This is a genomic window from Haemophilus sp. oral taxon 036 (assembly GCF_002998595.1).
Lineage (GTDB): Bacteria > Pseudomonadota > Gammaproteobacteria > Enterobacterales > Pasteurellaceae > Haemophilus > Haemophilus haemolyticus_K.
Genome location: NZ_CP027235.1, coordinates 346,029 through 403,699 on the forward strand (window position 1 = coordinate 346,029; position 57,671 = coordinate 403,699).

Genomic DNA, 57,671 nt, shown 5'->3' on the forward strand with positions numbered 1-57,671 from the left:
CGTAAGTGTTGTTCAATTTGATGAGCCTGTTTTGACAGAAGTTATTTTTAGCCATCATCAAACACGTTCATTTATGTGTGCCGCATTAAGCGAAAAACAAGATTTTGCATCGGAACTACAATTTGCGAAAAGTTTAATTACTCAAATCTTTGAGTATGCAAGAAATAAAAATATCAAAACCGCATTACATGTATGCCGAGGCAACTGGAGCAAAGATGAAAGCGTATTACTGCGCGGGCCTTATACATCACTAGTGGATTTATTTGAATCGGCATTACCTGATATTTTAATACTCGAATTTTCTACGCCAAGAGCGGGAGAGTTGAGTTCGTTATTAGAAAGTGAAATCTTAAGACAAAAATGTATTTTAGGCTTAGGCGTCATCAATCCTCGTTCTGATGAAGTAGAAACCGTAGCACAGATTGTTCAACGAGCGGAAAAAGCCTTAAATTACCTTCCACCAGAGCAAATTTGGCTAAACCCAGATTGTGGATTTGCCACTTTTTCTAACCGTCCTTTAAATGGTTTTGACATTATTGAAGCCAAACTTAATGTATTAAATGAAGCAAAATCAATATTGAGGGAACGTTATGTATCACGTACCTGAAAGTGAATGTTTTACAGCGAAATATCGAGCCGTATTACGCGGAGAAGAAATTAAATTATTCACACCGAATGACAGTATTTCGCTCTATTCACAAGTCAATTTTGATAACCAATCGTTACAAAAAAGTGCGGTGGATTATTTCGCTGTTTCTATTTTAGGTGGAATTTTGAGCAGTGTAAAAGCCCATTTTGCTCAACAACGTGCCGATATTGTAGAAATGGAAGGAAAAATTTGGCTCAACCTCGCCAATCCTTTAACCTTACTGGGCGTTCGCGGTTATAATGAACAACCCCAAATAACAGATTGTAAAATCAAGATTTTTATTTCATCTGATTTAGATGATCAAACATTTGATCACCTCACTCAAACTGCATTAAGGAATTGTTTTATCTATAACACATTAAATAAAACGTTTTCTTTTACCGTCTTGTTTGAGCAAGTGTTGTAATTCATTATATTAGTCAAAAATACAACTTAAACACCATCGATATTTTTTTAATTTGAAATAATTATTACTTTTTGATATAATAAATGAAATTTTGGAAACAATCCTTCATATTCTACTGAGCGTTTCCTTCAAAATCGCACTTCTCCGTGCTGTCATTTGCGATGGTTCCATCGCACCATTTAGGGCTTAAGGCCTTGTTTTATTTAATCTGATTTTATTTTTATTCACTTAATTTTAAGGGGGAAGCGTTGTCTTTATCTAAATTTATGGAAAAGCAAACGTCGTTCAATCCTTTAGTGATTGGTGCAACGTTATTTTTTGTGGTGTTACTCGTTGCGATGATTTTAATCGCTCCGGAACAAACGCAAACTTTATTAAATGCCGCCAAATCGGGCATTTTTGCCAACTTTAGCTGGTTTTACGTATTAGCATTCTCAGTATTTTTGGGCTTTTTAGTCATTTTATCGGTCAGTAGCCTAGGTAATATCAAATTAGGCAATGATGAAGAAGAGCCTGAATTCGGTTTTCTCTCTTGGTTGGCAATGTTATTTGCTGCCGGCATGGGTGTAGGGTTGATGTTCTTTGGTGTAGCCGAACCCTTAACGCATTATTTATCTGATATTACCGCGGGTACAGCAGAACAAAAACAACAAGAGGCCTTGTTACACACCTTATTCCACTGGGGAATTCATGCGTGGGCGGTGTATGGCACGATTGCGTTGGCATTGGCTTACTTTGGATTCCGTTACAAATTACCTTTGGCATTACGTTCTTGTTTCTATCCGTTATTGAAAGAGCGTATTAATGGCAAGTTAGGCGATCTTATCGATATTATGGCGTTACTTGCCACCTTATTTGGTGTTATCACGACATTAGGTTTTGGAGCATCACAATTGGGTGCAGGCTTACATCAATTAGGCTGGATTAGTGAAAATAACTTCAGCTTGCAAATTATTGTGATTGCTGTGGTGATGACTTTGGCGACATTTTCCGCGATTTCTGGCGTAGGAAAAGGGGTAAAAATCTTAAGTGAGCTGAATTTAACACTAGCTTTCTGTTTGTTGATTTTCGTGTTAGTGGCGGGACCGACACTTTATTTATTATCTGCTTTTAGCGACAACATCGGAACTTATCTCAGCAATTTAGTACAATTAAGCTTCAAAACCTATGTGTATGAACAAGAACATACTGACTGGTTTAGCGGTTGGACAATTCTATATTGGGCATGGTGGTGTTCTTGGGCGCCATTTGTAGGTTTATTTATTGCGCGTATCTCGAAAGGACGTACCATTCGCGAATTTATTTTTGGCGTGCTGGTAATTCCTAGCATGTTCGGTATCTTGTGGTTTACCGTATTTGGTAATACGGCCATTTGGTTGAATGATGGTGAAGCTGCAGGTACGTTAGGACAAATGATTTCCTCACCTGAAACGTTGCTTTTTAAATTCTTAGATTATTTACCGCTTTCTAGTGTGACCGGTTTAGTGAGTTTGGTGGTGATTTCTTTATTCTTTATCACCTCGGCAGACTCCGGTATTTATGTATTAAATAACATTGCATCACGCGATAAAAGCCTTGCAGCACCTCGTTGGCAGGCCGTGATGTGGGGTGTATTAATGTCAGTCGTCGCAATTGTTTTAATGCAATCAGGTGGCTTAGCTAATCTACAGGCAATGACCTTGTTAGTGGCGTTACCTTTCGCAACGTTGATGTTATTGATGTGTTTTAGTTTATGGAAAGGCTTGAATGCGGACAAAAAATATTTTGATACCAAAGTTAATCCAACCAGTATTTTCTGGACGGGAGATAAGTGGAAAGAACGCTTGGAACAAATGATGAACCAAACACAAGAAAAAGATATTTTACATTTCCTTAAACATACGGTATTACCGGCTATGCGAGAATTACGTCAAGAGTTGATTGGCAAATATGACTTGAGCGTGCAAATTAACACGTTATTTGATCAAGATGAACCTGCAGTCGAGTTAGTCATTCAGAAAGAGTTGATGCGAGACTTTATGTACGGGGTAAAATCTATTGGTCGCGAGGTATCAGAGCAATTAATCAATGATGATAACTTGCCACATATCCAACATAGCATGACCTATGAGCCATACACCTATTTCTTTGATGGTCGAGTGGGTTATGATGTGCAATATATGGATCAAGACGAATTGATTGCTGATATGTTGAAACATTATGAACGCTACTTAAGTTTGTTAGATGATGTGGGGCAAGAATTGATGGCGCACGAGCAAACAGAACTGGCTGAATAATAAGACTAAAGTGCGGTTGAAAATAACCTTCTTTTTGACCGCACTTTTAAAATTACCTCTTGAGGCCAATGCATAAAAAGAGTATATTCAAGCCCAAATTTTCAATTTAATTCTAACGGAGTTTTTCTATGTTTGGTTTATCCCCAGCACAAATGATTATTTTATTAGTCGTGATTTTATTAGTATTTGGTACTAAAAAGTTACGCAATGCGGGCTCTGATCTTGGTGCAGCAGTAAAAGGTTTTAAAAAAGCAATGTCTGATGACGAGCCTAAAAAAGATGCTGAGTTTACCCAAATTAAAGACGCTACGACAACCTCTGAAAAAACTGAAACTGTAAAAAATAAAGAACAGGCATAACCGTGTTTGATATTGGTTTTTCCGAACTTGTTTTATTGATGCTGGTGGGCTTAGTGGTGCTAGGCCCTAAGCGTTTGCCCGTGGCTATTCGTACAGTTATGGGTTGGGTAAAAACCATTCGCGGCTTAGCTGCCAATGTGCAAAACGAATTAAAACAAGAACTAAAATTACAAGAATTACAAGATAGCATTAAAAAAGCTGAATCTTTAAATTTACAAACACTTTCTCCAGAATTAAGTAAAACGGTAGAAGAATTAAAAGCACAAGCAGATAAAATGAAATCCGAGCTGGAAGCCAAAGCTGCTGAAGCAGGCACGACAGTAGAAGAACAAATCAAAGAAATTAAAAATGCGGCAGAAAATGGGGACAAATCCAAAGATGCTGTAGTAGCACTGGATTCATCAGAAATTTTGCCGAAAGAAGAAAATCAACTTACTGATTTAACCACGCTTGATGCTCACGAGCAGGCAGAACTCACAGAACGCCTATCTGATTACTATCCTCCAGATGATATTGAAGTCATACCTGTATCGAAATCTCAATCGAAAAAATCTGAATTATAGGGAATTTGTATGAGTAATGTGGATGAATCTCAACCCCTAATTACACACCTTGTTGAATTAAGAAACCGTCTTTTACGCAGTGTGATTTGCGTTGCATTGGTATTTGTTGCGCTCGTTTATTTTTCAAATGATATTTATCATTTTGTTGCAGCTCCCTTAACTAACGTTATGCCAAAAGGCGCAACAATGATCGCAACAAATATTCAAACGCCCTTCTTTACGCCTATTAAATTAACGGCAATAGTCGCAGTATTTATTTCCGTTCCTTATTTGCTCTACCAGGTTTGGGCATTTGTTGCACCAGCTCTATACCAACATGAAAAAAGAATGATTTACCCATTGTTATTTTCAAGCACTATTCTTTTTTATTGTGGGGTGGCTTTTGCTTATTATGTAGTGTTTCCTTTTGTATTTAGCTTTTTTACCCAAACTGCGCCTGAAGGTGTCGCAATTGCCACAGATATTAGTAGTTATTTAGATTTTGCATTGGCATTATTTTTAGCTTTTGGCGTCTGTTTTGAAGTCCCAATTGCTATTATTTTACTTTGTTGGACAGGTGTAACAACGGTAAAGGCCCTTTCTGAAAAACGCCCTTATATCATTGTAGGTGCATTTTTTATTGGAATGATTCTAACCCCACCAGATGTATTTTCACAAACGCTACTTGCTGTACCAATGATTCTTCTATTTGAATTAGGTTTATTAGTTGCTCGTTTTTATCAGCCAAAAGAAGATGAAAGTGCGGTTGAAAATACTGAAGAATCAAATAAAATGGAATAATAATTGGGGGGCATCGCCCCCTTTCTCATTATATAAGAAAAAGGACTATAATATGACTCAACAAATTTTTACAGGATTTCCTACCCGCCGCCTACGTCGTTTACGTAAACATGATTTTAGTCGTCGTTTAATGGCTGAAAATAAACTCACCGTAGACGATCTTATTTATCCGGTATTTATTCTTGAAGGTAAAAACTATCGTGAGGCTGTTCCCTCTATGCCAGGTGTTGAACGTCTAACTATCGATCAACTTCTTATTGAAGCAGGTTTGCTAGTTAAATATGGTGTTCCTGTCATTTCATTATTTCCTGTAATTGAACAAGATAAAAAATCTCTAATGGCAGAAGAAGCCTATAATTCAAACGGTCTAGTACAACGCGCAGTTCGAGCATTAAAAAATGCTTATCCAGAATTAGGGGTATTAACAGATGTTGCACTTGACCCTTATACAAGCCATGGACAAGATGGAATTATTGATGAAGACGGCTATGTTCTTAACGACATCACCTCTGATATTCTCATCAAACAAGCTATTTCTCATGCTGAAGCAGGCGCTGATATTGTTGCGCCAAGTGATATGATGGATGGTCGTATTGGCCGTATTCGACAAGCATTAGAAGAAAAAGGATTTATTAACACACAAATTATGGCATATTCTGCCAAATATGCTTCTAATTATTATGGACCATTTCGTGATGCTGTCGGCTCATCAGGTAATTTAAAAGGCGGTGATAAAAAAACTTATCAACTTGATCCTGCAAATGGAGATGAGGGTTTACAAGAAGTCGCATTAGATCTACAAGAAGGCGCTGACATGGTCATGGTAAAACCAGGTATGCCATACTTAGATATGGTGTATCGCGTAAAAACACATTTTGGCGTACCTACTTTCGCTTATCAAGTTTCAGGTGAATACGCAATGCATATGGCAGCCATTCAAAATGGCTGGCTAAAAGAAAAAGAATGTATTATGGAATCACTACTTTGCTTCAAACGAGCTGGTGTCGACGGAATTTTGACTTATTTTGCAAAACAAGTCGCAGAATGGCTTTATTTAGAAGGGAAAAATAAGTAAAACCATAATATTATGATTAATAATTTAGATTTCATCTAAAAAAAGCAAGAAAATTTAATTTTCTTGCTTTTTTTATTCTCTTTTTATATTTTTATCACAATAAATATTGCAATATTAAGTCTCTCGTTACATATTGTCACTAAGCCCCATCTAGAGGGTGATTCAAATACATACAGAAAAATACAACATCAATAGAGGAAACACATTATGACAATAATTACATCATTAGACGAATTTCTTGGGAAAATCGCTCAAAGAGATGCTCACCAACCTGAATTTTTACAGGCTGTTCGTGAAGTCTTCACTTCAATCTGGCCTTTCTTGGAAGCAAACCCTAAATACCGTTCAGAAGCTTTATTAGAGCGTTTAGTTGAGCCAGAGCGAGCATTCCAATTCCGTGTGGCATGGACTGATGATAAAGGCCAAGTTCAAGTAAACCGAGCTTTCCGCGTGCAATTCAACAGTGCAATTGGTCCTTTTAAAGGGGGAATGCGTTTTCATCCATCCGTTAACTTATCGATTTTAAAATTCTTAGGTTTTGAACAGATCTTTAAAAATGCCTTAACCACATTGCCAATGGGTGGTGCGAAAGGGGGATCAGATTTTGATCCTAAAGGAAAATCAGATGCTGAAGTGATGCGTTTCTGTCAAGCTTTAATGGCTGAATTGTATCGTCATGTTGGCCCAGATACCGATGTGCCCGCCGGTGATATTGGTGTAGGTGGTCGTGAAGTAGGCTATCTTGCAGGCTATATGAAAAAATTATCAAACCAAGCAGCTTGTGTGTTTACTGGTCGTGGTCTTTCATTTGGAGGGAGCTTAATTCGCCCAGAAGCAACAGGTTATGGATTGGTTTATTTTGCCCAAGCAATGCTTGCTGAGAAAGGGGATAACTTCCAAGGTAAAACGGTTTTAGTTTCCGGTTCAGGTAACGTGGCACAATATGCGATTGAAAAAGCGATGGAGCTTGGTGCGAAAGTCGTAACCTGTTCAGACTCAGCAGGTTATGTGTATTTGCCTGAAGGATTTGATCGTGAAAAATTAGAGGCTTTATTAGAGCTCAAAAATGTAAAACGTGGTCGAGTAGAAGAATTTGCAAAACAATTTGGTCTTCAATATTTTGCAGGCAAACGCCCTTGGGAAGTGAAAGCCGATATTGCTCTTCCTTGCGCAACCCAAAACGAATTAGAGATTTTAGATGCGAAAGCCTTGATTAAAAATGGTGTGAAATTAGTCGCTGAAGGTGCAAACATGCCAACTACTATCGAAGCAACAGACGCATTCTTAGAGGCTGGTGTATTATTTGGTCCAGGTAAAGCAGCCAATGCTGGTGGCGTAGCGACCTCTGGCTTAGAAATGGCACAAAGTTCCCAACGCTTATATTGGACAGCAGAAGAAGTTGATGCCAAATTGCATCGTATTATGTTAGATATTCATGCTAACTGCAAAAAATATGGTTCTATCGCAGGTCAACAAAATATTAACTATGTGGTAGGAGCGAATATTGCAGGTTTTGTTAAAGTTGCTGATGCCATGTTGGCTCAGGGTGTATATTAATTTAACACATACAACATAAACGTTTCTTATCAACCGCACTTTAATTAGTTAAAGTGCGGTTATTTCTTATCACTTAATTTGATACTACATTTCTATATCTGGAAACAACATTTTAATGACGTTTTTAGTCAATCTTCTTGATTTACCTTGATAAGGGAAAATATGCATCATCATCATTGGATTAAAATTAGCTTCAATTACTCCCCAAGAGTTTAAGGATGATTCAGCTTGTTTTGTTAAATCAGGAATAATTAAATCGACCCCGCAAACTTTAGCCCCCATTGCATGAGCAACCCCTACAGCAATCTGTTTATAACTCTCATGCATGTTATCAGTCATATCAATAGAATCACCACCTGTACTGATATTAGAATTAGCACGTAACTGAACAATTTGACCAGCCTGAGGTACACTATCAGGTGTTAATCCTTGTTCTTTTAACTGTAATAATTCTATGTCACCTAAAGCGATCTTTTTGAGAGGTGAACGAGAACCATCTCCCCGTAAAGGATCCGCATTTTTTATCTCGACCAATTCACGTACCGTGTTCTTTCCATCACCTATAACATTTGCAGGTACACGCAACAACACTGCAAGCGTTTCATCCCCCAAAACAAAGAAGCGATATTCTGTACCAACTAAATAATCTTCAACCATCACTTCTTTATCTTCGCGAAAAGCAATCTCAATCGCTTTAACAAAATCATCTCGGTGTGTCACACCCTGTTTGAAAATTGTGATACCTAAACCATAATTTGTGGATTTTGGTTTAATAACAACAGCGCGTCCTTCAAATAAAGCATAATGTGCAACAGCCTGTTCAATCGATGTAAATTCCAAGCTTTTTGGTACATTAAAACCAGCCTTTGATAATACTTTCTTTGTCACTACCTTATTTTCCATAATCAATGGAGAGATATATTGATCATGACTAGTCATATTACCATTTTTAACATATTCAAGGTGTTCACCAAATTTAAGCGCAAGAAATTGATCATTCTCATCTAAAATTTCAGTCGTAACACCTTTTTGAATTAAATCAAATAATAAAGCTTGAGTGGAGAGTTCCATATTATCAAATGAAGATAAAGCATAAAAACGTTTAAAAGCTTGAGCTTTATATTGCTTCGCAAGTTTTACCCCCAAGGCTTTATAACTTCCCTCCTGCTCAATCGCTTTGAGCAATTTTCCATTTACTGTTAGACTTGGTTCTGCCAATTGCACCAATTTTTCTTCCGAAATTTTAACCGCTCTTTCATCTGCATTGATAATTTTCAACATATCAATAATTTGGCTTAATATTGCTTCACCTTCTTCTCTAAATGCTGTTTGCTCACGAGGATCTTCAAGAGATACTTGATATAATCTTTGTTTACCAAGCTCTACTTCTTTTTGACCACTTGTCTCATCAAGCCATAACATTCCTAATAAGAAAATATGAATAAATTTTGCATCATCTAGACTGATACCATATGGCTCAAGTGGATTCAAATCAAACAAACGAAATTCTGCATATTGAACGCCTTTTTCTAGCAATTCACGAGCTTTTTTCGAACCTCGTAAACGAACATTAGAATAAAATTCTTTTTCTGCAATCAAATGACCAGATTTAACTTGAAACTCTAATGTTTCTACATAATTTTCAAGGTTATCATGATTCACCACAACATTAGATGAATTAACGTAACCATAGGGACTAGAACGTAAACTACGTACTAACTGCCCCTCTTTCAAAGGAAAATTAAGTACGCCATTTCGAGAAAAATAATTTGCTTCCACTGTCGGACTTGCAGCAAGTAAATAAACTAAAATCCACTGATAGCGTAGAAAATTATTAGCTAATTTCATATATAAGGCATTTTGAAAATCTTTAAGATGAGCATATTCATCTTGCAACAAGAATATAGCTTTCACAAATTCAGATGACAGTTGGAAATTGTAGTGAATTCCACTTACCATTTGCTTGTATTTGCCATATTGTTTAGACAGATGCTCGCGATATTCAACATCTTCCTGTTTATCAAGCTGCGCCTCTTGAATCTCATTTTCTGGTGGTAATCCCGCTGGCATACTAAATGGGAAAATGTATTCATTTTCAGGTAAAGAACGCAACACCACCTCATGAATTGCAGAAAGCCAACGTAGGCTATCTTCCAGTTTAGCATTTGGTGGCGTAATCAACTCAAGCTGGCTTTCGGCAAAATCTGTTTGAATATAGGGATGATAAGAACGATTACCAAATACACGTGGATGAGGCGTCGTTACAATATTTCCCTTATCGTCAATACGTTGACTTTCCTTTTCTAAACCAAATTGACCTTGCTGAAAAAGTAAACCTAGTTGATATTGTTTAACCCATTGTTGTAATTTCATTATGTACCCTTTCAAATAAAACTTTTGTTGAAATAATATCACACTAAAAGAGTCTGCTTTATGTTGAAATAGAACTGAATAGATGATTTAGTTATATAAAAATTAACTAAATAAACTAAAAGGGCCAAGTTCCTCAAATAACAGAACTCAGCCCTTAAATTATTTTTAATCTTCTATTTTATCCGTTTTCTCATTCGAATATTTATCATTTCGACCACAACAGAGAATCCCATTGCAAAATAGATATAACCTTTCGGGATGTGGATATCTAAACTTTCTGCAATTAAACTAATTCCGACTAAAACCAAGAAGGCTAAAGCTAGAATTTTCAAGGTTGGATGCGTATCTACGAAATCGCCGATTGGTTTTGCCGCAAACATCATCACGCCAACGGCAATAATAATCGCCAAAATCATAACCGGAAGGTGGCTTGCCATACCTACCGCAGTAATCACAGAATCTAAAGAAAATACAATATCTAGCACTGCAATTTGAATTAATACGCCAAGATAACTCACTTTATTTTTTCTTTCCGATTCATGATGGTCTTGATGATTGATTGCCTCTTTAATTTCGCCAGCACTTTTTATAATCAGGAATAAACCACCGATTAATAAAATCAAATCACGCCCAGAAATTTCTTGATTAAACACAGTAAATAACGGTGCAGTAAGTTTCATCATCCACGCTAGAGACATTAAAAGTAAAATTCTTGTCAGCATTGCCAAACCAAGTCCAACAATACGACCAGACTGGCGTTGGCGTTCAGGTAAACGTCCAACTAGGATACTAATAAAAATAATATTATCGACCCCTAAAACGATCTCCAAAGCAGCAAGTGTCGCAAGTGATATCCACGCTTCAGGATCAGTAATCCATTCAAACATAATTTTTCCTATAATAGAGTTAAATAAATCCGAAAGTGCGGATCATAATGGCTTTATGATGAAAAGCAATCGTTATTTACATTTAAGATATAATTGATTAATCATTTTTGAGCGTTTCAAAAATCGTTTCGGCAAGTTTAAGCGAAATTCCAGGTACAGAGGCTATTTCATCTAAGGTCGCCTTTTTCACACCTTGTAAACCACCAAGATATTTCAGTAAAGCCTGACGACGTTTAGCACCCACACCTTCAATGGTTTCTAAACCACTTTGTGTAAAGGCTTTTTGACGTTTTTTACGGTGCCCGCTTATTGCGTGATTATGGCTTTCATCACGGATGTGTTGAATCAAATGCAATGCCAAACTATCATCAGGCAAATGAATTTCGCGGTCTTGTTTGCTGATAATCAGTACTTCCTGCCCTGCTCGACGATCCACACCTTTTGCCACGCCAATTAAGTGCGGTCTATTTTTATCCCATTTTACTTGAAGATGTTGGAACACATTCAATGCACGATTTAATTGCCCTTTTCCACCATCAATAAAAATAATATCGGGAATTTTATCTTCTTCTAAATCACGCTCATAACGTTTCTGCAGGGCTTGTTCCATCGCAGCATAATCATCCCCGCCAGTAATCCCTTCAATATTAAAACGACGATAATCAGATTTTAGTGGACCTTCTTGATTAAAAACAACACAAGATGCTACTGTTTGATTTCCCATCGTGTGGCTTATATCGAAACATTCCATACGCTTAATTTCAGGAAGATTTAACAGCTCGCACAACGCTTGATAACGCTCTGACATTCGTGAAGATTGTTTAAGTTGTACATTTAAAGCCGCTTTAGCATTAACCTGTGCGAGCTGTAAATATTTACTCTTATCGCCTTTTACACTTTCTTGAATCGTTACTTTTCTGCCCGCTTGATCAGTAAGAAGTTGCTCAAGCTCTGATTTTTCAGCTAATTGACGATCGACAATAATACTATTCGGGATACTTCGTCCTTGATGACCTTGTAAATAAAATTGCCCTACAAAAGTTTCTGTAAGTTCCGATAAATCCGTATTTGCGGGTACTTTTGGGAAATAACTGCGATTGCCGAGCACTTTTCCTTGACGAATAAACATCACTTGTACACAGGCTAAACCGTGTTGGTAAGCAATAGACATAATATCCATGTCATCTAAACGCTCATTGGATACAAATTGTTTTTCAATAACCGAACGTACCGCCTGAATTTGATCACGATAACGAGCCGCCTGTTCAAAATCTAAATTTCTGCTTGCCTGCTCCATTTTACCGATTAAATAATCTAACACCTGTTGATCTTTGCCTTGCAAAAATAAGCGCGCTAATTCAACTTGCTGATTATATTCTTCATCAGAAACATATCCCTGAACACAAGGCGCAGAACAACGCCCAATTTGATATTGCAAACAAGGACGAGAGCGGTTGGAATAAACTGAATTTTCACATTGTCGAACAGGGAAAAGTTTTTGCAAAAGTGATAACGTTTCACGCACGGCTCCCGCATGCGGATAAGGCCCGAAATATTCACCCGCAAATTTTTTAGAGCCACGATAGGAAGTGATTCTTGGATGACGTTCTTTGGTTAATAAAATAAATGGATAGGATTTATCATCACGCAATAATACGTTATAACGAGGCTGATAAAGCTTGATGAAATTATGCTCTAGCAGTAAAGCTTCCGTTTCAGATGAAGTTAAGGTGGTGTCAATATGATGAATTGATGCCACCAACGCCTCTGTTTTTTTACTGCTCAGATTTTTACGAAAATAGCTTGAAAGACGTTTTTTTAAATCCTTTGCTTTCCCAACATAAATAACCTGATCTTTATCATCATACATACGATAAACACCAGGTTCGTGAGAGACATCCGCTAAGAACTTTTTAGCATCAAACATTTTAATTCGCCGCTAAAATTGCCCGCACTTTTTCCAAATCTTCAGCAGTATCCACCCCCACTGCAGGCACTTCTTTCGCAAGCTCCACATGAATGCGTTCGCCGTTATATAACACACGAAGCTGTTCAAGTTTTTCTAGATTTTCAAGTTGAGTTGGTACCCATTGCACGTATTGCTTTATGAACCCCGCACGATATGCGTAAATGCCAATATGACGTAAGTAAGCATCCGCAAGCTGTACTTTCTGAACATCCTGTAAATTCATAAACTGATCACGATCGTAAGGAATAACCGAACGGGAAAAATACAGTACATAGCCATCTTTATCTGTTAACACTTTCACTGCATTTGGATTGAATAATTCCTCAGCATCATGAATTTTTACCGCAAGGCTTGCCATGTTTACGTTAAATTTTGCTAAATTATCTGCTACTTGTCGCACAATAATGGGTGGAATCAAAGGCTCATCGCCTTGAATATTGACAATAATTTCATTGTCAGGAATCGCTAATTTTTCTACAACTTCCGCTAAACGTTCTGTACCAGAATTATGATTAACCGAAGTCATGCATACTTCCGCGCCAAAACTTTTGGCTACATCAGCCACATTTTCATTATCGGTGGCAATAATCACTCGGCTCGCCCCTGACTGCAATGCTTTCTCAAATACATGTTGAATCATTGGCTTACCCGCAATATCAGCAAGAGGTTTTCCTGGCAAACGACTTGATGCAAAACGAGCGGGGATAATCACGGTAAATGACATAATTTATTCCTTATTCTTTAATATTTCAGCTTTATCGGCAAGCAACACTGGCACACCATTTTTAATAGGATAAGCAATCTGTTCATAACAACAAATTAATCGTTGATTTTCTTGATCATATTGCAATCGAGCTAAACAACGCGGGCAAGCTATCACTTCAAGCAACTGAGGATTAATCTTTTCAGACATTTCTATATTGCTCAACAAGTTTGTCTATTTTGGCCCAAAAGAGCGGTAAATTTTCACTTTGTTTTTCAGCCTCAAGAATCTCTGCATCCACAGGGATATACCACCAATTATCTTTAGCAAAAGATTGGCATTTTACGGCATCTTTTTCCGTCATAAAGAGCGGTTGATTTTCAGCAAGTTTTTCTAATTGAGATGCTTCAAAATGTTGATGATCTTGAAATCCTTGAGTTTGCTGTAATTGAATCCCTAACTTTTTTAACATAGTAAAAAAACGCTGTGGATTGCCAATCCCTGCAATGGCAACACCTGATTGAAATTCCTTTAATTGGCGTTTTTCATTGGTTTTTAAATTAATCGCGAAATGAGGCACGAGACGCATAACCGCATCTGAATACTGATTTTTTCCACCATTAGTGATCACAAAATCTACGGATTTTAATCGACTTGGTAATTCACGCAATGGGCCTGCTGGCAATACAAAACCATTTCCCAATGCGCGCTCAGCATCCATTACGACAATTTCCAAATCACGCTGTAATTGATAATGCTGTAAACCATCGTCGGAAATAATAATATCGCACTCTTCTTGGCTTAAGAGTAATTCAATCGCTTGCTGGCGATTCGGGGAAATCACGACTGGCGCATGGGTGCGTTTCGCGATCAATACAGGCTCATCACCACCTTCAATCGGATTCGTATTTTCAGTAACGAGTAACGGATAAGTTTTAGATTTGCTTCCATAACCACGAGAAATCACACCTACGCGCAGACCTCGTTTTTTTAATTCTTCCACAATCCAAACAACCACGGGCGTTTTGCCATTTCCACCAACAGACAAATTCCCCACAATTATCACCGGTTTTGGTGCGCGATAAGAAGGCTTGAGCCCCAAAGAGAATAAGGCGCGACGAATTTGGCTAATCAACCAAAACAATAAAGAAAAAGGCGATAAGAGCCAAATAAGTTTGGAGTTGGAATACCAGAAGGGCATAGAAAATCCTTTCTAATAAGTGCGGATAAAATAACGCGAGTTTTTCAACTCGCGTTTTCGATAATCAATAAATTAGCCACTAAACTGCATACTGTGTAATTGTTTATAGGCGCCATTTTGTTCAAGCAATGTTTTATGGCTGCCACGCTCACAAATTTCACCATGATCAATCACAAGAATTTCATCCGCATTTTCAATAGTTGATAAACGATGAGCAATTACGATAACAGTACGATCTTTCTTCAATTCATCTAATGCAGATTGAATTGCTCGTTCTGACTCTGTATCTAGTGCAGATGTAGCTTCATCTAAAATTAATACTGGCGAATTACGCAATAAAGCACGAGCAATCGCTAAACGTTGACGCTGCCCACCAGATAAGCTCGCACCGTTTTCACCAATGACCGTATCAAAACCTTGTGGTAATTTTTCGATAAACTCTAAAGCATAAGCCGCTTTTGCTGCAGCAATAATTTCTTCACGAGAATACTTATCCTGCGCTGCATAAGCAATGTTATTCGCAATGGTATCGTTAAATAAATGGACTTGTTGAGAAACCACAGCGCAGTTTTCACGTAAATTGGATAAACGATAATCTTGAATATTTACACCATCCAGTAAAATTTCACCTTGCTCAATATCGTAAAAACGGGTCACCAAATTAGCAATGGTTGATTTACCCGATCCAGAACGTCCCACCAAAGCAACGGTTTTTCCTGCTGGCACGCTAAAAGAAATATTATTTAATGCAAGTTCATCTTTTCCTTGATATGCAAAACTCACATTCTTAAATTCTAATTCGCCTTTCGCGGGTTCAGCTTGGTAAGTGCCATTATCTTTTTCTGGTTCTAAATCTAAAATGGCAAATAGTGTTTGACATGCTGCCATTCCACGTTGGAATTGAGAATTTACGTTCGTTAAAGATTTTAATGGACGCATCATCGCCAACATAGATGAGAAAACCACCGTAAAAGAACCCGCACTTAGGTTATCTTCCGCAATCAACGGAGTCGTCGCTAAAAACAATACTGCCGCCAAAGCAAGAGATGCAATAATCTGCACAACAGGGTCGGAAATGGAATCAGCAGTAACCATTTTCATACCTTTACGACGCATATTGTTACTAACTTCATTAAAACGCTCTTCCTCGACAAGCTGACCACCAAACGAAAGCACGACTTTATGTCCTTTCAACATTTGCTCGGTCGTTGCTGTTAATTCTCCCATTGAATCTTGTAAATTCTTACTCAATTTACGGAAAATTTTTGACACGATAGTGATCAACACCGCAATAATTGGCCCGATAACAAATAAAACAAGGGTTAATTCCCAGCTTGTATAAAACATTACGGCCAATAGCGAAATAATATATGCCCCTTCTCGCACAATAGTAATTAAGGATCCTGAAGAAGAACTTGCAATCATCTCAGAATCATAAGTAATACGAGAAAGTAATTTGCCTGTTGAATTTCTGTCAAAGAAACTCACTGGCATAAACATCAAATGTTTAAACAAGCGGCGACGCATTGTCATGACAACTTTGCCTGATACCCACGCCAAACAATAATTAGAAATAAAGTTGGTAATGCCGCGTAAAATAATCATTCCAACGACGACAAAAGCCATAATTTTCAAAAATGAATTATTTGCCTTGCCAAAACCATCGTCCAACAAAGGTTTTAACAAATAAATCAAGCCTGAATCAGCCAATGCATTCAAAACTAATGCAATACCCGAAACAACAAGCCCCGCTTTAAAAGGTTTAATTGTTGGCCATAAACGCTTAAAAGTTTGTAAGGTTGAAAAATCATTTTCTTGTAATTTTTGCTCTTGCATAATCGCTATCTAATGGTAAAAATTGCGCGCATTGTACCTTTTATTCGCTCGAGAATCCAATTACACGCGCATACCAAGGGGAAAATTCTGTGCGTGCTTGTTGGATTTCTAATCGATCTTTAAAAAAATTTACCCGAACTTGCCCTGAAATAGCGGTATTTTCTACCGCACTTTTATAACGATGTAGCCTTTCCATAACCGAATAATGAGGGAATTTCCACGGATTCCAACGCCCACTAGAAATAATCGCTATATCTGGTCTAACCTGAGAAAGCAAGTATTCACTTGTCGATGTTTTACTACCGTGATGTCCTACTTGTAACACATCAATTTTTCCTAAAGTGCGGGCAAAAATTTGCTCATTTTTTGTTTCAGCATCGCCAGTTAGCAAAACTCGATGCTTTCCATCATCGACTAAAGTTACACAAGAATGGGGATTATCTGCTCGCTCCACAATAGAATATGGTGAAAGTATTTGAAAATGTAGCCCTTGCCAATCCCAATGACGTCCAGCAGTACAAAAAGTGCGGTGATTTTCCCCATATTTTTTTTGTGAAGGGGTAATAAATTCCACATTCGGATACGCCTTTAAAATTGTCGAAGCACCACCTGCATGATCGTTATCGTCGTGGCTCAAAATCAACTTTTCCAAAGTAATCCCTTCTCTATGTAAATAAGGCAAAATTTCTAATTCAGCCATATTTCCTCCTTGCCATGCAGGGCCTGTATCATAAAGAATCCCTTTGCCATTTTTCACAATCAACGTAGCTAAGCCCTGTCCCACATCTAAAGTATCTACCTGCCAAATTGGCTTGCTTAGTTGCTTGAACAACAAAATCATAAAACATAGCGACATAATGCCGAAAGAACATCTCAAAACCTTGATTCGATCATTTTTTAGCAAAGGTTTACTGAGATTTAATGTAAAAAATCTTGCCCGTTTTATTTGCCTGATTGATGATAAAACCTTGGGTTCTCGGTAAATACTCCAAATAATTAACATAAACATGCCACAACAAAGTGCGGTTAGAACCAGCGCTAAATTAAATGAAACACTGAACCAATTTCCTTGAAAAAGAGAAATTAACCAAGTAATTCCTTCGGCTAACTTATTCGCAAGTTGCCAAGAAAAAACCGCACCGTTGGTAAAAACAGCAAATAAAATCAAAGGAACAAGCAAAAAACTATAAAGTGGTACGGCAATAAGATTGGCTAAAAACCCGCTCAACGATAAGCCATTAAATAAAAAAAGTTGCAAAGGCGTAAAAAAGAGCAATAACCCAAATTGCAAATGAAATAAACTCAAAATCCACCGCACCTTTGATGAAAAGGGACGATTTTTCCATTGAAAAACTGAAAAAGGCACATAACGATACCAGACAATCAAACAACCAACTGCACCACAAGAAAGCCAAAAACTGACAGAAAGAGGCATTAATGGATCGCAGAAAAGCAAGAATCCGACAACCAATGTAAAAAGCTGGAGAGGCGAATAATGTCGCCTCATTATTTGAATAAAGAAAACGAAAATAAGTGCTGAAATGGCACGAAAAGTTGGCACGCTAAAACCAGCCAAATACGCATAAATTAAAGCAAATAAAACACCAAAAACTAAAGGAAAATAAGGATGAATAAAACGGGTGGAAAAAAATACTTGTACAACACGCGCCAAGTAAAATCCAATTCCCATAGCCAACCCAATATGTAAGCCAGAAATAGCAATAAGATGCGCAGTATTCGTTTGTTGGTAAATTGACCAAGTATTTTTATCTAGCCAAGCCCGTTCGCCAAAGGCTAACGCAATCAATAAACCTTGTAGAGATAATCCTTCTGTTTGTTTTTTCACTTTTTGCAATTTTTCTGCGCGCAATGATGAAATATCAGCAATTTTCACCGCATTTTTTACGGTTCCAACAGCCGTAATTCCCTTTGAGAAATACCATTGTTGCCGATCAAATCCACCAAAATTTAATCGCGCTGAAAGAGGACGTAAGGAAATTTCAGCTTGCCAAACTTCCGATAGTTGAGGTACCTCTTTCGCTTTCCAATTTAAAAAAATTCGTTGCCCTAGTAAGTTATCCGCCAATGTTGTTGTAGCAATGAGAGTTTGATAATCCTGTTGGTACAAAATTTCTTGGATCTTAAAAGTCACCACTTGTTTTTGAGCGGTAATACTTTGTGCTTGTTGTAACAAGCTAAGCGCTGAATGATGTGTATAACCGAGAGAAACAACAAAAAAAGCAAGAAAAACTAAGAAATTTCTACGCAAAAAAATAAAAAGAAAAATCAAAACAAGCGCAATAACGAGAGCAACTAGCCAAGGCAGTAGCAATGACTGCGGTAGAAATAACAACGTTAAATCTGCAACAATCAGCAAGATAACTAAGGTTATTAAGTTTAATTTCATTTTTATCGCAATTTTAGGCTTATCGTTCTAAGCCTAAAATAGATTCATTTCAATGTGCAAAAGGTTACTGACGTTTCTGCGATCTATATCGCAAAAATAAATGTTTCAGGAAAATTTACTTGCTAAAACAAACAACTTCTGATATTTATACCGCCCTCAAAAATTGGGTTCCTAAAAGTGCTGTCAGGAACAAACTAAAATAACAAGACAGGAAGTCGTGAAGTTCACGCTTAAATTCTGTATGTATTAGGAGTGAGAGATGTCAAAAGCATCGTTAAGCTTGCTAGATTTAGCAGGCGTAAAGCCTTATCAAATGAAAAAAGATGAAGAATATATGAGTGAAGATCAAATTCTTCATTTCAGAAAAATTCTTAATGCTTGGCACGAGCAAATCGTGGAAGAAGCTTCTCGCACCGTTGCACATATGCAGGATGAAGTGACCAATTTCCCCGATCCCGCAGACCGAGCAACTCAGGAAGAGGAATTTAGTCTAGAATTACGTAATCGCGATCGCGAACGTAAACTAATGAAAAAAATTGAAGCAACCTTGAAAAAACTTGATACTGATGATTTCGGTTACTGCGATTGTTGTGGTGAAGAAATTGGCATTCGCCGTTTAGAAGCACGCCCAACAGCAGATCTTTGCATTGATTGCAAAACTTTAGCTGAAATCCGCGAAAAACAAGTCGCTGGTTAATTCATTCTATTGAAAAATACAAAAGTGCGGTTAAAATTAGCCGCACTTTTTTTACATTTAAAAATGCGGAAAAATCCCCTTGCCTTTTTCTTTACAGAAAAAGAGCTAAGCCATTTATTTCTAACAAAAAAACGGAGTAAATTATTCTTACTTATATCAAAAATTTGTTTGGCAAGAAGACAAAAAAATCAAAAGAGGTTGCCAAAACAAGTGCTCATTCTAAACGAGTTGAGCGTTCTAATACTCAAATGCCAAAAGCGCGGGCAAAAAAATCAGAACAAACACACCGCTACGATAAAAATGTGATTAAAGCGGCTCAATTTGATATTTCACCGCGTGATTTTAGCCGTAATGCACTCACTGTAGTGGAGAAACTGCAACGTCAAGGTTTCGAAGCTTATATCGTCGGTGGATGTATCCGCGATTTATTGCTCGGCAAAAAACCAAAAGATTTTGATGTTGCAACAAACGCCCGTCCTGAGCAAATCCAAAATATTTTCCAACGCCAATGCCGTTTAGTGGGCCACCGTTTCCGATTAGCACATATTATGTTTGGTCGAGATATTATTGAAGTCGCCACTTTCCGTGCTAATCACAGTGATGCTCGCAATGAAAATCAAGCGAAGCAGAGCAATGAAGGCATGTTACTGCGCGATAATGTTTACGGTACGATCGAACAAGATGCAGAACGCAGAGACTTTACGGTCAATGCGCTGTATTACAATCCACAAGACAATACCTTACGTGATTATTTTGATGGTATTCATGATCTCACAGCGGGAAAACTACGCTTAATTGGTGATCCAGTTACGCGTTATCAAGAAGATCCTGTACGCATGCTACGCTCCATTCGTTTCATGGCAAAACTTGATATGTTCCTTGAAAAACCGAGCGAACAACCAATTCGTGAACTTGCGCCTTTACTAAAAAATATTCCGCCAGCTCGCTTATTTGATGAAAGTTTAAAATTATTACAAGCAGGACAAGGGGTAAAAACCTATCGTTTATTACGCCAATATGGTTTATTTGAACAACTTTTCCCTGCATTAAGCGCATATTTTACAGAGAAAGAAGATAGCTTTGCAGAACGCATGATCGTCACCGCACTTACTTCTACGGATGAACGTGTTGCGGATAAACTTCGTATTAACCCTGCATTCTTATTTGCAGCATTTTTCTGGTATCCATTACGAGAAAAAGTGGAAATCTTGAAAAATGAAGGCGGTCTAAATAACCATGATGCTTATGCTTTGGCGGGGAATGAAGTTTTAGATTTATTCTGTCGCGCTTTGGCTGCACCACGTCGCCATACTGCGGTCATTCGGGACATTTGGTTCTTACAACTACAATTATTGAAACGTACTGGTTCAGCACCAATGCGCACCATGGAACATCCAAAATTCCGTGCTGGCTTTGATTTACTGGCGATGCGTGCGGAAATTGAAGGTGGCGAAACGATTGAATTGGCTAAATGGTGGCACGAATATCAATTCAGCAATGGTGAACAGCGCGAACAGTTGATACACGAGCAACAACGCTTACATCCTAAACCAAAGAAAAAATACTACCGTCCACGCCGTCGTAAAACAACGCGTTCAGCAGAATAAGGGAAGAGATGATTACTGCATATATTGCTCTTGGTAGCAATTTGAATACACCAGTAGAACAATTACATTCTGCGCTTAAAGCGATAAGTCAGTTACCAAACACACATTTGGTAACGACGAGCGCTTTTTATAAAAGCAAACCACTCGGCCCACAAGATCAACCCGATTATGTGAATGCCGTTGCAAAAATTAAAACCGAGCTTAGCCCGCTTGCACTATTAGATGAATTGCAATGCATTGAAAATGAGCAAGGTCGAGTACGTTTACGCCGCTGGGGTGAGCGTACGTTAGATTTGGATATTTTGCTTTACGGCAACGAAATCATTCAAAACGAGCGCTTAACGATTCCCCATTATGATATGCATAACCGTGAGTTTGTCATCGTGCCGTTGTTTGAAATTGCATCAGATTTGGTCTTACCTAACACTCAACCACTAGTAGATTTGGTCAAGCAATTTGATGACCATGAAATGATAAAATTAAATCCCTAGAAATTTCACCGCACTTTTATGAACCTCAAAAGTGCGGTAGAATCTGCCCACATTTTTCTTCATTCATGACCCGTTATGGAAAGCTTAACTCAATATATCCCTGATGAATTTTCTATGCTCCGCTTCGGCAAAAAATTTGCGGAAATTCTTCTAAAATTGCATACCGAAAAAGCAATTATGGTTTATCTTAACGGTGATCTTGGGGCAGGAAAAACAACGCTGACACGCGGAATGCTACAAGGTATCGGCCATCAGGGTAATGTAAAAAGCCCAACTTATACGCTGGTTGAAGAATACAATATTGCAGGCAAAATGATTTATCATTTTGATTTATATCGTCTAGCAGATCCTGAAGAACTCGAATTTATGGGGATTAGAGATTATTTTAATACGGATAGCATTTGCTTAATTGAATGGTCTGAAAAAGGCCAAGGCATATTGCCGGAAGCAGATATTTTAGTGAATATTGATTATTACGATGATGCACGAAATATTGAATTAATCGCACAAACAAACTTAGGTAAAAATATTATAAAAGCATTCTCTAATTAATTTATGAAAACTAAAATTTTATTTTTTCTTTTTTTCTCAACGTTTAGCTTCTCTCTTTTGGCTGCCCCAATTACGATTGCGATTGACCCAGGTCATGGAGGAAAAGATCCCGGTGCAATCAGCCGAAACTTAGGCATTTATGAAAAAAATGTCACCCTTTCGATTGCAAAAGAGTTAAAAGCCTTACTCGATAAAGACCCAAATTTTCGTGGCGTATTAACGCGAAGCGGCGATTACTATATTTCCGTGCCTGAGCGTTCAGAAATCGCACGTAAATTTAAAGCGAATTATCTCATTTCCATTCACGCGGATTCATCTGAATCACCTGAACGTCGCGGTGCATCAGTCTGGGTGTTGTCAAACCGTCGAGCCAATGATGAAATGGGTCAATGGTTAGAAGACGATGAAAAACGCTCCGAATTACTCGGTGGCGCAGGAAAAGTGCTTTCACACAATAACGATAAATACCTAGATCAAACTGTGCTTGATTTACAATTTGGTCATAGCCAACGTACAGGTTATGAACTTGGCAAACATATCTTAAGTCATTTTTCAAAAGTGACGACCTTAAGCCGCAGCGTTCCTCAACACGCAAGCCTTGGCGTTTTACGTTCGCCCGATATTCCTTCCGTATTAGTGGAAACAGGTTTTCTATCAAATTCTGATGAAGAACAAAAACTTAACTCCCCAGCTTATCGCCGTCGTATCGCCTATATGATTTATGAGGGATTAGTGGTTTTCCGTGGCGGAAAAGCCAAATCTTTCATTAGTGATGATATTGTTCAGAATAGCAAACAAAGTGATACAAAAAATACTGAAAAAAATGACCGCACTTCCGATAAAAATACCAATGAGAACAGCGTAAAAGATAGTGGACTTCGCCACACCGTCAAAAATGGGGAAAGTTTAGGAAGCCTTGCGAATAAATATGATGTCAAAGTGGCGGACATTGTGGCGTTAAATAAATTAAAACGCGAAGCGCTTTGGATTGGTGAAACCATCAAAATTCCAGATAATGGAAAAACTCAAAAGGCACAAGATGAAAAAATAAATTCATCAAAAAATAAAGAAAGTGCGGTGAAAAAGGCAGAGAAAACGACTGAGAAAACCAATATTGTAAAAGTAGAAAAATCAGAAAATAGAACGGATAAAAATACATCCTCAAATAAAACGAAAAAAGAGGAAACCTCATCCACTAAAAAATCTGATGAGAAAAAAGAAATTCCGCTTTACCATGTCATTCAAAAAGATCAGACAATCTATGCTGTATCGCGAGAATACAATATTTCAGTCAACCAAATTTTAAAACTAAATCCAAAATTAAAAGATGGTAAAGCCCTGAGCGGACAAAAAATTAAATTAAGAGAAAAATAAATGCCAATTAAAATTCTTTCCCCACAACTTGCGAACCAAATTGCTGCTGGTGAAGTGGTAGAACGCCCTGCGTCTGTGGTGAAAGAATTAGTGGAAAATAGCCTTGATGCAGGTGCAAATAAAATCCAAATCGATATCGAAAATGGTGGGGCAAATTTAATCCGTATTCGTGACAACGGCTGTGGCATTCCAAAAGAAGAATTAAGCCTGGCTCTAGCCCGACATGCTACGAGTAAAATAGCCGATCTTGACGATCTAGAAGCCATTTTAAGTTTAGGTTTTCGTGGTGAAGCTTTGGCAAGTATCAGCTCTGTATCGCGCTTAACGCTCACCTCTCGCACAGCGGAGCAAACTGAAGCGTGGCAAGTTTATGCGCAAGGTCGTGATATGGAAACCACAATCAAACCCGCATCACATCCTGTTGGCACAACAGTTGAAGTCGCCAATCTTTTTTTCAACACGCCAGCCCGCCGAAAATTTTTGCGCACAGATAAAACGGAATTTTCTCACATTGATGAAGTCATTCGCCGCATTGCTTTAACAAAATTCAATACGGCATTTACATTAACGCATAATGGGAAAATCATCCGTCAATATCGTCCTGCTGAAGCGCTCAATCAGCAACTAAAACGTGTCGCCGCTATTTGCGGGGATGATTTTGTCAAAAATGCCTTACGAATTGATTGGAAACACGATGATTTACACTTATCGGGCTGGGTAGCCACACCAAATTTTAGCCGAACTCAAAATGATTTAAGTTATTGCTATATTAATGGCCGAATGGTTAGAGATAAAGTGATCAGTCATGCTATTCGACAAGCCTATGCACAACATTTACCAACGGATGCTTATCCTGCGTTTGTGTTGTTTATTGACTTAAACCCGCATGATGTGGATGTCAATGTTCATCCAACCAAACATGAAGTGCGCTTTCACCAACAACGCCTCATTCATGATTTTATTTACGAAGGCATCAGCCATGCGCTAAACAATCAAGAACAGCTTAATTGGCACACAGAGCCAAGTGCGGTAGAAAATCCCGAAGAAAATACGGTGCGTGAACCCCAACCGAATTATAGCATTCGTCCTAATCGTGCCGCAGCGGGGCAAAATATCTTTGCGCCACAATATCATGAAAAACCACAGAAAAATCAACCGCACTTATCTAACACAGCAGTGTTGCCAAATTATATAAGCACTGGTTATCGAGATTACCGTTCTGATGCACCAAGTAAAACTGAGCAACGTTTATATGGTGAATTGTTACGCACATTACCGCCTACAGAGCAAAAGGATATATCGAATACAGCACAACAAAATATTTCAGATACAGCTAAAATCATCTCAACTGAAATAATTGAGTGCTCATCACATCTGCGCGCCCTTTCACTTGTTGAGAATCGCGCGCTGTTATTAAAACAGAACCAAGATTTCTTTTTGCTTTCATTGGAAAAATTACAACGCTTGCAATGGCAATTGGCTTTACAACAAATACACATTGAACAACAACCTTTACTGATTCCAATCGTGTTTCGCTTAACTGAATCACAATTTCAAGCATGGCAACAATATTCAGATGACTTCAAAAAAATTGGCTTTGAATTTATTGAAAATCAAGCACAATTACGCTTAACCTTAAATAAAGTGCCAAGTGTATTACGCACACAAAATCTACAAAAATGCGTGATGGCAATGCTGACTAGAGATGAAAATTCATCACCATTTTTAACCGCACTTTGCTCACAATTAGAATGCAAAACCTTTAACGCTTTAGCAGATGCACTCAATTTATTGAGCGAGACGGAACGTTTACTCACGCAAACGAATCGCACGGCATTCACCCAGTTGCTAAAACCCGTTAACTGGCAGCCTTTATTAGACGAAATTTAGATTCTTCATGAAACCAACCGCAATTTTTTTAATGGGCCCAACAGCCTCAGGTAAAACAGATTTAGCCATTCAACTACGTAGCCAACTTCCAGTCGAAGTGATTAGTGTGGATTCAGCGCTCATTTATAAGGGAATGGATATTGGAACAGCGAAACCATCAAAAGAAGAACTTGAGCTTGCGCCTCATCGATTGATCGATATTTTAGATCCGTCAGAAAGCTATTCCGCAATGAATTTTCGCGCCGATGCGCTACGCGAAATGGCAAATATTACTGCACAAGGCAAAATTCCATTATTAGTGGGCGGCACGATGTTGTATTACAAAGCCTTAATCGAGGGGCTTTCTCCCTTGCCTTCTGCTGATGAAAATATTCGAGTTGAGCTTGAACAAAAAGCGGCTCAACAAGGTTGGGCAGCATTACATACAGAACTCGCCAAAATCGATCCTATTTCTGCCGCTCGAATTAATCCAAGTGATTCTCAACGAATCAATCGTGCTTTAGAAGTTTTTTACATCACAGGAAAATCACTCACAGAACTGACGGAAGAAAAAGGCGAAGCCTTGCCTTATGATTTTGTGCAATTTGCAATTGCGCCGCAAGATCGTCATATTTTGCATGACCGCATTGAACAACGCTTTCATAAAATGATTGAACTAGGCTTTCAAGCAGAAGTGGAAAAACTTTATGCGCGTAGCGATTTAAATATTAATCTACCGTCGATTCGCTGTGTGGGCTATCGTCAAATGTGGGAATATTTGCAACGCGATTACGATCACGAGGAAATGATTTTCCGTGGTATTTGTGCAACTCGACAACTTGCAAAACGCCAGCTCACTTGGCTACGCGGTTGGAAAACACCAATACAATGGCTGGATAGTTTACAACCTCAACAAGCGAAAGAAACTGTATTACGTCACTTAGATTCCTATCAAAAAGGTTAGAAAAAATGACCGCACTTTCTGCCCTCATTGAACAAAAATTACAATCTCTTGGCACAATTCTGTGCCAATCTTTTCCAGAACTATCCTCTGAAAAAATTCGCAACGCCATTCAACAAAATTTAAATCACCTTGAACTGCCTATTTATCAATTAGGCTATGCTATGGCAATGTCTGACTTTGTGGAAAAAGTCTTGCAAAAAGACCCGCACTTAGGGAAACAATGGTGGGAAAAATCGCCCTGTTTTGCAGATTGCTCTGCCTATACTGAACGTTTGAATAAAGAGTTAGCCAATGTTCATAACGAAACCGCACTCTATCAAACATTACGCCAATTCCGTAACATTGAAATGGCAAAATTAAGTTTTTGTCAAAGTTTGAATCTTGCCACTGTAGAAGAAATTTTTGTTCAGCTTTCACAACTTGCAGAAAGTTTAATTATCGCTGCTCGCGGTTGGCTTTATCATCAAGCCTGTGCGGAAATGGGTACGCCAATGGATGAACAAGGCAACCCGCAACAGCTTTATATTCTAGGCATGGGGAAATTAGGCGGCTTTGAACTCAATTTTTCCTCGGATATTGATTTAATTTTCACTTATCCATCACAAGGGGAAACTTGCATTGAGAATACGAATGCTCGACGTTCTGTGGATAATGGAAAATTTTTTACGCGTTTAGGGCAACGCCTTATTTCTGCCTTAGATGAATTTACTTCTGATGGTTTTGTATATCGAACCGATATGCGCTTGCGCCCATTTGGCGATAGTGGTGCGCTTATTCTCAGCTTTGCGGCAATAGAACAATATTATCAAGATCAAGGTCGAGATTGGGAACGCTATGCGATGATTAAAGGGCGAGTATTAGGCGCACAAACAAAGGATCCCAACGTATCCAAATTGCAAAAAATGTTACGCCCCTTTGTGTATCGTCGCTATATTGACTTTAGTGTGATTCAATCTTTACGCGAAATGAAAGGCAAAATTGAGCGAGAAGTACGTCGTCGTGGTTTGAAAGACAATATTAAACTAGGTGCAGGGGGGATTCGTGAAGTCGAATTTATCGTGCAAGTTTTTCAACTCATTCGAGGCGGGCGAGAAATCAATCTACAACAACATTCACTCTTAAAGATCTTGCCTGAAATTACCAAACTAGGATTAATTACTGAACAACAATTCCACGATTTACGTGAAAGTTATATTTTTTTACGCCGTGTAGAAAACATTCTACAAGCTATTAACGATCAACAAACTCAAACACTACCAACCGATGAAATAGATCAAATTCGTTTAGTCGAGGCATGTAAAACATTCACCTGTTTAAATGAAAATAATCAACCCATTGAAAAACATTATCCAATAGAAAATTGGGACGATTTTTACCGCACTTTGCAACTAAAACAAGAAAAAGTGCGGGCAGTATTTACTCAATTAATCGGTGATGAACAAGATGAGCCTTCACAAACTGATAGCCAATGGCAAGATTTTTTAGAATCAGATTTTGAGGATATTGAACAAACATTATTAGAGAGTGGTGTATCAGAAAATAATATTGATGACGTTTTAGAAAAGCTTGCTCAATTCAAAGACAGCCTAAATCACAGAGTGATTGGTTCACGTGGGCGTGATGTTTTGAGCCATTTAATGCCAATAGTACTTGCACTCATTTTTGAACAAGAAAATTACCGCACTTTGCTCCCCCGAATTCTGAACATTATTGAAAAAATTTCGAGTCGCACGACTTATTTAGAATTATTATTGGAAAATCCTCGTGCCCTTCAGCAAGTTATTGAACTTTGTGCACAGTCTCAACTTATTTCAGAACAACTTGCTCGCCACCCTATCTTATTAGATGAATTGCTTAATACAGAAGCGCTACGCCATCCATTGCCATTTACCCAATATCCAGCAGAGTTACATCAATATTTACTTCGTTTACCACCTGATGACGAAGAACAGCTTATTGATGCTTTACGTCAATTTAAACAAGCAACCCTATTAAAAGTCGCTGCGGCAGATATTTTAGGGGCATTACCGGTGATGAAGGTAAGCGATCATTTAACCTATCTTGCTGAAGCGATTATTGAAGTCGTTGTGAATCTAGCTTGGAAACAAGTTTCCTCTAGATTTGGCATACCTGAACATTTACAAAATGATGAAAAAGGATTTTTAGTGATTGGTTATGGAAAACTGGGGGGTATTGAACTCGGTTATAAATCCGATTTAGACCTCGTATTTTTGTACGATGCCGTAGAAAGCCAAACAACAGGTGGCAAAAAAGTGATTGATAGCAATCAATTTTACCTACGTTTGGCACAAAAGATAGTAAGTATTTTCAGCATAAATACTTCCGCTGGCGTACTTTATGAGGCAGATATGCGCCTACGCCCTTCTGGCGATGCTGGCCTAATTGGCTGCTCTCTTTCTGCATTTTCCCATTATCAATTAAATGAAGCTTGGACATGGGAAAAACAAGCGCTTGTGCGTGCTCGCCCTGTATTTGGTGAATCATCTCTTAAAGCTAAATTTGAGCATATCCGCCAACAAGTACTTTCTGCATCTCGAGATATTGAGCAATTAAAGCGAGATGTTGTGGAAATGCGAGAAAAAATGTTCACACATTTGTCCCATTCAAAAGATGGTGAATTTAATCTTAAAACAGATCGCGGCGGTATCACTGATATTGAATTTATCGCTCAATATTTAATGCTTGCCAATGCCCCACAAAACCCACAATTGACAAAATGGTCAGACAACGTACGTATTTTCGATGATATGGCAGAGGCTCAAATTATTAGCCAAACAGACTGCGACACATTAAAACAATATTATGTTGATTTACGCAATGCTATTCACCATTTAAATTTGATAGGTAAATCCTCTGTTGTAGATGAAACTGAATTTGTCAAAGAGCGGTCATTTATTCAAACATTTTGGGATAAGCTATTTAGTTCATAAAATAGTAATTAAATCCCATTTTAATGAACTAAATCTAGCATTTCCTGTGCATTGGCTAAGGCTAATTCGGTAATTTCACTTCCGCCCAAAAGTCTTGCCAAGGCTGGTACACGTTCAGCTTGTGAAAGTGCGGTCATTTGTGTTTCAGTTTTATTATCCACAGTAAATTTTTCTACATTGAACTGATGGTGGCCATGACAAGCAACCTGTGGCAAGTGGGTTACGCATAATACTTGGCAACGTTCACTTAATTGACGTAAAAGTTTTCCGACAACACTTGCTGTTTTTCCGCTAATACCCACATCCACTTCATCGAAAATTAACGTTGGAATAGCCGATTGATCAGAAGTTAAAACTTGAATGGCTAAAGAAATACGAGAAAGCTCACCACCAGAGGCAATTTTAGCTAACGGTTGAGGTTGTTGACTTAAATTACTACGCAAAGTAAAAATCACATTATCCGCACCGTTTGATCCCACTTTATCTAAATCCGTATTCAACTCTACATAAAATTCTGCATTTTCCATTGCAAGTTGTTTTATCGACTGCGTGACATCCTGCGCTAAGCGAGCTGCAGATTGCTGACGACTTGCAGTTAATGCTTTAGCCGTTGCTTGCATTTGTTCAAATGCGAGTTTTTCTTGCTCAATCAACATCTCTTCACTTTCAGAAAAATCTAAAAGTGCGGTTAATTCTGCTTTTAATTTTTTGTGATGTTCTACAAGATCTTCAGGTTTAACTTGATGTTTACGAGCAAGTTGTAAAGCCTGACTAATTCTTTGTTCGATTTCCTGTAAAAGTTGAGGATCTTGCTCGATATTACCCGATAAATTTCGCACTTCACTGGTTGCTTCTTGCACTTGAATCAACGCATCGTTCAACATACTTTGCACTTCAGCATATTGCGGATCAAGTTCAGCTAATTCATCAATATATTGTGTCGCACGATAAAGCAAGCTATCGATATTTACCGTATCATTTTCACTTAAAATTTGCAGGGCTGATTGAGAAAGTTGAGTTAACTGTTCACTGCTAGATAAACGACGTTGTTCATCTTCTAATTCCAAATATTCATTTGGTCGAAGATTAAATTCATCTAATTCATCCACTTGATACTGTAAAAGTTGTTTACGTGCTTCATTTTCTGCCACTTTTTGTTGAAAGGTTTTAACTTGATTTTGAAGATTTTTCCATGTCTGATAATCTTCACGCATTTTCACAAGTAATTCAGGATGAGCGGCAAAATTATCAACTAACTGAAGCTGATAGTCATTTTTTAACAATAATTGGGAAGCATGCTGCCCATTAATATGAACAAGATATTGACCAATTTCTTTTAATTGAGACGCGGATACAGGAGTACTATTAATAAAAGCTTTAGAACGTCCGTCGGCATTAATCACACGACGCAAAATACACTCAGAGGGATTATCTGGATCTTGCAATTCTTGCTCATTCAACCATTGATAAGCAGGATTCTGCGATTCTAGTTGGAAAGTTGCACAAATTTCTGCACGTTCCTGCCCTTCGCGTACCATTGAGGTTTCTACTCTTTGCCCGAAACATAAACCTAAAGCATCAATGGCGATAGATTTACCTGCCCCAGTTTCCCCAGTAATAACAGACATTCCTTTAGCCAATTCGATATCAAGCTGGCGAACAATCGCAAAATTATTAATAGTAAGTTGAGTAAGCATAGCAAAATCCTTTAACTGTATATCAATCATATTACAACTGATTTAATTTACAGTAAAGGATTTTTTTACAGTATTTTAATGATGCGTTTATACTATGCTTTTTTATAAAAATCAAAATGATTTCAACCAACCTAATTTGGTACTTAATACATTGTAATAATTATAATTTTTTAGATGAAGCAATCTAAGTTTATGCTCACTTTTTTGAATATGAACCACATCATCAGGCGTAAAAGGTAAGGCTATTTGACTATCACAGCCTACTTCCAATTGAGATGTATTATGCTCAGCAAAACGAATCGATATTTTGCTATCACCATCAATAACAAGAGGACGAGAAGTCAATGTATGTGGAAACATTGGCACTAGCGCAATGGCATTAAGGTTTGGGGTCAAAATAGGTCCACCAGCGGAAAGAGAATAAGCCGTAGAGCCTGTTGGAGTAGAAACAATCAATCCATCAGAACGTTGTGAAAATGCAAACTTATCATTGATATACACATGAAAATCGATCATATGCGCAATTTTAGCAGGGTGAATAACCGCCTCATTCACTGCATTACCTGTCGATACAATTTCACCTGCACGCTCAATTTTTGCTTCCAATAAAAAACGCTCCTCCACAAAGAATTCACCGCGTTCTAAACAAGCTTCAAGTTGAGCATAAGCATTTTTCGGGTCAATATCTGTTAAAAATCCCAAATTACCACGGTTGATACCAATCAATGGAATATCATATTTTGCTAATACGCGAGCACGGCCCAACATATTTCCATCCCCACCAATCACGATAACCAACTGTGCTTGGCAACCAATTTCATCAAGTGTTGCAAGATTTTCTGCAGGAAGCCCCAGTTTTTCAGCAACATCTTTTTCCATCATTACTTGATAGCCACGTTCCGTTAACCAGTGAAACAAATTTTTGTGCATTTGTAGGTTAATGTCATTTCTAGGTTTTCCTACAAGTCCAATGGTTTTAAAGGAACGATATAAATTATTCATAAAATAAACCGCACTTGAATTTAACATTTTCGTCATTATATAGTTTTTTGTTAGACTATAGCTAACGACTATTGCGAATTTTGTATTTACGGAGAAAAAAATGTCAGAACAAGAACAAAAAGTTGAAACCCCAGAAGTAGAAAAAGAAGAGGCGGTTGTGGAAGAAACACAACAAACAGAGCCTTCTCAAGAACTTGATCCTTTAGAAGAAGCAATTGCCCGAGTGCAAGAGCTTGAAGAGCAGCTCAAAACTCAAATAGAAGAAGCAGCAAACAAAGAACAGGATATTTTACTTCGCTCTCGTGCTGAAATTGAAAATCTTCGTCGTCGAACTGAACAAGACGTTGAAAAAGCCCATAAATTCGCATTGGAAAAATTCTCAAAAGACATTTTGAATACTATCGATAACCTAGAGCGTGCCCTTGCCACTCCAGCAAATAAAGAAGATGAAAGCGTAAAAGCCTTATTTGACGGCGTAGAACTGACCTTAAAAGAATTAGTTTCAACCGTTAGTCGTTTTGGCGTGGAAGCGGTGGGGGTTGTCGGTGAAACATTTAATCCTGACTTACATCAAGCCATTTCAATGCAACCTGCTGAAGGCTTTGAAACCAATCAAATTAGCGTTGTATTACAAAAAGGCTATACCTTAAATGGTCGAGTTATTCGCCCAGCGATGGTAATGGTGGCTGCATAAGCTATAAGATAAAAAGAGCGGTCGATTTTTCGGCCGTTTTTTATATCCATCAATAAAAATTATATGATTAATTTTATTATTCACCCTCTCCCTCTAGTTAAAAAATCAAAACTTTGATCTCGCTCACAAAATCAAAAAATATTTGAGAAAAGTTCTCAACAACTTAATTTGATATTTTTCTAATAAAATCAATCTTTAACAAAATTCTCTTACAATAAAATGCCTAAAAACACTACATATTGTGTGTTGATTATCTTTTTAGATCTATATATAGTGCACTCCGCATTTCAAAAACACTATATATTGGAGCTATATTATGAGTAACTTTGGGGTCATCAAGCGCGATGGTTCTCGTGCAGAGTTTGAGATTCAACGTATCATCAATGCCATTAAAAAAGCCGCAAGTGCGGTCAATATTTCCGATGAATTTTATTGCCACCAAATTGGGCAAGAAGTAGGGAATGAAATTTTCACCCATCATCACGGCGAGATTGATATTAATCAGATTCAAAAAATCGTTGAAGATAAATTGATGGCAAGTCGTTATCCCGAGGTTGCTCGTGCGTATATTGAATATCGTCATGATCGTGATTTAGCCCGCGAAAAACGTAGCCAGCTAACAAAAGAAATTGAAGGTTTGATTGAACAAAGCAACGTCGAATTACTTAACGAAAACGCCAATAAAGACGCGAAAGTGATTCCAACGCAACGGGATTTGCTAGCAGGAATTGTGGCAAAACATTATGCCAAACACCATATTCTTCCACGCGATGTGGTGGAGGCTCACGAAAAAGGTGAAATTCATTATCACGATTTAGATTACGCGCCGTTCTTCCCAATGTTTAACTGTATGTTAGTGGATTTAGAAGGGATGCTTTCTCGTGGTTTCAAAATGGGCAATGCGGAAATCGAACCCCCTAAATCTATCGGCACCGCAACGGCAGTGACAGCACAAATTATCGCCCAAGTCGCCAGCCATATTTACGGTGGCACAACTATTAACCGTATTGATGAAGTACTTTCCCCTTATGTGCAAATCAGTTACGAAAAACACCTCAAACATGCCCAAGAATGGAATGTGCCTGATGTTGAAGGTTACGCAAAAGCATTGATTGAAAAAGAATGTTTCGATGCCTTCCAATCTTTAGAATATGAAGTTAATACACTACATACTTCGAATGGACAAACACCATTTGTGACCTTTGGTTTTGGTTTAGGTACAAGCTGGCAATCCCGTTTAATTCAGCAAGCTATTTTGAAAAATCGGATTCGTGGACTCGGAAAAAATCATAAAACGCCAGTATTTCCAAAACTTGTTTTCACCATCAAAAAAGGCTTGAACCAAACTAAAGGCGATCCAAATTACGATATCAAACAACTCGCATTGGAATGTGCATCAAAACGTATGTATCCAGATATTCTCAATTACGATCAGGTTGTTAAAGTCACAGGCTCTTTTAAAGCCCCAATGGGATGCCGTAGCTTTTTAGGTGCATACGAAGAAGACGGACATGAAATTCACGATGGGCGTAATAATCTGGGTGTGGTGAGTTTGAATTTACCGCGTATTGCGTTGGAGTCTAAAAACGAAGAAGATTTCTACCGCACTTTAGATGAGCGTTTAGCTATTGCGAAAAAAGCATTAATGACGCGTATTGCCCGCCTTGAAAATACCAAAGCTCGCGTTGCTCCCATTCTCTACATAGAAGGCGCATGCGGAGTGCGGTTAAAAGCGGATGAAAATGTGGCACAAATTTTCAAAAATGGACGCGCCTCTATTTCGCTCGGCTATATCGGTATTCACGAAACCATTAATGCGCTATATAACAAAGGACATATTTTTGATGATGAACAATTACGCGAAAAAGGCATTTCGATTGTTCGTCACCTTAGCGAGGCAGTAAAACGCTGGCAAAAAGAAACAGGCTATGCCTTCAGTCTTTACTCCACGCCAAGCGAAAACTTATGCGACCGATTCTGCCGTCTAGACACCAAAAAATTTGGCGTGATTGAAGGCGTCACGGATAAAGGCTACTACACGAATAGTTACCACTTAGATGTAGAAAAGAAAGTGAATCCTTACGATAAACTGGATTTTGAAATGGCATATCCCCCACTCGCCAGCGGCGGTTTTATTTGCTACGGCGAATATCCAAATATTCAACACAACTTAAAAGCATTGGAAGATGTGTGGGATTATAGCTACGATCGCGTACCTTACTACGGCACAAACACACCGATTGACGAATGTTATGAATGTGGTTTCACTGGCGAATTTGAATGTACCAGTAAAGGTTTTGTTTGCCCGAAATGTGGCAATCATGATAGCACAAAAGTGTCTGTCACTCGCCGCGTATGTGGCTATCTAGGCAGCCCTGATGCTCGCCCCTTTAATGCGGGAAAACAGGAAGAAGTGAAAAGAAGAGTTAAACACCTTTGATTAACACTCTAGCAAAAGCACGCGTTTTTTAATGCGTGCTTTTTGTTTCTAGCTTTGGCATTCCCCAAAATCTCCGCTAAAATAACCGCACTTGTTCTTATCCTCAAGGAAAGCAATATGTCAGATATTCTCAATAACCTCATTCATCTTCTTAAACTTGAAAAAATTGATGATTTAATCTTTCGTGGAGAAAGCCAAGATTTAGGTTTTCGCCAAGTATTTGGCGGGCAAGTTGTGGCTCAAGCATTATCAGCAGCAATGCAGGTCGCGCCTGAAGATCGCATTTTACATTCTTGTCATGCCTATTTTCTTGCTCCGGGAGACAGCCAATATCCGATTATTTACGATGTGGAAACCTTGCGTGAAGGGCGTAACTTTTCTGCATTACGCGTGAAAGCCATTCAACATAAAAATACCATTTGTCATGTAACCGCTTCTTTCCAAGTGCCTGAAAAAGGTTTTGAACATCAAAATACGATGCCAAATGTTGGTACACCTGAAGACTTTACAGATGAAAATGTGATGCTACAAAATGTGGCTCAAACCTTGCCAGAACCACTCAATGAAAAATTTGCCGCAGAGCGTCCATTTGAGGTACACACCAAATATTTGAATAACCCATTTAATGGGACAAAATTGCCAGCCGAGCAATATTCTTGGTTTAAAACCAATGGTGAAACGCCGCTTGATATAAAAATTCAGCAATGTTTATTGGCTTATTTTTCCGATTTTCACTGTATTTTGACCGCACTTCATCCGCACGAAAAAGGCTTTTTACAAAAAGGAATGAAAGTGGCAACCATTGATCACAGTATTTGGTTCCATCGTCCATTTGATTTAAATCACTGGCATTTACACGCAATTGAAAGCAACAATGCCTTTGGAGGGCGAGGCTTAGCACGTGGGCAGATTTTCTCGCAAGATGGTCAATTAATCGCGACAACACAACAAGAAGGCTTGATCCGTTTTAACGAATAAGAGAGAAAAAATGACCGCACTTATTACACAATTTTGGCAACAAGTTGAAACCGCACTAAAAACAGCAAATCCACAAGAAAAATGCAGTTTAGTTAATGATCTCTACGATAATCTTCTGCCACAAATTCAGTTGATTAAATTAGAAGATTTTCCCGAAGTCGTACCGCAAGATAATATTGCCGCTTTTCCTGAAAAACCGCTCTTAGTTGCACCGAAAGATGTGCCAAAACGTTCTTTTGCCACAGAAGAAGGCTATGCAGCTACATTGCACGCTATCGCACATATTGAGTTTAATGCAATCAATTTAGGCCTAGATGCCGCTTGGCGATTCGGACGTAATGCACAAGAAGAACTTAGTGAAGGTTTGGCTTTTATAAAAGATTGGCTGCGTGTCGCTCGTGAAGAAAGTACACACTTTTCCTTAGTCAATGAACATTTGAAAACATTGGGTTATCAATATGGTGATTTTGAAGCCCATGCTGGATTATGGGAAATGGCGCAAGCCACCGCGCACGATATTTGGGAACGAATGGCGTTAGTTCCTCGTGTATTAGAAGCAAGAGGCCTCGATGCAACACCGGTTCTGCAAGAGAAAATCGCACAACGTAAAGATTTTGCCGCAGTGAACATTTTGGATATTATTTTGCGCGATGAAATTGGCCATGTGTATATTGGCAATCATTGGTATCACGCACTTTCTAAAAAACGTGGTTTGGATGCGATGAAGTGCTTTACTGAGCTGTTACACAAATACCGTATTGTAATTTTTAAAGGTGTCATTAATACCGATGCTCGTATTCAAGCGGGTTTCACGCAGCATGAGTTGGATTGGATTTATGAAGTGGAACAAACATTAAAATCTTACATCAAAAAATAAATATCTTGATGTCTTAGACTTTTTTCGTTTGTGATATTTCTTATTTTCTCATAATGATCTTCAAACTGGAAAACGGAACGCTCAACACAGTCATCATAAAATAACTAAAACAAAGAACCACTCAAATTAAAATGATAGGTGATATAAAAAAGCCATACAATTTGTAACTGTATGGCTTTATAGAACATAAAATTAAATGTGTTGATTAATAAAATTTGCCAATTGTATTTTTGGTAATGCTCCAACTTGAGTAGCAACAACTTGACCATTTTTGATCAATAATAATGTTGGGATACTACGAACACCAAATTGTGCTGGCGTTGTTTGGTTATCATCCACATTCATTTTTACAATTTTTACTTTACCTGCAAATTCAGGAGCAAGCTCATCTAAAACAGGTGCAATCATTTTACAAGGACCACACCACGGTGCCCAAAAATCTAATAATACAGGGATATCTGAATTCACAACGATACTTTCAAAATCAGCATCATTAATATGTAATACTTCGCTCATTTTTATTTCCTTATTTTATGAATAATGTTCAAAACAAGAACATTTTTGATTTACTAGTGAAATGAAGAATAACACTGTTTTAACAAATGTAAACTTATTGTTTTAATTGTCAAAAACTAAATAGCAAGTAAAATCTCACTTCATCCTCATTATTTCAAATTAGAAAATGCCTGTAATAAATCAGCCTTAATATCTTCTACATCTTCAATACCGACTGAAAAACGCAGCAAGGTATTCGTAATTCCACGGGCTACACGCTCAGATTCTGGAATATCCATATGAGTTTGAGTGGCAGGATAAGTAATAAAACTTTCTGTGCCTCCTAGACTTTCTGCAAAAGTAATCAATTTGATGGATTTTAAGAATGTATTAACCCAAGCTTCATCTTGCAAACAGAAAGACAACATCCCACCCTTATTTGGATAAAGCACAGATTCCACTTGTGGTTGAGCTTTTAAAAACTCCGCAATAGCTTGGGCATTTTCTTGATGACGTTTCATGCGCAAAGAAAGGGTTTTCATACCACGAATAGTCAGCCAAGAATCAAAAGGTGAAAGCACCGCACCTGCACCATTTTGAATATAAGCAATGCGATCACAAAGTTCTTGCCCTTTCGCAACAATCAAACCAACAAGTGCATCATTATGACCAGCAATATATTTAGTCCCGCTGTGAATCACCACATCTGCGCCTAAATCCAATGGACGAGAAAGCACTGGTGTTAAAAACGTATTGTCCACGATCAACATCAAGTTATGTTTTTTCGCAAGTTTTGCAATTTCAACCACATCACATTCTTCCATTAAAGGATTTGATGGAGTTTCAATAAAAATCGCTTTCGTATTTGGATTAATTGCCGCCTCAATTTCAGAAGTAGATGCTGTATTGACATAAACAGGCTTTACACTATTGTTATTTTTATAAGAGAAATCTAATAGTCGATAAGTACCACCATACACATCGCTAGAAACGATCCATTCATCTGGAGCAGTGAAAAGCGTCATCAAAACTTGAATTGCAGCCATACCAGAAGAAAAAGCAAAACCACGATCTCCATTTTCTAATTTAGCTATCGTTTCTTCTAATACTGTACGAGTTGGGTTTTTAGTCCGCGTATAGTCAAACCCTGTACTCTCACCAATTCCATGATGCCCATAAGCCGTAGAAAGAAAAATTGGCGCAGAAACTGAACCAGTTCTCTTATCACTTCGATTACCAGCTTGCGCTAATAAGGTATCAATTGCATATTGTTGTATCATAACATCCTCTAAAAACAATAAAAATTCACCGCACTTTCATGCTATAAAATATGCTGAACATTTTGGCATAAAGGGGAAAGTGATAAAAGCAGAAATTATGTAATTGAATAAATTTCTATTTATTCATCATTTTGTGAGAATTATTTAAACAAAATGAATCTTTTTTAAACGGTTAAAAAAAATTTTTTACTCTATGATTGACAGCTTTTTAAATTTCCGTAAAATGCGCACCACTAACAGCGAATGCGGGAATAGCTCAGTTGGTAGAGCACGACCTTGCCAAGGTCGGGGTCGCGAGTTCGAGCCTCGTTTCCCGCTCCAATTCGTGGCGTGTTAGCAAAGCGGTTATGCACTGGATTGCAAATCCATGTAGCTCGGTTCGACTCCGGGACACGCCTCCATAATACGCAAATGTTAGTTGTCTATATGCCCGAGTGGTGGAATCGGTAGACACAAGGGATTTAAAATCCCTCGCCTTTCGAGGCGTGCCAGTTCAAGTCTGGCTTCGGGCACCATTTAAACACCAATCCAAAGATTTTAAAATTTACTTTAAAATCATCTAATTGGGTCGTTAGCTCAGTCGGTAGAGCAGCGGACTTTTAATCCGTTGGTCGAAGGTTCGAATCCTTCACGACCCACCAATATTAAAAACTTACAACGCTTAAAATTTTATCTTGCGATTAAACAAAAAATACTAAATATATTATTCATATTCTATTTAAAATGAAAAAAATAACTGCACTTAGTTTCCTAATATGCAGTTATCTTCGTATTAGCCAGAGAAATTAACGTACCTGACCTAATGGAATCTCAGCATCTGGTTCATTTGTAATGCGATTACGTAAATCACGACGAATCACTTCAATAGTCCAGAACCAGAAAATATGTCCCACTAATTCTGAAATATGTTCATATAATGGCCACTCTGCAACTGGCGGTGTTAAACCTAATGCAGGAAAAGTAATATAGTGAACACAAATATTGGCAATAATACCAGCTCCGATACCCTGCCAAAATTTAATTTTAGGGAAGCGTTCTGCAACTATACAATAACCAATAGCAAATACTAAAGAGAAAATAATATGCGTGACACCAATCCAGTTAAATGCATGATCCGCAAATGTAAATGCAGCTTGAGTAGGGTCAATACCAATGTAATCACGTAAAAAAACATGTGGTGGATTTAGAAATGCACGTGAGCATACAGAAAGAATCTGGTCTTGACTTAAACCTGTCACATCCACTTTACAAGCTGCGGCAAAGAAATCAATTGGGCTGCGTGGTGGAAATGGATGCTCAGCTCCCCATTTTACAAATGCAGAAATAATTCCTGCGATGATGCCTACAAAAATAGCTACGCCATAACGACGACGATTTGCAGGGCTTTGAGTAAAAATACCTGACATATTTTGCTCCGAAATTAAGAAAAAATAACCGCACTTGCTATACAAAACTCAGTCATAACCAAAATGCGACACAAATTTTGTTTTAATAACAAAATCTAGGTAGAAATGTTAAAGAATTTAAAAGATTAGTCAGGTGCCAACTATAAACAATAAATAATTTCACTTATAATGACTAAAAATGTTCATTGAGAAGTACTATGTTAGAAATGTTGAGAAATTGGTATATACGCCGATTAAGCGATCCTCAAACAATGGGGTTACTTGCTATTTTATTGTTTGGCTTCCTCGCTATTTATTTTTTTGGAAATCTAATCGCACCGCTGCTTATTGCTATCGTATTAGCCTATTTACTCGAAATGCCAATTCGTTTCTTAAACTTACGTTTACGCTTTCCAAGGATCATGGCCACTATCCTTGTCTTTGGTAGCTTTATCAGTATCGCTACCATATTCTTTTTAATTCTTGTACCAATGCTTTGGAATCAAAGTATTTCCTTATTAAGCGATTTACCTGCGATGTTTAATAAACTCAATGAATGGTTACTTAATCTACCAGAGCATTATCCAGAACTCATTGATTATTCTATGGTAGATTCCATTTTTAATTCCGTACGAGAAAAAATTCTTGGTTTTGGTGAATCAGTGGTGAAACTGTCTTTAACATCAATTATGAACTTAGTTTCTCTCGGTATTTATGCTTTCTTAGTACCACTAATGATGTTCTTCATGTTAAAAGATAAAAAAGAACTTTTACAAGGGGTGAGCCGCTTTCTGCCAAGAAATCGTCATTTAGCTTTCAAGGTTTGGATAGAAATGCAACAACAAATTTCTAATTATATTCATGGTAAATTATTAGAAATTTTGATTGTAACTCTAATTACTTATATTATTTTTCTTATTTTTGGCTTGAATTATCCACTTCTCTTAGCATTTGCTGTAGGGCTTTCAGTGTTAGTGCCTTATATCGGAGCTGTGATTGTCACCATTCCTGTTGCCTTGGTCGCATTATTCCAATTTGGTGTAAGCCCAACATTTTGGTATATCATCGTTGCTTTTGCCATAAGTCAACTTTTAGATGGCAATTTACTTGTTCCTTATTTATTCTCTGAGGCAGTAAACTTACATCCATTAGCGATCATTATTTCAGTATTAATTTTCGGTGGATTGTGGGGGTTCTGGGGCGTATTTTTTGCCATTCCACTAGCAACTTTAGTGAAAGCAGTTCTAAATGCTTTACCTGAAGATTAATATGAAATATTCAGATAAAGGAATAATTTAAAACAGCTTATTTCATTACTACGCGTTTTTAATTACCCTCTAGGATGAAATCTTTCATGCAATCGTTTCAATCGCTCTTTTGCCACATGAGTATAAATCTGTGTTGTGGATAAATCTGTATGCCCTAGCAACATTTGCACCACGCGTAAATCCGCACCATGATTCACTAAATGGGTGGCAAAAGCATGCCGAAGAACGTGAGGGGAAAGTGCACCAGCATCAATATCCGCGAGAATGGCATAATGTTTTACACGATGCCAGAAAGTTTGACGAGTCATTTGCTGTGCACGCTGACTTGGAAAAACAACATCAGAACTCTGCCCATTTAATAGAACAGGGCGACCATAAAGCATAAATTGACGAACCCAATAAGCAGCTTCTTCTCCCATTGGAACAATACGTTCCTTGTTCCCTTTACCAATCACTCGTACCACGCCTTGTTGCACACTCATGTTTTCAATCGTAAGAGAAACTAACTCCGTGACACGAAGCCCCGTCGCATAAAGCAATTCTAACATTGCTTTATCACGCAATTCCAAAGGCACTTCAACATCTGGCGTATTGAGCAAATCTGACACTTGTTGCTCAGTTAAATATTTTGGTAGGCGACTGGGTAATTTAGGCAAACTTAGCACCGCACTTGGATCATCCACTCGGTATTTTTCTCGATATAAATATTGGAAAAGTTTACGCATTGCACTTAACATTCGCGCTGTGCTCGTGGCTTTGTAACCTTTCTCCAAACGTTCACCGAGAAAACCTTGCAAATCAACAACATCTAAAGTTTCCAAAGACAAGTCGTTTTTATCCAACCAATTACAAAGTGCGGTTAAATCCAAACGATAAGATTGAACGGTATTTTCTGAAAGCCCTTTTTCAATCCAATATTCGTTAAGAAACAAATCAATGAGCGCAAGATTTTTCATATTACTTTTCTACAAGGAAAGCGATGCGTCCTATTTATGCTGAACAATCAAAAAGGCATTTAATTTGCGTGGAATCACAAAAAATGCTGCCGCCGCAATAATACTCATCAATACAAATGTCATCGCTGGAGAAGTTGGATAAATCGTGCCAGCAATCGCGGTGAAAATGGCAATGAGCACCCCATTCGATAAGCCATTATACAAACCTTGCAACTTCGCAATATGACTTTGCGGTTGCGTGGTGATATAGCGAACAATCGCATAATGGCAACCGGCATAAGTCAAACTATGCATAAGTTGCAATAAGAATATCAACCAAAAATCTTCAATATATCCCATTACAGCCCAGCGTCCGATGCACGCAAGCGCAGAAATATAAAGCAGCACACTGATAGAAATATTTTGAAATAAGCGACGAGAGAAGAAAAATAATACGATTTCTGCCAATACCCCAATTCCCCAAAGTAAGCTCGTTTGAGAAACAGAGATCCCAATACTTGTCCAATAAATTGTGCTATAAACATAATAAGCCGCATGAGAGCCTTGAATCAGCCCTACTGCAATCATGATTCGTAATGTAATAGGATTTTTCAGTAAAGCAATAAAACCAATATTATTTTGAGCACCATCTTCAGGTATTTCATCTTTTGGGGGAATAGTCGGTTTTAAAAGCTGAATGATGGTATAGAAAGATAAAAGTGCGGTTAAAATCCACACGATATTTTGCTCGCCGACCCAGCCAATCATGCCGCCGAACACCACTACGCCAAGGATAAAGGCAGAAGAGCCAATCAAACGCACTTTGCCGTAATCTAAGCCGATTTGTCGTTGCCAAGTGGATGCCAACGAATCCCCAATCGGCATTCCCGCTGAATTCACAGAGGCATACAAACCGATAGCAATAAATAACAGCCAAAAATTATGTGCAACTAAACTCATAGCCGCCATAATAATGGCCGATGCTAACGCCAATAGACGTAAGGAACTAATAATATGATTGGCTTTTTTAATTAGCGATGAAAAAAATAATCCGCCCGCAAATCGGAAAATATAAGCACTCCCTATCACCAAACCAATCATTTCTTCACCATATTGTTGTGATTTCAACCATGCGGGGAAGAACGGCAAAAACACGCCATAAGCGCAGTAGTAACCTAGAAAGCTCAATGCGAGCCAATAAAAAGGACGAACTTGCATCAGAATAAAGTTTCCATTTCTTGTGAACGAGACAAACAAGCTTGCATGGCTTGCTCTATTGTTTGATTAAAATGTTGTGCATCAAATACTGCTAACGCCGCCGCAGTGGTGCCACCTTTCGAGGTGACATTTTCACGCAAAGTTGAAAGTGCAATTTGCGGATTTTCTGTCACCATTTTTGCTGCACCAAGCATGGATTGCTGCACTAATTCACGCGCAGTTTTCTCATCAATATTCATTTTGATTAAGGCTTGCTGCATCGCTTCCAGAATTAAAAAGAAATAGGCGGGGCTACTTCCTGACGCGGCAGTTACTGCGTGCATTTGAGTTTCATCCTCCACCCAAACCGTTCTTCCCACTGCGCCCAATAAATCTTGTGCAAAAGTGCGGTAATTTTCACTCGTATTTTTCGGTGCAAATAAACCCGCCATACCTTCCCCCACCAATGCGGGCGTATTTGGCATAACACGCACCACTGCTTTTACGCTTGGAATTAATACATTCAAACGTTCAGTTGAAATACCCGCTGCAATGGAAATTAATAATTTATCGGAAAAATCCACCGCACTTAGTGGCGAACAAACTTCAGCCATCACTTGAGGTTTTACCGCAAGCAACACAACCTCAGCTTTGATTACACTTTCCACATTATTTTCTGAAGTTGCCACGCCAAGATTGGCAAAAAATGCTCTTTTTTCCTCATTCGGATCATTCACAATAATTTGCTCGGCAGGATAACCTTGTTTCAATAAGCCAAGAATAATCGCCTGTGCCATATTACCGCCTCCAATAAAGGCAATTAATTTGTGTTGCATCGTTTTTCCTACTTTTATGGGCTATAATGCTGCACATTCTACCCTATATTGAAGGAAGTGTTACGATGTGGTTCAAAAATTTAATGACTTATAGGCTGACGAAACCGCTAGATTGGGAGCTTGCACAGCTACAAACTCAACTGGAAGATTGTCAATTCCATCCTTGCTGTGCTCAAGATCAAAGTAAATTTGGCTGGTCAGCCCCATTACGAGGAAGTGATTTACTCTATTTTTCTGTAGGAAAGCAAATTCTATTAGTGGCGAAAAAAGAAGAAAAAATCTTGCCGGCAAATGTGGTCAAACGTGAATTAGATGAACGCATTGAAAGCCTTGAACAAAAAGAAAATCGCAAACTTAAAAAGGTAGAAAAACAAACATTAAAAGATGATGTCGTGATGAATTTATTACCTCGTGCGTTTAGTAAAAATCAGCATACGGCGCTATGGATTGATACGGAAAATAATCTTGTTCATGTTGATGCAGCATCGAGTAAACGCGCGGAAGATGCGCTCGCATTACTGCGTAAATCCTTAGGATCGCTCCCTGTTGTGCCTTTAGCCTTTGCTAATGAACCCAGCACGATTTTAACAAATTGGATCCTTCAAGATAGTTTACCGCATTGGTTAATTGCATTAGAAGAAGCCGAGCTTCGCGGCAGTCAGGAAGACAGCGTTATCCGTTGCAAAAAACAACCTTTAGAAAATGAAGAAATTCTCGCACTTCTGCAAGATGGCAAAAAAGTAGTAAGTAAATTAGCCTTAGAATGGGAAGACACCTTAACTTTCGTTTTTAACGAGGATTGCACCCTCAAACGTTTAAAATTTGCAGATAGTGTACGCGAAAAAAATGATGATATTCTGAAAGAAGATTTTGCACAGCGTTTCGACGCAGATTTTGTACTGATGACAGGTATTTTAGCCAAACTCACCGAAAATTTATTAGATGAATTTGGCGGAGAAAAAACTAGATTATAAAGATATGCGGCTAAAAAATGCCACAATTTTATTTTTTAATGTTAGTAAATAACTTTCCTATAAAAATGCTCACTACAAGCATCACGAATGCTGGCACTAACCATGCCATTCCCTCTGATGAAAGAGGAAAATCTTTCAATAATATGTTAATGCTTTCAGGTAACATTTTCACATTATTTAAACTATCACATAAGCTAAAGCATAGCGTGACAATTAAAGAACTATAGTAAGTCAATTTGATTGATGGTAATTTATCACGTAAAAATTGCAAAAACACTAATACAATCGCTATAGGATAGATCAATAATAGAGCTGGAATCGTAATACGAAGCAAATCAGTTAAGCCATATTGAGAAACAGTGATTGTCATTGCGGTAAAAATTGCTACCCAAAACGGATAAGAAAAACGTACTGAAAATTTTGCAAAATAATCAGCTGCAGCACTCGTTACACCAACAAGAGTAGTTAAACTTGCTAGTACGATAATTCCCGCCATAATCCAAGTACCTGCGGAACCAAACAATGCACTCACATAACGTGAGAAAACTTGTCCACCATTTGTTACACCTTCAGCAACCGAGGCACTTGTTGCACCAAGGTAAAAGAGTGAAAAGTATAATCCAGCAAGCAAAATGACTGAAACAAAACCTGCTGAAATGGTATATTTCACAATATCTTTTGTATGAACCACATTTTTTGCGGCAAGTGCACGTGAGACAATTCCTCCAAATGCAATGGCAGCAAGCACATCCATAGTTTGATAACCACTTGTTAAACCGATGAATAAAGCCTGACCTGACTCATAAGCTTTTGTGGGAGCCTGAATCTCGGATAATGGAGAAATAAAAACTGTTACCGCTACCACAACTAATAACACCAATAATGCAGGCGTCATAAATTTACCTACACTTGAAATAATCGTGTTTGGACGAATCATAAATCCCATCGAGATTAAGTTAAAAACAAGAGAAAAAACAAATCTAACTGTTGAATTATCCTCCATCAATCCTAAAGGTAACCATGCCATTTCATAAGCAACATTTGTAATTCGCGGCATGGCAAAGGTAGAACCAATTGTTAAATATAAAATAACAAGAAAAGCAGTCCCTGCCCATTTAGGTAAATCTTTCGTTAATTCTTCACCTCGCCCTAAAATAGAAACAACAACCAATGTAATAAAAGGCATAAAAACACCAGTTAATACAAACCCAAAAGAAGCACTGGCCCAATTGTACCCGGCAGTAAAACCTTCCATTGGTGGAAAAATAATATTCCCAGCTCCTAAAAATAAAGCGAAGATCATCATCCCCAAAACAATAATATCTTTACGTGAAAACATAATTTCTAACCCTAAAATAAAAAGGCGTGCATTCTACAATAATTTATTACAATGCACATAAAATCCCTATTTAATAATACGAAAAATGAGATATTCATCACAATATAATTCATGTTATCAGCAATTCATACAAAATGCTGGCAAAATCTTTCTCTCGTTCCCCATTTCATATAAAAATATGCTAGTATGCACCCTTTGTTAATTTTTTGTTATTAGTTTTTGAAGGGGGATTACGTGTTACAACTTATCCAGCGATTTTTAAAATTAGAATCTGCCGGTGGAATTTTATTACTTTTATCTGCTGTAGCTGCAATGTTATTGGCCAATTCACCATTAAGTGAACAATATAATAACTTCTTAAATTTACCCGTAAGCATACAAATTGGCCATTTTGCAATCGATAAAACATTAATTCATTGGATCAATGATGGCTTTATGGCTGTATTTTTTATATTGGTCGGTATGGAAGTCAAAAAAGAATTATTTGAAGGCTCACTTTCTAGCTACCAACAAGCTATTTTCCCTGCTATAGCCGCAATAGGAGGAATGATTATTCCTGCTATCGTATATTGGTTCATTGCTAAACAAGATCCTAGTTTAGCGAATGGTTGGGCGATTCCTATGGCAACAGACATAGCCTTTGCTCTTGGCATTATGGCGTTACTCAGTAAACAAGTTCCACTTCCACTCAAAATTTTCTTGCTAGCGCTCGCTATTATAGATGACTTAGGTGCTATCGTTGTCATAGCCCTATTCTTTTCACATGGATTAAGCGTGCAAGCACTCTTCTTTTCAGCTATCACTATTATCGCATTAGTTTTATTAAACCGATTCAAAGTTTCTGCACTATGTGCCTACATGGTTGTTGGGGCAATTTTATGGGCTTCCGTTTTAAAATCAGGCGTTCATGCAACATTAGCTGGCGTAATTATTGGCTTTTGTATCCCATTGAATGGAAAAAATGGTGAAAAACCACTACATGATTTTGAACATATCCTCGCACCTTGGTCGTCATTTATTATTCTGCCTCTATTTGCTTTTGCTAATGCCGGAGTAAGCTTTGAAGGACTCGATTTCACAATGCTCTCTTCCCCGTTATTATTAGCTATTGCACTTGGCTTAATTATAGGCAAGCCAGTAGGTGTTTTTAGCTTTAGCTATATCTCCGTAAAATTAGGTTTAGCCAAATTACCTAACGGTGTTAATTTTAAACAAATTTTTGCCGTTGCGCTTTTGTGTGGAATTGGCTTTACAATGTCAATGTTTCTCGCAAGCCTTGCATTTGAGGCTGACGCAGGTGAAACTATAAACACTCTATCAAGATTAGGTATTTTATTAGGATCAACTATTTCCGCCATCATCGGCTATTTTTGTTTAAAACAAACGACAAAGCCTTAGCATTATAATTGCAAAGTGCGGTGATTTTTTACCGCACTTTATAACACAATACCACTATCCGCCTTTGTAAAATTCATTACAAATAAACTTTTGAAAGTACGCACATGATACTCCCCTGTTAAAACACGACGAGTAAACGCATGATAACTTTCCATATCTTTAACATGTAATAGCAACATAAAATCATAATCTCCAGAAATTTCATAACAACTGACAACATCTGATTCTTGTCTCATTTTACGCTCAAACTGCTCTTGATAATAAGAATGTTGATTGTTCATTTCCACCATCACAAATACACTAATTGTCCGTCCTACAGCTTTAGGAGAAACAATAGCCACTTGTTTAGTTATCACGCCTTTTTCTATTAAAAATTGAATTCGTCGTTGGCAGGTTGCAATAGAACTATTAACATTTACGGCCAATTCTTTTAAAGGTATTGTTGCATCTTGTTGTAATGCATTTAGAATATCTCGATCTAATCTATCAAGGGAATTCATAAAAATTTTTCTCACAAATCTGGCTAAGTGGATAAAATTTATCACAAAACTTCATAAATTGAGAATTTTTATTTCTATAACAACCTATAATAATTTCATCTTCAATGATGGAGCTTTCAATGAAATTAATGACTCAAGGCATATTGCTTTGCATCTTTTCTCAACTTTTATTTGGTATCCTTTATTTATTCAGCTTATGGTTACAACCATTAAGTGGAACTGACGTTTTCGCGTGGCGAATGGTAACAATGATATTTGGTCTATTATTGATTTTATTTCCGACAATTGGTTATAAATCAATTTTACATTTAATAACCAACATACTTGGCTATAACTGGAAACGTTGGATACTTTTCTTACTCGGTACACTTGATGCTGGAAGCCAATTTTGGCTCTTTATGTGGGCACCGCTTAATAATGAAGGTGTAAATATTGCTATGGGATACTTTCTTTTTCCGCTTGTGATGGCTCTATTTGGAAGAATTTGGCTTAAGGAACAATTATCATCCACTCAAAAAATTGCTTTATTACTTGCCGCTTGTGGTGTATTCCATGAACTCTGGCATACACAAAGTTTTTCATGGACAAGCCTTTGGGTTTGCGCAGTATATCCCTTCTATTATTTAAGTAGAAAAGCCATGAAAATTCCTGCCTTGCAAGGCATTACCCTTGATGTAATCTTAATATCCATTCCTTCTATCATTTATTTATCTTACCAAAGCGATAGTTTGTCTTTGATTCTTCATAATTTTCACTACTGGTACTTATTACCAGCACTAGGAATTGTCAGTGCAGTTTCACTTTCTGCAAATTTAAAATCTAGCCAGCAAATTCCTGTTAGCATTTTTGCCGTATTAAGCTATATCGAACCAGTCTTATTATTTTTAGTTGCAGTATTTATTTTAAATATTCCAATGACGATAAGTGACTACTTCACCTACGTTCCTATTTGGCTAAGCTTAGGCTTGTTAGGATTAAATGGATTAATAAAAAAGCGAGATAATTATTAATTACATTATATGATTACTTACTATCAGCTTTGTTCCTCTATAACAATAGAATTCCCCTTATAGGATCATTTCACACTAGCCTGTTTTAATCCTTTCGGCTAAAATCGCGCCATTTCTATTTAAATGAGGAGAAAATCTATGAACTTCCCGAAAATAGCTGAACAAGTGATTGAAAAACTTGGTGGTAAAAATAACATTGCTACAGCAGCTCACTGTGCAACACGTTTACGTATCGTATTAAACGATGAAAGCAAAGTGGATAAAGAAGGTATCGAAGCAATTGAAGGGGTAAAAGGCCAATTCTCTGTGGCAGGTCAGTACCAAATTATTTTTGGCTCAGGTACGGTCAATAAAGTTCATGAACAACTTACTAAACAACTTGGTATTGGTGATGTAAGTAAAGCTGAAGTTGCAGAAGCTGCCTTAGGCCAACAGAATTTACTACAACGGATAGTAAAAGGTTTAGCCGATATTTTTGTCCCAATTATTCCAGCTATCGTTGCCGGAGGTCTATTAATGGGACTTTATTCAATGCTAACCTCTATCGGTTTCTTTTGGGATAATCATTCTGTTGTCACAAAGTATCCTGAAATATCTGATTTAGTTGATTTCATCAATACAATTGCAAATGCACCGTTTGTATTCTTACCTGTATTACTTGGTTTTTCAGCAACACGTAAATTTGGTGGAAATCCCTTCTTAGGCGCAGCATTAGGTATGCTTTTAGTCCATCCTTCATTATCTGATGGCTGGAATTATGCAAAAACATTGATGGAAGGAAATATTAAATACTGGAATGTATTTGGTCTTGAAATTGAAAAAGTTGGCTATCAAGGAACAGTTATTCCAACAATTATTTCGGCTTGGGTATTAGCAACATTAGAAAAGAATTTCCGTAAATTTATACCATCTTATTTAGATAACTTAATTACCCCAATGTTTTCACTTTTTATTGCGGGTTTCCTTGCATTTACGGTAATTGGTCCATTTGGTCGAGAGGCAGGCTCTCTTATTTCAGCTGGATTAACTTGGTTATATGATACATTAGGTTTCTTTGGTGGAGCGATTTTCGGTACTTTATACGCACCAATTGTCATTACGGGTATGCATCAAACCTTTATCGCAGTAGAAACTCAATTACTTGCCGAAATCACACAAACTGGAGGAACATTCATCTTCCCGATTGCAGCAATGTCAAATATTGCACAGGGCGCAGCTTGTTTAGGTGTAGCCTTAGCATTAAAAGATGCCAAAATTCGTGGATTAGCTGTACCTTCAGGTATTTCTGCATTATTAGGTATCACAGAACCCGCTATGTTTGGTGTAAATTTACGTTACCGCCAAGCATTTATTGCTGCTATGATTGGTTCTGGGTTAGCTAGTGCATTTATTGCATTCTTTAACGTAAAAGCGATTGCATTGGGTGCCGCTGGTTTCTTAGGTATCCCATCTATCAAACCGGACAGTTTGGCAATGTACAGTATAGGAATGGTTATTTCATTTGTTGTAGCATTCAGCTTATCTTTCTTATTTGTAAAACGTGCACATACTAAATAACCTCATTACATCAAACAAATCACAATAAGAATCAAAAAGATAAATTTCTGCTAGAAATATATCAAAAAATAACCGCACATCGGATCAAAGTGCGGTTATTTTCTTAACGTTTTTCCAAAATTGGTTTAAGGAATCTGGCCGTATGAGATCCTTCAACTTTAGCGACTTCTTCAGGCGTGCCAGTCGCAATAATTTGCCCGCCACCGCTTCCGCCTTCAGGGCCAAGATCGACAATCCAGTCTGCCGTTTTAATCACATCAAGATTGTGCTCAATTACGACGATAGTATTTCCTTGGTCGCGTAATCGATGCAGTACTTCAAGTAATTGCTTAATGTCAGCAAAATGCAAACCAGTTGTCGGTTCATCTAGAATATACAAGGTTTTACCCGTATCACGTTTAGAAAGCTCAGTCGCTAGCTTAACGCGCTGCGCTTCACCACCTGAAAGTGTTGTGGAAGATTGACCTAATCGAATATAGGATAATCCCACATCCATCAATGTTTGTAATTTTCTTGCAATCATTGGAATCGCATCAAAAAACTCGCGAGCCTCTTCCACAGTCATATCTAAAACTTGATGAATCGTTTTACCTTTATAACGAATTTCTAAGGTTTCGCGATTATAGCGTTTACCTTTACATTGGTCGCAAGGGACATAAACATCCGGTAAAAAGTGCATTTCCACTTTGAGTACACCATCGCCCTGACAAGCTTCACAGCGCCCACCACGAACGTTAAAGCTAAAACGCCCCGGATTATAACCACGCGCACGCGCCTCTGGCACTCCTGCAAAAAGTTCACGAATCGGGGTAAATAAGCCTGTATAAGTAGCTGGGTTTGAACGTGGCGTGCGTCCAATCGGGCTTTGGTTAATATCAATAACTTTATCGAAATGCTCTAATCCCTCGATAGACTGATAAGGTGCGTAATCCGTTTTTTCTGCTCGATTTAATGCATTTTGCGCAAGTGGAAATAAAGTATCATTAATGAGTGTTGATTTTCCTGAGCCTGATACACCGGTTACGCAAGTAAATAAACCAACGGGAATATCTAAATTCACATTTTTTAAGTTATTCCCTGATGCACCTTTAAGTTTGAGCCATTTTTTCTTATCAAGTGCGGTGCGTTTTTTAGGAATTTCGATTTTATCTGCGCCCGATAAGAATTTTCCTGTGATGGAATTTGGATTCAGCATAATTTCATCAGCATTTCCTTGCGCAATAACTTGCCCGCCATGCACGCCCGCTCCAGGACCGATATCAATAATATGGTCAGCTGCACGAATCGCGTCTTCATCGTGTTCCACGACAATTACCGTATTACCAAGATTACGCAGATGAATTAATGTGTTAAGTAAGCGTTCATTATCACGTTGGTGCAAGCCAATAGAAGGTTCATCTAATACATACATCACACCAACAAGCCCCGCACCAATTTGGCTAGCAAGGCGAATACGTTGTGCTTCACCGCCTGAAAGAGTTTCAGCAGAACGAGAAAGAGAAAGATAATTCAAGCCAACATTGACTAAAAACTGCAAACGCTCACGAATTTCTTTAAGAATTTTTTCCGCAATTTGCGCTTTTTGACCAGTGAGAGAAAGTGCGGTGAAAAATTCGAGCGTTTCACCAATACTTTTTTCCGCGATCATCGGTAAATTCGTTTTTTCGATATACACATTACGCGCTTCTGGTCGTAAACGAGATCCACCGCAGTCTGCACAAGGTCGATTACTAATATTTTTCGCTAATTCTTCCCGCACCGACATTGATTCCGTTTCTTTATATCGGCGAGCCATATTATTCAAAATACCTTCAAAAGGATGCTTGCGAATAACCACATCGCCACGATCATTCATATATTGGAATTCAATTTCCTCTTTGCCTGAGCCATGCATAATGATGTGTTGAATTTTCTTTGGCAAAGATTCATAAGGGGCTTCAACATCAAAATCATAATGTTTCGCCAATGAGGTGAGCATTTGATAATAATAGAAATTTCGACGATCCCAACCTTTTACCGCACCACCAGCAAGGGAAATAGTTGGATTTTGTACCACACGATCTTCATCAAAATATTGTTGCATACCCAAACCATCGCAAGTAGGGCAAGCTCCGGCTGGATTATTAAAGGAAAATAAACGAGGTTCTAATTCTGGCACAGAATAACCGCAATGCGGACAAGCAAAATTTGCCGAAAAAACTAATTCTTCCGCTTTCGGATTATCCATATCTGCCACAATCGCGGTGCCACCTGAAAGCTCTAATGCTGTTTCAAAAGACTCAGCTAAACGTGTTGCTAAATCTGACCGCACTTTAAAGCGATCCACCACTACTTCAATAGTATGTTTTTTCTGTAACTCTAATTTTGGTGGATCAGATAAATCGCAAATCTCGCCATCAATACGCGCACGAATGTAACCTTGTGCAGCAATATTTTCTAAAATCTTAACGTGTTCGCCTTTTCGATTTTTTACAACTGGCGCAAGTAACATCATCTTGCTGTCTTCTGGCAAACTTAATACTTTATCCACCATTTGACTAATCGTTTGTGCAGTTAATGGAACATCATGATCTGGACAACGTGGTTCACCTACTCGAGCAAACAATAAACGTAAATAATCATAAATTTCCGTAATTGTTCCCACCGTAGAACGTGGATTGTGTGAGGTAGATTTTTGTTCAATCGAAATTGCAGGGGAAAGTCCCTCAATAGAATCCACATCAGGCTTTTCCATTAAGGATAAAAACTGACGCGCATACGCCGAAAGAGATTCAACATAACGGCGCTGACCTTCCGCATAAAGTGTATCAAACGCTAAAGAAGATTTTCCCGAACCTGAAAGCCCTGTGATCACCACAAGTTTATTGCGTGGAATAGTTAAATTAATATTTTTCAGGTTATGGGTTCTAGCCCCGCGAATATCGATATTTTCCATAAAATAACTCAAAAGGATGAAATAAGTTTAAATTCTGCGATCATTATCGCATATTTTAATATCTGTGCAAATATCCAGTTAAAATATATAGATCTTTTGCAAAATTTCAGGCAAAATAACCGCACTTTTAAGATAAAAAATGAGGTTTTTTATGGCTGGAGTTAATAAAGTCATTATTGTGGGTCATCTAGGTAATGATCCTGAAATTCGTACCATGCCAAATGGCGATGCCGTAGCAAATATTAGCGTAGCGACTAGTGAAAGCTGGAACGACCGTAATACTGGCGAGCGCCGTGAAGTAACGGAATGGCACCGCATCGTATTCTATCGTCGTCAAGCGGAGATTTGCGGTGAATATTTACGCAAAGGCTCTCAAGTATATGTGGAAGGTCGTCTAAAAACGCGTAAATGGCAAGATCAAAATGGTCAAGATCGTTACACCACAGAAATTCAAGGTGATGTAATGCAAATGCTTGGTGCGCGCAATCAAAACGCAGGTGGCTACCCTAGTGATATGGGAGCTGCACCACAACCCTCTTACCAAGCTCGTCAAACTAACAATGGTGGTAGTTATCAATCATCTCGTCCAGCGCCACAACAAGCTGCACCACAGGCTGAGCCACCAATGGATGGATTCGATGACGATATCCCGTTTTAATTAAAATAATTTGAAAACCATCTTTTGATGGTTTTCTTTTTTCTCTGGGTTTTCATTGAGATAATTTTCTAAATCAGGTAAACTGCCGTCCCGTCTTTGATAGCTAGTTATCTTCGATTTTTGACCACACTTTTGGTTGATTTTGTCTGTAAGATGATTAGCTATAATCATTTATATCCAATACAGATTAGGTTCCCTATGGCTACAAATTATATTTTCGTCACTGGCGGTGTGGTTTCATCGTTAGGTAAAGGCATTGCGGCGGCATCATTGGCGGCAATTTTAGAAGCTCGTGGTTTAAACGTAACCATTATGAAATTAGATCCATATATTAATGTAGATCCAGGTACGATGAGCCCAACCCAACATGGGGAAGTTTTCGTCACTCAAGATGGCGCAGAAACAGATTTAGACTTAGGTCACTATGAGCGTTTTATTCGCACGAAAATGACTAAACGTAATAACTTCACCACAGGTAAAATTTATTCTGAAGTATTACGTAAAGAGCGTCGTGGCGATTATCTTGGTGCAACAATTCAAGTGATTCCACATATCACCAATGAAATTAAAGATCGCGTTATTGCAGGTGCTCAAGGTCACGATGTTGTGATTGTTGAAGTAGGTGGTACCGTTGGTGATATTGAATCACTCCCATTCTTAGAAGCATTACGTCAATTAGCCGTTCAAGTTGGTCGTGAACACACGTTATTTATGCACTTAACTTTAGTGCCTTATATTCCAACGGCGGGTGAAGTAAAAACTAAACCAACCCAACATTCTGTAAAAGAATTGCTTTCTATTGGTATTCAACCTGATGTGTTGATTTGTCGTTCAGATCGTATGATTCCGCCAAATGAACGCGCGAAAATTGCTTTATTCTGTAACGTTCCGGAACGCGCAGTCATTTCATTAAAAGATGTAAATTCGATTTATCAAATCCCAGCATTATTAAAATCTCAAGGTTTAGATGATTTTGTCTGTGAACGTTTCCGTTTGACTTGCCCTGAAGCGGATCTGTCTGAATGGGAGCAAGTGCTTTACAAACAAGCCAATCCAGTGGGTGAAGTGACCATTGGGATGGTGGGTAAATATACTGAGTTACCCGATGCTTATAAATCTGTAAATGAAGCATTGAAACATGCAGGTTTAACGAACCGTTTAACCGTTAACATTAAATATATTGATTCCCAAGATGTTGAAACCAAAGGTGTTGAAGTATTAAAAGGCATTGATGGCATTCTTGTTCCAGGTGGATTCGGTTATCGTGGTGTGGAAGGTAAAATTCGTACCGCACAATATGCACGTGAAAACAAAATTCCTTACTTGGGCATTTGTTTAGGTATGCAGATCGCATTGATTGAATATGCACGTAATGTAGCAGGTTTAACTAAAGCCAATTCGTCTGAATTTGATAAGGATTGTGAACAACCTGTAGTTGCATTAATCACAGAATGGCAAGATGCGGATGGTAATACAGAAGTGCGTACCGATGAATCAGATCTTGGTGGAACAATGCGTTTAGGCGCGCAGCAATGTCATTTGGTATCAGGCAGCCGTGCTCGTGAGCTTTATGGCAAAGAAACCATTGAAGAACGTCATCGTCATCGCTATGAAGTGAACAATACCTTGCTTCCACAAATTGAAAAAGCAGGATTGAAAGTAACGGGTTTATCTGCAGATAAAAAATTGGTAGAAATTATCGAAGTGCCAAATCATCCTTGGTTTGTCGCTTGTCAATTCCATCCAGAATTTACTTCTACACCTCGTGATGGTCATCCGTTGTTTGCAGGCTTTGTAAAAGCAGCCTATGAAAATCACAAACAATCTGTGAAGTAATGGATTAAATTAGAGTAAAAAGAGCGGTGAGAAACAATGAATTTTTTCACTGCTCTTTTATTTTGTAAAAATAGATAAAGATCAAAGCATACGCATTTTTTACAAGACAAAATCTCAAAATAGCTTTATCATATCGCCTGTTTTAGGCTCGCCTAACCCGTTTTAATTAACTTAATTGAGGAAAATAAAAATGGCAAAAATCGTTAAAGTGATTGGTCGCGAAATCATCGACTCACGCGGTAATCCAACTGTTGAAGCTGAAGTTCACTTAGAAGGTGGTTTTGTTGGTTTAGCTGCGGCTCCATCTGGTGCATCAACTGGTTCTCGCGAAGCATTAGAATTGCGCGATGGTGACAAATCTCGTTTCTTAGGTAAAGGCGTATTAAAAGCGGTTGCCGCAGTAAACGGCCCAATTGCTGAAGCAATTCTTGGTAAAGATGCGTCTAACCAAGCTGAAATCGACCAAATCATGATCGATTTAGACGGAACCGAAAACAAATCTAACTTTGGTGCAAACGCAATCTTAGCGGTATCTTTAGCAAACGCAAAAGCAGCTGCAGCATCTAAAGGTTTACCACTTTACGCTTACATCGCAGAATTAAACGGCACACCAGGCGTTTACTCTATGCCATTACCAATGATGAACATCATCAACGGTGGTGAGCACGCAGATAACAACGTGGATATCCAAGAATTCATGATTCAACCAGTTGGTGCGAAAACATTACGTGAAGCGCTTCGTATCGGTGCTGAAGTATTCCACAACCTTGCGAAAGTATTAAAATCTAAAGGCATGAGCACAGCAGTTGGTGACGAAGGTGGTTTCGCACCTAA

Annotated in this window: 47 protein-coding genes and 4 tRNA genes (2 of these 51 cut by a window edge); 32 read left to right on the forward strand and 19 right to left on the reverse strand. The window is 38.1% G+C overall.

Features of this window, described 5'->3' with window-relative positions; genetic code table 11:
- The 8 genes from C3V42_RS01665 to gdhA all read left to right on the forward strand — a co-directional run.
- A protein-coding gene (locus C3V42_RS01665; RefSeq protein WP_106013417.1) for a cobalamin-independent methionine synthase II family protein crosses the window boundary here: on the forward strand, positions 1-607 show its 3' portion. 572 nt of this gene lie to the left of the window's left edge; the window shows 607 of its 1,179 coding nt (coding positions 573-1,179); its start codon lies off the left edge, out of view; it ends in the stop codon at positions 605-607.
- Positions 591-1,055, forward strand: coding sequence for an OsmC family protein (locus C3V42_RS01670; RefSeq protein WP_106013418.1), 465 nt, complete (start codon positions 591-593; stop codon positions 1,053-1,055). The genes C3V42_RS01665 and C3V42_RS01670 overlap by 17 nt, the downstream gene beginning before the upstream one ends.
- Positions 1,056-1,303: 248 nt before the next feature.
- A complete protein-coding gene (locus C3V42_RS01675; RefSeq protein WP_164994207.1) occupies positions 1,304-3,331 on the forward strand; it encodes a BCCT family transporter in 2,028 nt (675 codons plus the stop codon).
- 128 nt (positions 3,332-3,459) lie between these two features.
- The gene (gene tatA, locus C3V42_RS01680) at positions 3,460-3,690 is read left to right on the forward strand and encodes a twin-arginine translocase TatA/TatE family subunit (protein WP_048954155.1); all 231 of its coding nucleotides are present in this window, start codon (positions 3,460-3,462) and stop codon (positions 3,688-3,690) included.
- A gap of 2 nt (positions 3,691-3,692) precedes the next feature.
- A complete protein-coding gene (gene tatB, locus C3V42_RS01685; protein ID WP_065264539.1) occupies positions 3,693-4,253 on the forward strand; it encodes a Sec-independent protein translocase protein TatB in 561 nt (186 codons plus the stop codon).
- A 9-nt stretch (positions 4,254-4,262) separates the two neighbouring features.
- Entirely contained in the window at positions 4,263-5,033 is a 771-nt protein-coding gene (gene tatC / locus C3V42_RS01690; RefSeq protein WP_065264538.1) for a twin-arginine translocase subunit TatC, read from the forward strand.
- Between the two features lie 52 nt (positions 5,034-5,085).
- The gene (hemB, locus tag C3V42_RS01695; RefSeq protein WP_106013420.1) at positions 5,086-6,108 is read left to right on the forward strand and encodes a porphobilinogen synthase; all 1,023 of its coding nucleotides are present in this window, start codon (positions 5,086-5,088) and stop codon (positions 6,106-6,108) included.
- A 207-nt stretch (positions 6,109-6,315) separates the two neighbouring features.
- Complete coding sequence (gdhA, locus tag C3V42_RS01700; RefSeq protein WP_106013421.1) at positions 6,316-7,665, forward strand: NADP-specific glutamate dehydrogenase; 1,350 nt, start codon at positions 6,316-6,318, stop codon at positions 7,663-7,665.
- A gap of 84 nt (positions 7,666-7,749) precedes the next feature.
- Here gdhA and gshAB read toward each other — a convergent pair whose 3' ends face one another.
- From gshAB to C3V42_RS01740, 8 genes are all read right to left on the reverse strand, one after another.
- On the reverse strand, positions 7,750-10,038 hold the full coding sequence (gshAB, locus tag C3V42_RS01705; RefSeq protein WP_106013422.1) for a bifunctional glutamate--cysteine ligase GshA/glutathione synthetase GshB: 2,289 nt from the start codon (positions 10,036-10,038) through the stop codon (positions 7,750-7,752).
- 173 nt (positions 10,039-10,211) lie between these two features.
- Positions 10,212-10,925: a TerC family protein gene (locus tag C3V42_RS01710; protein WP_106013423.1), complete on the reverse strand. Its 714-nt coding sequence runs from the start codon at positions 10,923-10,925 to the stop codon at positions 10,212-10,214.
- 97 nt (positions 10,926-11,022) lie between these two features.
- Positions 11,023-12,852 (reverse strand): excinuclease ABC subunit UvrC, encoded by a 1,830-nt coding sequence (gene uvrC, locus C3V42_RS01715; protein ID WP_005637556.1) that lies wholly within the window; start codon positions 12,850-12,852, stop codon positions 11,023-11,025.
- A gap of 1 nt (position 12,853) precedes the next feature.
- Complete coding sequence (gene kdsB, locus C3V42_RS01720) at positions 12,854-13,618, reverse strand: 3-deoxy-manno-octulosonate cytidylyltransferase (RefSeq protein ID WP_065264533.1); 765 nt, start codon at positions 13,616-13,618, stop codon at positions 12,854-12,856.
- A 3-nt stretch (positions 13,619-13,621) separates the two neighbouring features.
- Entirely contained in the window at positions 13,622-13,795 is a 174-nt protein-coding gene (locus tag C3V42_RS01725; protein WP_171898282.1) for a Trm112 family protein, read from the reverse strand.
- A 4-nt stretch (positions 13,796-13,799) separates the two neighbouring features.
- On the reverse strand, positions 13,800-14,798 hold the full coding sequence (lpxK, locus tag C3V42_RS01730; RefSeq protein ID WP_106013425.1) for a tetraacyldisaccharide 4'-kinase: 999 nt from the start codon (positions 14,796-14,798) through the stop codon (positions 13,800-13,802).
- Between the two features lie 72 nt (positions 14,799-14,870).
- A complete protein-coding gene (msbA, locus tag C3V42_RS01735) occupies positions 14,871-16,634 on the reverse strand; it encodes a lipid A ABC transporter ATP-binding protein/permease MsbA (RefSeq protein ID WP_106013426.1) in 1,764 nt (587 codons plus the stop codon).
- Between the two features lie 40 nt (positions 16,635-16,674).
- Entirely contained in the window at positions 16,675-19,041 is a 2,367-nt protein-coding gene (locus C3V42_RS01740; protein WP_106013427.1) for a DNA internalization-related competence protein ComEC/Rec2, read from the reverse strand.
- A gap of 259 nt (positions 19,042-19,300) precedes the next feature.
- On the opposite strand from C3V42_RS01740, the gene dksA reads away from it, so the two are divergent.
- From dksA to glnE, 8 genes are all read left to right on the forward strand, one after another.
- Positions 19,301-19,738 carry an RNA polymerase-binding protein DksA gene (dksA, locus tag C3V42_RS01745; RefSeq protein ID WP_005627987.1) on the forward strand — a complete coding sequence of 146 codons (438 nt, stop codon included), beginning with the start codon at positions 19,301-19,303 and terminating at the stop codon, positions 19,736-19,738.
- Between the two features lie 248 nt (positions 19,739-19,986).
- Positions 19,987-21,345: a polynucleotide adenylyltransferase PcnB gene (gene pcnB, locus C3V42_RS01750; RefSeq protein ID WP_106014301.1), complete on the forward strand. Its 1,359-nt coding sequence runs from the start codon at positions 19,987-19,989 to the stop codon at positions 21,343-21,345.
- Positions 21,346-21,353: 8 nt separating this feature from the next.
- On the forward strand, positions 21,354-21,836 hold the full coding sequence (gene folK, locus C3V42_RS01755; RefSeq protein ID WP_106013428.1) for a 2-amino-4-hydroxy-6-hydroxymethyldihydropteridine diphosphokinase: 483 nt from the start codon (positions 21,354-21,356) through the stop codon (positions 21,834-21,836).
- Positions 21,837-21,911: 75 nt separating this feature from the next.
- Positions 21,912-22,388: a tRNA (adenosine(37)-N6)-threonylcarbamoyltransferase complex ATPase subunit type 1 TsaE gene (gene tsaE, locus C3V42_RS01760; RefSeq protein WP_005635434.1), complete on the forward strand. Its 477-nt coding sequence runs from the start codon at positions 21,912-21,914 to the stop codon at positions 22,386-22,388.
- A 3-nt stretch (positions 22,389-22,391) separates the two neighbouring features.
- Complete coding sequence (locus tag C3V42_RS01765; RefSeq protein ID WP_106013429.1) at positions 22,392-23,762, forward strand: N-acetylmuramoyl-L-alanine amidase; 1,371 nt, start codon at positions 22,392-22,394, stop codon at positions 23,760-23,762.
- Positions 23,763-25,652, forward strand: a complete 1,890-nt coding sequence (gene mutL / locus C3V42_RS01770) for a DNA mismatch repair endonuclease MutL (RefSeq protein WP_106013430.1) — start codon at positions 23,763-23,765, stop codon at positions 25,650-25,652.
- A gap of 7 nt (positions 25,653-25,659) precedes the next feature.
- A complete protein-coding gene (gene miaA / locus C3V42_RS01775; RefSeq protein ID WP_106013431.1) occupies positions 25,660-26,595 on the forward strand; it encodes a tRNA (adenosine(37)-N6)-dimethylallyltransferase MiaA in 936 nt (311 codons plus the stop codon).
- A 5-nt stretch (positions 26,596-26,600) separates the two neighbouring features.
- The gene (gene glnE / locus C3V42_RS01780) at positions 26,601-29,546 is read left to right on the forward strand and encodes a bifunctional [glutamate--ammonia ligase]-adenylyl-L-tyrosine phosphorylase/[glutamate--ammonia-ligase] adenylyltransferase (protein ID WP_106013432.1); all 2,946 of its coding nucleotides are present in this window, start codon (positions 26,601-26,603) and stop codon (positions 29,544-29,546) included.
- A 20-nt stretch (positions 29,547-29,566) separates the two neighbouring features.
- Here the strand turns inward: glnE and recN are convergent, their stop codons facing one another.
- Positions 29,567-31,243: a DNA repair protein RecN gene (gene recN, locus C3V42_RS01785; RefSeq protein ID WP_106013433.1), complete on the reverse strand. Its 1,677-nt coding sequence runs from the start codon at positions 31,241-31,243 to the stop codon at positions 29,567-29,569.
- A gap of 111 nt (positions 31,244-31,354) precedes the next feature.
- Positions 31,355-32,245, reverse strand: a complete 891-nt coding sequence (locus C3V42_RS01790; protein ID WP_032825633.1) for an NAD(+) kinase — start codon at positions 32,243-32,245, stop codon at positions 31,355-31,357.
- A 100-nt stretch (positions 32,246-32,345) separates the two neighbouring features.
- Here C3V42_RS01790 and grpE point away from each other — a divergent pair, with 100 nt between their 5' ends.
- From grpE to C3V42_RS01810, 4 genes are all read left to right on the forward strand, one after another.
- Positions 32,346-32,939 (forward strand): nucleotide exchange factor GrpE, encoded by a 594-nt coding sequence (gene grpE, locus C3V42_RS01795; protein ID WP_106013434.1) that lies wholly within the window; start codon positions 32,346-32,348, stop codon positions 32,937-32,939.
- 316 nt (positions 32,940-33,255) lie between these two features.
- Positions 33,256-35,379: an anaerobic ribonucleoside-triphosphate reductase gene (gene nrdD, locus C3V42_RS01800; RefSeq protein WP_106013435.1), complete on the forward strand. Its 2,124-nt coding sequence runs from the start codon at positions 33,256-33,258 to the stop codon at positions 35,377-35,379.
- 117 nt (positions 35,380-35,496) lie between these two features.
- On the forward strand, positions 35,497-36,357 hold the full coding sequence (gene tesB, locus C3V42_RS01805) for an acyl-CoA thioesterase II (RefSeq protein WP_106013436.1): 861 nt from the start codon (positions 35,497-35,499) through the stop codon (positions 36,355-36,357).
- Between the two features lie 10 nt (positions 36,358-36,367).
- Positions 36,368-37,234: a ferritin-like domain-containing protein gene (locus C3V42_RS01810; protein WP_106013437.1), complete on the forward strand. Its 867-nt coding sequence runs from the start codon at positions 36,368-36,370 to the stop codon at positions 37,232-37,234.
- Positions 37,235-37,426: 192 nt separating this feature from the next.
- On the opposite strand, the gene trxA is transcribed toward C3V42_RS01810, so the two are convergent.
- Both trxA and C3V42_RS01820 read right to left on the reverse strand, forming a co-directional pair.
- The gene (gene trxA, locus C3V42_RS01815; protein ID WP_106013438.1) at positions 37,427-37,750 is read right to left on the reverse strand and encodes a thioredoxin; all 324 of its coding nucleotides are present in this window, start codon (positions 37,748-37,750) and stop codon (positions 37,427-37,429) included.
- A gap of 149 nt (positions 37,751-37,899) precedes the next feature.
- Positions 37,900-39,009, reverse strand: coding sequence for a methionine biosynthesis PLP-dependent protein (locus C3V42_RS01820; protein ID WP_106013439.1), 1,110 nt, complete (start codon positions 39,007-39,009; stop codon positions 37,900-37,902).
- Positions 39,010-39,254: 245 nt separating this feature from the next.
- Here C3V42_RS01820 and C3V42_RS01825 point away from each other — a divergent pair.
- From C3V42_RS01825 to C3V42_RS01840, 4 genes are all read left to right on the forward strand, one after another.
- Positions 39,255-39,330, forward strand: a tRNA-Gly gene (locus C3V42_RS01825).
- Between the two features lie 6 nt (positions 39,331-39,336).
- A tRNA-Cys gene (locus C3V42_RS01830) sits at positions 39,337-39,410 on the forward strand.
- 27 nt (positions 39,411-39,437) lie between these two features.
- Positions 39,438-39,524: transfer RNA gene (locus C3V42_RS01835), tRNA-Leu, on the forward strand.
- Positions 39,525-39,574: 50 nt separating this feature from the next.
- Positions 39,575-39,650, forward strand: a tRNA-Lys gene (locus C3V42_RS01840).
- A 144-nt stretch (positions 39,651-39,794) separates the two neighbouring features.
- On the opposite strand, the gene C3V42_RS01845 is transcribed toward C3V42_RS01840, so the two are convergent.
- The gene (locus tag C3V42_RS01845) at positions 39,795-40,415 is read right to left on the reverse strand and encodes a DUF1440 domain-containing protein (protein WP_106013440.1); all 621 of its coding nucleotides are present in this window, start codon (positions 40,413-40,415) and stop codon (positions 39,795-39,797) included.
- Between the two features lie 197 nt (positions 40,416-40,612).
- On the opposite strand from C3V42_RS01845, the gene C3V42_RS01850 reads away from it, so the two are divergent.
- The gene (locus tag C3V42_RS01850) at positions 40,613-41,662 is read left to right on the forward strand and encodes an AI-2E family transporter (RefSeq protein WP_106013441.1); all 1,050 of its coding nucleotides are present in this window, start codon (positions 40,613-40,615) and stop codon (positions 41,660-41,662) included.
- 62 nt (positions 41,663-41,724) lie between these two features.
- On the opposite strand, the gene xerD is transcribed toward C3V42_RS01850, so the two are convergent.
- The 3 genes from xerD to proC are packed head-to-tail and all read right to left on the reverse strand — an operon-like array spanning position 41,725 to position 44,630.
- Positions 41,725-42,618: a site-specific tyrosine recombinase XerD gene (gene xerD, locus C3V42_RS01855; RefSeq protein ID WP_106013442.1), complete on the reverse strand. Its 894-nt coding sequence runs from the start codon at positions 42,616-42,618 to the stop codon at positions 41,725-41,727.
- Positions 42,619-42,648: 30 nt separating this feature from the next.
- Positions 42,649-43,815: a 3-phenylpropionate MFS transporter gene (locus C3V42_RS01860; RefSeq protein WP_106013443.1), complete on the reverse strand. Its 1,167-nt coding sequence runs from the start codon at positions 43,813-43,815 to the stop codon at positions 42,649-42,651.
- On the reverse strand, positions 43,815-44,630 hold the full coding sequence (gene proC / locus C3V42_RS01865) for a pyrroline-5-carboxylate reductase (protein WP_106013444.1): 816 nt from the start codon (positions 44,628-44,630) through the stop codon (positions 43,815-43,817). Before proC ends, C3V42_RS01860 begins: the two co-directional genes overlap by 1 nt.
- A gap of 65 nt (positions 44,631-44,695) precedes the next feature.
- Here proC and rdgC point away from each other — a divergent pair, with 65 nt between their 5' ends.
- Complete coding sequence (rdgC, locus tag C3V42_RS01870) at positions 44,696-45,604, forward strand: recombination-associated protein RdgC (RefSeq protein ID WP_106013445.1); 909 nt, start codon at positions 44,696-44,698, stop codon at positions 45,602-45,604.
- Positions 45,605-45,632: 28 nt separating this feature from the next.
- Here rdgC and brnQ read toward each other — a convergent pair whose 3' ends face one another.
- A complete protein-coding gene (gene brnQ / locus C3V42_RS01875) occupies positions 45,633-46,943 on the reverse strand; it encodes a branched-chain amino acid transport system II carrier protein (RefSeq protein ID WP_106013446.1) in 1,311 nt (436 codons plus the stop codon).
- Positions 46,944-47,177: 234 nt separating this feature from the next.
- On the opposite strand from brnQ, the gene nhaA reads away from it, so the two are divergent.
- Positions 47,178-48,341 (forward strand): Na+/H+ antiporter NhaA, encoded by a 1,164-nt coding sequence (gene nhaA, locus C3V42_RS01880; protein WP_164994208.1) that lies wholly within the window; start codon positions 47,178-47,180, stop codon positions 48,339-48,341.
- Positions 48,342-48,379: 38 nt separating this feature from the next.
- Here nhaA and C3V42_RS01885 read toward each other — a convergent pair whose 3' ends face one another.
- The gene (locus C3V42_RS01885; protein WP_106013448.1) at positions 48,380-48,841 is read right to left on the reverse strand and encodes an Lrp/AsnC family transcriptional regulator; all 462 of its coding nucleotides are present in this window, start codon (positions 48,839-48,841) and stop codon (positions 48,380-48,382) included.
- 119 nt (positions 48,842-48,960) lie between these two features.
- Here C3V42_RS01885 and rarD point away from each other — a divergent pair, with 119 nt between their 5' ends.
- Positions 48,961-49,851: an EamA family transporter RarD gene (gene rarD / locus C3V42_RS01890; protein ID WP_164994209.1), complete on the forward strand. Its 891-nt coding sequence runs from the start codon at positions 48,961-48,963 to the stop codon at positions 49,849-49,851.
- A gap of 138 nt (positions 49,852-49,989) precedes the next feature.
- The gene (locus C3V42_RS01895) at positions 49,990-51,408 is read left to right on the forward strand and encodes a sucrose-specific PTS transporter subunit IIBC (protein ID WP_106013450.1); all 1,419 of its coding nucleotides are present in this window, start codon (positions 49,990-49,992) and stop codon (positions 51,406-51,408) included.
- A 103-nt stretch (positions 51,409-51,511) separates the two neighbouring features.
- On the opposite strand, the gene uvrA is transcribed toward C3V42_RS01895, so the two are convergent.
- Positions 51,512-54,343 carry an excinuclease ABC subunit UvrA gene (gene uvrA / locus C3V42_RS01900; protein WP_106013451.1) on the reverse strand — a complete coding sequence of 944 codons (2,832 nt, stop codon included), beginning with the start codon at positions 54,341-54,343 and terminating at the stop codon, positions 51,512-51,514.
- A gap of 151 nt (positions 54,344-54,494) precedes the next feature.
- On the opposite strand from uvrA, the gene C3V42_RS01905 reads away from it, so the two are divergent.
- The 3 genes from C3V42_RS01905 to eno form a co-directional block, all read left to right on the forward strand.
- Positions 54,495-55,001, forward strand: a complete 507-nt coding sequence (locus C3V42_RS01905) for a single-stranded DNA-binding protein (RefSeq protein ID WP_005638876.1) — start codon at positions 54,495-54,497, stop codon at positions 54,999-55,001.
- A 198-nt stretch (positions 55,002-55,199) separates the two neighbouring features.
- Positions 55,200-56,837, forward strand: a complete 1,638-nt coding sequence (pyrG, locus tag C3V42_RS01910) for a CTP synthase (glutamine hydrolyzing) (protein ID WP_106013452.1) — start codon at positions 55,200-55,202, stop codon at positions 56,835-56,837.
- A gap of 190 nt (positions 56,838-57,027) precedes the next feature.
- Positions 57,028-57,671 carry the 5' end (the start) of a phosphopyruvate hydratase gene (eno, locus tag C3V42_RS01915; protein WP_005635098.1) on the forward strand. Its footprint extends 667 nt past the window's final position, so 644 of the gene's 1,311 nt are visible here — the first part of the coding sequence; its start codon is at positions 57,028-57,030; the stop codon falls past the right edge of the window.

Bases quoted from the DNA above. Each gene is read 5' to 3' on its own strand.
- C3V42_RS01670 (WP_106013418.1), top strand. From the start codon at position 591: ATGTATCACGTACCTGAAAGTGAATGTTTTACAGCGAAATATCGAGCC.
- tatA (WP_048954155.1), top strand. From the start codon at position 3,460: ATGTTTGGTTTATCCCCAGCACAAATGATTATTTTATTAGTCGTGATT.
- tatC (WP_065264538.1), top strand. From the start codon at position 4,263: ATGAGTAATGTGGATGAATCTCAACCCCTAATTACACACCTTGTTGAA.
- hemB (WP_106013420.1), top strand. From the start codon at position 5,086: ATGACTCAACAAATTTTTACAGGATTTCCTACCCGCCGCCTACGTCGT.
- gdhA (WP_106013421.1), top strand. From the start codon at position 6,316: ATGACAATAATTACATCATTAGACGAATTTCTTGGGAAAATCGCTCAA.
- gshAB (WP_106013422.1), bottom strand. From the start codon at position 10,038: ATGAAATTACAACAATGGGTTAAACAATATCAACTAGGTTTACTTTTT.
- C3V42_RS01710 (WP_106013423.1), bottom strand. From the start codon at position 10,925: ATGTTTGAATGGATTACTGATCCTGAAGCGTGGATATCACTTGCGACA.
- uvrC (WP_005637556.1), bottom strand. From the start codon at position 12,852: ATGTTTGATGCTAAAAAGTTCTTAGCGGATGTCTCTCACGAACCTGGT.
- kdsB (WP_065264533.1), bottom strand. From the start codon at position 13,618: ATGTCATTTACCGTGATTATCCCCGCTCGTTTTGCATCAAGTCGTTTG.
- lpxK (WP_106013425.1), bottom strand. From the start codon at position 14,798: ATGCCCTTCTGGTATTCCAACTCCAAACTTATTTGGCTCTTATCGCCT.
- msbA (WP_106013426.1), bottom strand. From the start codon at position 16,634: ATGCAAGAGCAAAAATTACAAGAAAATGATTTTTCAACCTTACAAACT.
- C3V42_RS01740 (WP_106013427.1), bottom strand. From the start codon at position 19,041: ATGAAATTAAACTTAATAACCTTAGTTATCTTGCTGATTGTTGCAGAT.
- dksA (WP_005627987.1), top strand. From the start codon at position 19,301: ATGTCAAAAGCATCGTTAAGCTTGCTAGATTTAGCAGGCGTAAAGCCT.
- pcnB (WP_106014301.1), top strand. From the start codon at position 19,987: ATGCCAAAAGCGCGGGCAAAAAAATCAGAACAAACACACCGCTACGAT.
- folK (WP_106013428.1), top strand. From the start codon at position 21,354: ATGATTACTGCATATATTGCTCTTGGTAGCAATTTGAATACACCAGTA.
- tsaE (WP_005635434.1), top strand. From the start codon at position 21,912: ATGGAAAGCTTAACTCAATATATCCCTGATGAATTTTCTATGCTCCGC.
- C3V42_RS01765 (WP_106013429.1), top strand. From the start codon at position 22,392: ATGAAAACTAAAATTTTATTTTTTCTTTTTTTCTCAACGTTTAGCTTC.
- mutL (WP_106013430.1), top strand. From the start codon at position 23,763: ATGCCAATTAAAATTCTTTCCCCACAACTTGCGAACCAAATTGCTGCT.
- miaA (WP_106013431.1), top strand. From the start codon at position 25,660: ATGAAACCAACCGCAATTTTTTTAATGGGCCCAACAGCCTCAGGTAAA.
- glnE (WP_106013432.1), top strand. From the start codon at position 26,601: ATGACCGCACTTTCTGCCCTCATTGAACAAAAATTACAATCTCTTGGC.
- recN (WP_106013433.1), bottom strand. From the start codon at position 31,243: ATGCTTACTCAACTTACTATTAATAATTTTGCGATTGTTCGCCAGCTT.
- C3V42_RS01790 (WP_032825633.1), bottom strand. From the start codon at position 32,245: ATGAATAATTTATATCGTTCCTTTAAAACCATTGGACTTGTAGGAAAA.
- grpE (WP_106013434.1), top strand. From the start codon at position 32,346: ATGTCAGAACAAGAACAAAAAGTTGAAACCCCAGAAGTAGAAAAAGAA.
- nrdD (WP_106013435.1), top strand. From the start codon at position 33,256: ATGAGTAACTTTGGGGTCATCAAGCGCGATGGTTCTCGTGCAGAGTTT.
- tesB (WP_106013436.1), top strand. From the start codon at position 35,497: ATGTCAGATATTCTCAATAACCTCATTCATCTTCTTAAACTTGAAAAA.
- C3V42_RS01810 (WP_106013437.1), top strand. From the start codon at position 36,368: ATGACCGCACTTATTACACAATTTTGGCAACAAGTTGAAACCGCACTA.
- trxA (WP_106013438.1), bottom strand. From the start codon at position 37,750: ATGAGCGAAGTATTACATATTAATGATGCTGATTTTGAAAGTATCGTT.
- C3V42_RS01820 (WP_106013439.1), bottom strand. From the start codon at position 39,009: ATGATACAACAATATGCAATTGATACCTTATTAGCGCAAGCTGGTAAT.
- C3V42_RS01845 (WP_106013440.1), bottom strand. From the start codon at position 40,415: ATGTCAGGTATTTTTACTCAAAGCCCTGCAAATCGTCGTCGTTATGGC.
- C3V42_RS01850 (WP_106013441.1), top strand. From the start codon at position 40,613: ATGTTAGAAATGTTGAGAAATTGGTATATACGCCGATTAAGCGATCCT.
- xerD (WP_106013442.1), bottom strand. From the start codon at position 42,618: ATGAAAAATCTTGCGCTCATTGATTTGTTTCTTAACGAATATTGGATT.
- C3V42_RS01860 (WP_106013443.1), bottom strand. From the start codon at position 43,815: ATGCAAGTTCGTCCTTTTTATTGGCTCGCATTGAGCTTTCTAGGTTAC.
- proC (WP_106013444.1), bottom strand. From the start codon at position 44,630: ATGCAACACAAATTAATTGCCTTTATTGGAGGCGGTAATATGGCACAG.
- rdgC (WP_106013445.1), top strand. From the start codon at position 44,696: ATGTGGTTCAAAAATTTAATGACTTATAGGCTGACGAAACCGCTAGAT.
- brnQ (WP_106013446.1), bottom strand. From the start codon at position 46,943: ATGTTTTCACGTAAAGATATTATTGTTTTGGGGATGATGATCTTCGCT.
- C3V42_RS01885 (WP_106013448.1), bottom strand. From the start codon at position 48,841: ATGAATTCCCTTGATAGATTAGATCGAGATATTCTAAATGCATTACAA.
- rarD (WP_164994209.1), top strand. From the start codon at position 48,961: ATGAAATTAATGACTCAAGGCATATTGCTTTGCATCTTTTCTCAACTT.
- C3V42_RS01895 (WP_106013450.1), top strand. From the start codon at position 49,990: ATGAACTTCCCGAAAATAGCTGAACAAGTGATTGAAAAACTTGGTGGT.
- uvrA (WP_106013451.1), bottom strand. From the start codon at position 54,343: ATGGAAAATATCGATATTCGCGGGGCTAGAACCCATAACCTGAAAAAT.
- C3V42_RS01905 (WP_005638876.1), top strand. From the start codon at position 54,495: ATGGCTGGAGTTAATAAAGTCATTATTGTGGGTCATCTAGGTAATGAT.
- pyrG (WP_106013452.1), top strand. From the start codon at position 55,200: ATGGCTACAAATTATATTTTCGTCACTGGCGGTGTGGTTTCATCGTTA.